Source organism: Pseudoalteromonas ostreae, from assembly GCF_018069805.1.
GTDB classification, from domain to species: domain Bacteria; phylum Pseudomonadota; class Gammaproteobacteria; order Enterobacterales; family Alteromonadaceae; genus Pseudoalteromonas; species Pseudoalteromonas ostreae.
The window spans coordinates 115,344-173,014 of the sequence record NZ_JAGPYN010000001.1 but is presented as its reverse complement, the minus strand read 5'-3'; the positions used below and the strand labels follow the sequence as shown (position 1 = coordinate 173,014).

Sequence of the window (57,671 nt, the reverse complement as noted above, 5' to 3'; positions counted from 1 at the left end):
TAAGTGAAGGGCTGGAATAGCTGTACGTTATATAATCAGGTTTGTTCTTGTCTAGCCATTTTTTTACTTTAATTTCAAAATCAATCATCGCCACTGAGCTACTGTTATGTAGCCTTGCGGTTAACTTCATGGCTGATTTATCGAAACTGACCATATCATTGATATCCCTACCAAACGGCAATGACATTTCATAAAGTAAAAAATGCTGGGTCGCCATTGTTGCGTTATCAGCTAGACGATAATAAGATGCATCATCCCCGTTCATTAAGCGGTTTAGTTGCTTCATTCTATGTAACGGGCTGGTAGTGACTATCACTTCTGGTTGATCAATAAGCCAGCTATCAAACTGCTCAATAAACTTTAAATATTTAATTGAGAAAATACCGTCTTTACTTGTTGTCTCTAATGAATAACCAATGTTATATAAACCCGAGAACTGTTTATCAACCGTTTCCGACTGTTTTCTAAACTCAACAGACTCATTAAAATATTTAATTAAGTCATCATTCCTTTCATTTAAAAAACCAAGGAATGAGATTAAAAAGCAAAACGGAACTAAAATATACAGGATTGGTTTTTTCATTTTTAAAAGAACATGCGTAAAGCGATCCATATTGCTAAATAAATTGAGCATATTGCTCTTAGAAGTTGATAACTTAACTTTAAATAGCATCGCTGGTAATAAAGTAAATGACAATAACAATGAGAAAATCACCCCAAACGCAACTATATTACCTAAGTCTCTAAATGGTGGGGAGTCAGAACTGTTCATTGCTAAAAAGCCCACTATGGTTGTTAAATGGCTAACAATGATGGGTTTGGCGTTATGTTGATATGATAGCAAGATAGCATTGTATTGTGAGCTGCCTTCGAGTAGCTGCCTTTTAACATAGCTAATAATATGAATACTGGATGCCACTATCACCGTAAACATGATTATAGGTGCGGAAATAGAAGGCGCTGATAAGTTAATATTGAGCCAACCAGCAAGTCCAAGTGCAGCCAATAACGACGAAAGCAACACAACTAAAATGCACAGAGAAGCCCCTATTGAGCCTAAAATAACCCCTGCTGCAACCAACACAAATACAATCATGATAGGGATCAGCACGGTAAAGTCACTTTTTGCCGCTTTGAAAAACGCACTATTCATAGTGACTAATCCTGTGGTCGCAAATTCATGCTCAGGATAGTCACGCTGCATATTTGCCAAAAGTGCTTCAACACCGGAGGTGAGTGCCAACGTTTCGGTTTTGTGATCTAATCCAGGTAATGTTGCTGTTACATTAATTGCTGTAAACATGCCATTAGCCGTAACTAAGTTACCAACTAAATCTTTTTCTTGTGAAGCTGCAAGCTTAATAGATTGAGCATATTCAGTGGTTATTTGGCTCGCATCATAGATAAACTCTTCAATTAAAATGTCATCACCATCAGCTTGGCTAAACATAAAGTTAGCCAGCGAATCAACCCGACTAACATGGTCAACAGTCCAAAGTTGTTCAGTAAGCGCAAACACTAAATTAAGGGTCTTAACATTATAAACGTCTGAATTTTTTGACCTAACCATTATAAAAATATTATCAGTCGTACTATAAGTTGTTTCCATTTGTTCTAGCGTCTGAAGATCACGATCAGTATCGTCAAAGAATATTTTGTAATTACTCGACAATCCCATATTTTTTAAACCAATAATCGATACAAGGGTTATTGCTAACGTAATAAACAGCAGCCAACGACTGACTGTTGAATCAAGTAGCCTGATCACGCGACTTTCTTTCATGCTAATTCCTTTGCCTTGTTGAGGTAATTTTCGAGCTTAGGGATAACGATGGCAACGTCTTTTGGCACCCCTAAAATTAGCTCAGATGCACGACAACTGAACCATTTGCGACCAATAATAAACAGCCCAGCCACTGGTGTTTCACCTTGATTATGAATAAAGCCATGTTCATCCACTGCGGATGTGATATTCAGCCATTGAGTGTTATCTTTATACCCAGTCGCCCAAATAATTACATCGACCTTGTCTAATTCACCATCGTGGAATTGCAATTTACCATTTGCATAGCCAACTAAACGTGAGCGAATTGTCACTCCTTTCGTTTGCAATTGCCTATTATTAGCGTCAGCACAGGGAACTGGATCGCGCTTTTTCAGTAATTTGGCAATAAAGCTGTTCTCGCTAGCCCACACCACCCTAAGCTTAGTTAACCACCAGAATATATTTCTCCCCAAAATATGAGTTGGGGGTAATCCTCTTTGCTTGCCAACGGCTAAAGTAACGCTGCAGCGTTTTGCTAAACCACTAGCAATTTGTCGCCCTGATGCACCACCGCCTACCACTAAAACGTTACTTTTATCAGGTACTAATGCTAAAGAAGATAATTGAGAACTTAGTTGAGTTATCGTCTCTGGTAAGTGCTTGCTGATGGCTGGAATATGGCTTATTTGATTAGCACCTGTGGTATTGATCACTGAACGGGCTTGGATCTGTTCACCATTTCGTAATGTCAGCAAAAACAGCTGAGCTTGTTTAACTAAGCTAACAACTTCAGCATTTTCACGAACATTTAATGCAAACGTTTCGGCATAAAGTTGTAAATACTGCGCCATCTCTTGTGTATCTGGAAGTCCCTCAGACTCCCCCTCGAAGGCAAGCCCTGGGAGCTGACTAAACTGTCGGGAAGTGAATAAACACATGCCGTCTAATCTCTTTGCCCATGTATAACCGACGCTTTGCTGTTCCAGTAAAAGATAAGAAATATGTTTATCTTGCAGCTGTTTAGCAGTGTATAAGCCAAACTGTCCTGCGCCAATGATCACCGTATCAAAGGTTAACATTTACAGCTCAGCCTCTTCGATGTGTGCTATCGTCAACTCATCTATATACTTGATTAATGAATTAATTGTTGGATGATCAAACGCTACTGTCGGGGAAACATCAATTTGCATATGATCTTCTATAATAGCGCTGATCTGCACATGTCCTGCGGAGTCGAGCCCCAATCGCGAAAAAGATATATCCCGCTGAATCTCACCGTTATTGCCCTCTATCCGCATTACTATGTAATCCGATATATCGTTGATTAGGGTGTTCTTACAAAATGATTTATTCATGATTAATCCTTTATTTTCATATCATTAAATTAATGTAGCGCATGCTGCCCGTTTAACTTTACCACTGGTTGTTTTTGGAATAGTCCCCGGACGAGTAACTAATAATTTATCGAATGAAATTTCATGCTGGGCAAATACTAATGCATTAATATCTTGCGTCATTACTTGCTCATCAATTGTTGCTAAAAAACGCTTATTGATTTCTACGATAGCTCCAAGCTTTGTTTCAGTGCCACACTGATAGGTAAACACAGAGGTCCCATTACCACCATTCGCATAAGGATAGCTGTTACATGTTCTCTCTATATCGTATGGGTATAAGTTACGGCCGCGAATAATCAATACTTCTTTGATCCTACCGGTAACATACAACTGATTATTCACTACAAACCCTAAATCTCCAGTTCTAAGATATTGTTTGGCATTATCTGATGCGAGCATAGCTTGAAAGTCAGTCTTGGTACGCACAGGGTTATTTAAATAGCCCTGTGCAACCGAGTCACCATTTAACCAAATTTCACCCACCTGATTTTTTGAACATTCTTGCAAAGTGTCTGGATCAACGATTTTCAAGGTGAAATGTGGTGAAATCTCACCACAACACACAATATCCACACCTACCTGTGCCTGAGTTACTAGGCCTTTTGATAAACTATCTTTATCAAGGTTTAACACCGATATGCCACTTTGTAGTGGGCCACCAGAAACTAATAGCGTTGTCTCCGCCATGCCATAACTTGGAAAAAAAGACTGAACATTAAACCCGTAAGGCGAAAATTTCTGTGCGAACGCAGCCATCGTTTTTGCACTAACAGGCTCAGAGCCATTTAACGCGACTTTCCAACAGCTCAAATCAAGATCGGTTAAGTCTTCTCTGTCACTTATTAATTTTACACAGTGCTCATAGCCAAAATTAGGTGCCGCAGAGCAAAAAATTCGATAATGAGAAATTAACTGCAACCAACGACTGGGCCGTTGAATAAAATTCATAGGTGGCATAAAGATATACGTTCCACCAAGGTATAGCGGGCTAAGCATATGACCAATTAACCCCATGTCGTGAAATTGTGGTAACCAACCACCTAATACGACGCCCTTTTGTAAGCCACATGAAAGTTCTATCGCTTTCATGTTATCAACGATATTACTATGGCTGACCATCACCCCTTTGGGGCTACTTGTTGACCCCGAGGTGTATTGAATAAAAGCAATATCGCTGGCTTTAACTACTGATAAACTCTGACTAAGTGTTGTTTCATTTTGCTCTGTGAGCCAAGCAAAATTATGCTTACGCCCATCAACAATCTCCTGAAGTTGGTCGCACAGCTGTATCTTAGTGTCTTCGGTAGTGAGAATAGCGCAGACGTTAGCATTCTCAATTATATCGATGGTCCTTTCTAACTGTTTGGCATTGCGAGTTACGTTTAATGGTACGGCAATCACGCCACTATTTAGACACGCTAAGAAGTTTATGACAAAATCAAGGCCTGAGGGATACAGTAAGGCTACCACTTTATTGTGATAACCTAACGAGACCATCAGTTGTGATCTAGCCTCAATCTGTTGATATAACTGCTGATAACTCAGCTGTTGTGCGGTGTCAATTGCACGAGGCTGAAACACACAGGCTAAATGATCTGGCTGAACCTCAGCATACTTACGAATTGCGTCCATAAATAAAGTCGTATTAGTTAATTGCTTTTGCATATACCACTCTCACTTATTGACAGTAAAACCTGCGTCTCAGCAACCAGCGCTTGTACGAACATTTCTATGGCAGACAATGAGGTAAAACGTCCAAAACTGACTCTGATTGAAGCTTGGATATCTACTTCATTTAATCCCATTGCAGTTAAAACATGCGAAGCTTTTTTAGTTTTATTGTTACTACATGCAGATCCTATGGAGATAATAGTGTGATGGAGCATCTCCATCCGCGCCGCAAGTGCTTCAGCGCGGATCCCTTCGATAGTAATATTTAATGTATTTGGCAATGCATCAATGTAGTTGGTCGCACCATTAAATTTCACTTTAATAGGTGCTGCGTTTAGCAAAGCAATCATGTGCTGTTTATATGACCAATATTCTTTATTCCATTGCTCAATTGCCTGCTGTGCTTCTTCTGCCGCTTTCGATAAACCCGCAATTGCCATTACATTCTCTGTACCTGAACGCATTGCTGACTCTTGGCCGCCACCATGTATCAATGGATCTATGCTTGATATGTCCTTAATATATAAGCAGCCAATTCCTTTTGGACCATAAAATTTATGGGCAGACAAGGATAAATAATCAACATTTAAAGCGGTAACATCTAAATGCTGCTTTCCTACAAGCTGCACAGCATCAACATGCATTGGTATACTGTGTTCATGTGCAATTTTAGCTATCGCTGAAATAGGTTGGATCACCCCAGTTTCATTGTTTGCATACATAACCGATATTAATTGCGTATTAGCGCGAATTGCACCTTTAAGATCTGCGACGTTAATTGCACCACTGCTATCTGGCTTAAGATAAGTCACTTCATAACCTAGCTGTTGAATGCAATACTTTATCGGATCATGTACAGAAGCATGTTCAATAGCACTGGTAATAATATGTCCGGGTTGATCACTATGTTTTGACAGTACACCTTTAATTGCCCAATTATTTGCTTCCGTACCACCAGAAGTAAAAAATATATTGGGTGCTTTTACATTGAGTAACTTAGCAACATTTTCGCGAGCATGACTCACCACCGTTTTTGCCAGCTGTGAATAGTTATTACTACTTGATGGATTAGCAAACTGACCGATCGCAGAAATCATCGACTTTGCAACCTCATCTGAGATCGGCGTAGTCGCATTATAATCAAAATAACCTGAAATATGCTCAGTCTTCATACTAAACAACCCCAGCCTTTAACAAAGCAGCCAACTTCTCATGTAATTGCGTTAAAATGTGTAAACAATGATGTTGAGAAGGTTCAAGCTCTCCCAGCATCTGCGCAAGGTGTTCTGCGCTGCGCTGGGTAATCGAATTGATTGGCTGACCACATACTGAATCACAAAAAATATTGGCCGTTGCTATCGATGTTGCACAGCCCCACGCCTTAAATACCGCTTTATCGATAAAGTTATCGTGGGTTAACAATTGTATTTTGATCCGATCACCACAAACAGGGTTACCGATCTCAATTTCATAATCTGCAAGTTCTAAATTTCCGGTATGCTGCGGGTTAGAGAAATTATCAATAATGATTTGGTTATACATGATGTTACCTATTTAAAATGCATTTAAACAATCACAGGACACGCATTAGCATGACTGTCTTCATTATTATCAAGTTGTTTATCTAAATTCACTGCACAGCAGCCAAACTCAGTTGATTCAGGCAACCGCATTACATATTCAACCCGCTGACCACTTCGTTCATCCCCCTCCTGTTTGGGCAATAATCGCACTAAATCTTCGGTTAAAATAAAACCAGGTGTTGAACACGCTAACGGATCGAGTATCGCTAATTGGCCAACTTCACCAACTGCTACCTCTTGATCTAGATTTTTTGGATCTCGCACAGAAAAGTGGATATAAGGTGATACATGTTTGACGCCACGTTCATCGTCAATCGCAACAACGTTTGATTCTACTAAAGCATAAATATCGCGGATCTGACGCGGATCCACACCTAAGTATTCAACACACTCTTGGTTAAATTCTTTACGTGACAGTATCTCACCGCTAAATCGCTTCCAACCGCCTAAGGTAATAATTAACGTGTTTTTATCTAATTTCAGTCGAGTATCTGTTGCTTTTAAAAAACGAATAAAACGATTAATAAGAAACGGAGGTCCAATAATATGACGATCGAAATTATTCTCCCACCTTGCTAGCTGCTCTAACGCATCTTCTGGGATAAACGTTTCATTTTTAACCATAAATTTATGCGTATCTAACATTCCCGCCATTAAATTTAGGGCTTTGATCATGCCCATTTCAGGGATCTCTTCATTAGACGGACATAAATATAGACCCGCACCTTTAGATATCTCGAAAAACTCTCTATACATAGCATAGATACCCAAAATCACATTATCTACGGTTTCGCTGCAACGGCGAGACACACTTGGGATCCCTGACGTACCTGTACTACGCATCTCAAGCTCAATACTATTCAGGTTTTTTGAAAGCAACTTGTAATTATCATTTGCTTTAAATAAATGAATTGGGAGCAATGGAATTTTTATTAAGTCGGCAGGGGTACTAATTGTTGCGGAAGATATATTTTTATCCTCGCATGCTTTACGGTAAAAGGGATTATTGCTGTAATGAAAATTAAATGATTGCGCAATCAGCGCAAACTTAAAATCCAATAATTGCGGTTCTGTCATCGCGTAAAGCTGTTTTACTGATGACAGAGCGACTTTTACAGGATCAAGGCCGGATTGAATTAAGGTATTATGTAAGTTCATATTTTTCATTATAATTTAACTAAAAGATAATATGATTATAATGAACTGTTAAATTACGGCTTGTACAAACTAGCTAACTTTTAAAAAATACCTCCTTTGCTTGAACAATCGATAAACCAAACATCGATTGAAAGGTTCGACTCAGATGAGCAAGATCTGAAAAGCCAGCAGTGTATGCAGCATCTGTTGCTGACATGCCTTGTAGTAATGCATGGCTAGCACATGTCAAACGCCGCCAACGTAAATATGGTCGCCATGCAACGCCAACTTGTGAACGAAATAGGTGTAAAAATCGACTTTCTGATAAATATAGGTCTGATGCAACATCTGCTGCACGCCAACTTGCTGGCTTTTGGCAAGTACCAAGTAAACATAAATTCATTTTTGCAATTAGACTTAATATCCGTTTGTCAGTAATTTTATCCACATTAATTGAACAATCAAAATCAACCCCCAAACTTGAAAACAAAAGATTAACAATTGGTAGGGGCTCTAAAATCGGTTTGCTAGGTTTCTCACAGCCAATGAGTATATCATTTAGCATTAAAACTTCTGCATTACTTAACAATCGATCTAAATGCATGCCTAAGATACTCGTTGGCTCAACGAGTAATATCCACCCTTCTTCTAACTGAAGCTGGTGTTCAACCTGCGAACCAATAATAAAACTTCCAGTCAAAGTGCCACCAGAGTAGAGGCAGTTGACTTTTTTTGCTTTTGTAGTCCAAACGAGCTGAATAGAATGATGCCGATGTTTCTTTACGTCAATTGATGCACCATAAAAAATGACTAGATTATCTTTTATCCACACACTTGGCTTTAACTGACTATTTTCTTTATGCTCCCTCATACGCACTCAACTAATTAGAATCCGTCTCAACAATAGCACAAACACGCCATACTTAAAACGTTACATAATTGCAACAACAATCGTTTATCTATACATATTTAAACGACTATCAAGCTCGCCCAATCCGATTTTGTAAGCTAGCTTATAACTATAAAATAAGGCATACGCTTGTTTTGCCCAATATACTGAATATTTTATAAGTAAGGTCTTACTATGATACGAAAATTGTGGCAGGTGGCCGTTTATCTGATGATATTTTGTGTTGGCTTTGTTGCGGGGTTATACACACTGCCAATTTTAACGGCTCCTCCCTCTCCCAGCAAGCTTGAGTTGGCTACACATGCACAACAAGCACTTTATAGTGGTGAATTCAAAGCAGATCTGCCAGGCTCCGATGCTTTGCATTATGGTATCGGCCAAGTAAGACTAACCAATGCAATGATCTCTTTTGATGGCACCTTGAGCCCTGGCCCAGATTACCAGCTTTATTTAGCTAATCGCTTTATTGATAATGAAGCCGATTTTTTAGCCTATAAAGGCACAATGACACGGGTTGCAAGCGTAAATACATTCGATGGTTTTATAATTAAGGTGCCTGCCGATATTAATATTGCACGCTTTAACACTGTGGTTGTGTGGTGTGAAAGTTTTGAACAATTTATAACTGCGGCTCAGTACCAATAAACAAGTACTGGGAAACAACTGCTTTAAAAGCAACAGAGAGTTGCGGCACAGACTATTTGCCAGTTTACTTATAATAAATAACACTACCAGCCAACGACCTTAGCGTGTCGGTTCAAAACCATCATAGTGAGGGATATCAGCATTTATTTGCTCCCAATTCGCTTTTGAGCTGACAAAATTATGACTAATTGGCCGCTCTGTAATATCACTATCGAGTATACCCAGACGCAACCTTAGTCTGCTTATATCATCAAGGTTTTCACTGTAAATTGGGCTACCGCATGCACTACAAAAATAGCGGATACGCCCTGGTTTAAATTCAAAGCTGCTTAACCACTCATTGCCTTTGATTACTTTAAAATCAGCACGATTAATAAACCCGTTAGTAGCAAATGCAGTGCCACTGGCTTTACGACACAACGAGCAGTGGCAATGAATAATGCTCTGGATCGGGCCATCAATTTGCACTGTGACCTTGTTACACAAACAACTTCCTTGATACATGCTAAAACTCTTTAAAAAAATAAGCCTAAATACTAGCACAATTTTTTATCCAAAAAAGCCGCCTTTGGAGAGGGCGGCTTAGGTGAACAAACAGCAATGGGTGAGAGCTGTTATATCAAGAGACTTTAATTTATGCTACGCGTTGCTCTTCACTAGGTGTTTGACGAATTAAGTAATCAAATGCCCCTAGGCTTGCTGTTGCACCACAGCCCATCGCAATGATGATTTGCTTAAATGGTGTGGTCGTTGCATCTCCCGCAGCATATACTCCCGCTAAAGATGTCGCTCCTTTTGCATCTATTATTATTTCGCCAAACTGACTGAGTTCAACATTACTGTCTTTTAACCATTCAGTGTTAGGTATTAAGCCTATTTGCACAAATATACCGGCTAAGTTTAACTGTTTGTTCTCACCTGAGGTGCGGTCAGTATAGCTTAAGCCCGTCACTTTTTTACCATCACCGAGTACTTCTGTAGTCTGGGCATTCTTAATAATGGTGATATTCTCTAAGCTATTGGCTTTACGAATAAGCACTTCATCGGCGCGTAATGTATCTGCAAATTCAAGTACCGTAACGTGTTCAACAATATTAGCTAAATCAATTGCCGCCTCAATACCCGAATTACCACCACCAATAACGGCAACAGGTTTGCCTTTAAATAACGGTCCATCACAATGTGGACAATACGCTACACCATGACCACGATACTGTTGTTCACCCGGTACGTTCATTTCGCGCCAGCGTGCGCCTGTGGCAAGCACTAACGATTTCGCTTTAAGCGTTGCGCCGTTTTCGAGAGTGATCTCATAACCATTATTAGCACGCTGAAGAGCGGCTGCACGTTGGTTATGCATGACATCTACGTCGTAATATTTAACATGTTCTTCAAGCTGGGTAACCAATTTTGGTCCTTCAGTGGCTTTAATTGAGATAAAGTTTTCAATTGCTAAGGTATCTGCAACTTGACCACCAAACCTATCGGCAACAATGCCCGTATTAAGCCCTTTGCGCGCCGAATAGATAGCCGCCGATGCACCAGCAGGCCCACCACCAACAACCAGTACGTCAAATTGCTGCTTTTCACTTAGTACCGCCGCTTGACGTGCAGCTCCTTTAGAATCAACTTTATTAAGAATGTCAGTTAGGCTTAATGCACCTTGACTAAAAGGTTCACCATTTAAATAGACGGCCGGAACAGCAAGGATATTACGTTGTTCAACTTCGTCTTGGAATAACGCACCATCAATCATAGTGGCTTTAATTTGACGATTGGTGGCTGCCATTGTATTCAGTGCTTGCACAACTTGCGGGCAGGTTTGACAGCTCAAGCTAATATAAATTTCAAAATTAAGGGGTTGGTCCAGTGATTGTATTTGTTCAATGTCTTCTGCCTTCGCTTTGCTTGCGTGGCCGCCTGTATGTAATAAGGCTAGCACTAAACTTGTAAATTCATGTCCCATTGGTACACCAGCAAAAGTGATATGGGTATTTTTTATTGCTGAATAAACAACCATAGAAGGACGGCGAGCGTCAATATCAGGGTTGTTCGATACTGTAAATTTATCGCTTAACGATGCAAGATCGTGAGCCAAGTTTTCAAGTTCTGTTGATTTTTTGCTGTCATCCAAGGCGATAAGCAGCTCAACCGGTTGAGTAAGCGATTCAAAATGGCTTTTTAATTGATTTTTAATATTGTTGTCTAACATGGCTCCGCCCTTGTTTTCAGCAAAAGGAAACCCATCACACTCTTGTTTTGTATAAAACTAATGTGCTTAAAAATTGTGTAATGGGTAACGTGATTTTAAGCGCGACTTAAGCCGCGCTTAATGTAGCTAAGCTACGCTTGGCGAATTAGATTTTGCCAACTAAATCTAAAGAAGGAGCAAGTGTTTCTTCACCTGGCTGCCAAGAAGCCGGACATACTTCACCATCATGAGTCGCAATGTATTGTGCCGCTTGTACTTTACGTACGAGTTCTTTAGCACTACGGCCAATACCTAAATCATGTGTTTCAATGATTTTGATTTCGCCCTCAGGGTTCATTACAAACGTACCGCGCAGTGCTAGGCCTTCGTCTTCGATCATTACGCCAAAGTTACGTGTAATACGCCCTGTTGGGTCACCGATCATAGGGTAAGTAATTTTACCAATAGTGTCTGATGTATCGTGCCATGCTTTGTGAGTAAAGTGAGTGTCAGTTGATACTGAGTAAACCTCTACACCCATTTCTTGTAATTGCGCGTAGTGATCCGCAACATCACCCAGTTCCGTAGGACATACAAAGGTAAAATCAGCTGGGTAGAAAAAGAAAATTGACCACTTACCTAAAACATCTTGTTCTGATAGTTCAACAAAATCACCATTGTGGTAAGCCGTTGCATTGAAAGGTTGTAATTTAGTGTTAATTAATGAAGTGCTCATAGTATTCCTCATTTGTTTATTTAAAGTGTAAACAACGCAAGCTGCTGCGTTGGCTTGAGTTATACAATAAGGTGTAAATAAAAATTAATAAAATTGATTGTTTAGATTAATTCAATCGATTTTATTGACTAAAGTGGTCGTTGTCATCTGGACAGATAGGGCTAAAGCTTTTTTTGCGTCTAATGTTACAATGCTCACTGAAAAATATCGCGAATACGTATTTTTAGTTAATTTTGGGGTAAGCCATGAATAAATTCATCAATCATATCCAGTTAGGCTATTTAGGCTTATTGCCCTTTTTAGCGTGTGTCGGTTGGCCGTTATTAGTCGGTAGTAATAACTTTAATATGCAGTTTTTTACTTTTTATAGTATTGCGATTTTGGCTTTTATGAGTGGTAACTTATGGCACGCTGGACAACAGAGTTATCGAGATGCGGTTAAGGCTATACTACCGATTTTACCGCTTGGCTTTTTAGCTTTTTTACCACAACACATAACCTTGGCTTGGTTAGCGGTTAGTTTTTGGCTGGTATTACAATTTGAAAAAACCAGCCCGCAATGGCAAAGCTACCATGCTGATTATCAAAAAATGCGCTTTGTATTAACCTCAGTGGTGTTTGTTTGCCATATTTTTGTGATTGGTATTAGTTTATACCCTAACTAACTCGCCCTTTAAAACGGATTAATGTACCATCCGTGCACTGCTTTTTGAGGAACTAAAATGATAGACCAATTGCGCCAACAGCTTGATCAACTCGGTGAAAACTACGTTGAGAAAAGCGCTCATTTCAAAATTAAAGTGATCCCTTTTTTTTGTGCTATTCAAATCAAGAAAGATCATAAGAGTGAAGGCCGATTATCGTTTTATTCTAATCAATGGCTTGAAATTGCACTTGTGGTACTCTTTTTACTGTTTGGCTTAATGCTCTTCGATCCTGACGCAGGCTTTACTCATGGCCCTATTCATATAGCGTTTGCAGTATTAATCACGTTTAATTTAATTATCAAACAAATCGCGATTGAAGGACTAAAAACTCGCTTAGCGTTTTTACGTTTAATTGATCATGACGCTAAAAACACACCACTAGAATAATTGAATTAATGTATTTAAATCCTAATTGGCGGATCCTTACCGTTGGCGATGGCGACTTATCGTTTTCTCATGCTTTATCTACTGATCTAAAGCCGGCCAAGTTAGTTGCTTCTACCTATGATAGTGCAGCCACGATTACCTTAAAATATGCTGATAACGCACTAAATGCACTGCGAGATCATCACATTACGGTACTGGATAGTTTTGATGTGACTAACCCGCAAGCTTGGCAGCGCTTAAATGGCGAGCTATTTGATGTGGTGATTTTTCAATTTCCGCTTATTCCTGCTTTTGTCGGGGAAAGCGCGTATCGTGAAAACACCCAAACAACCAGTATGAATACCCTCAACCGCGCTTTGCTACACCAATATATTAAATACGCGACCGAGTTTGCTCTTGATAACAATGGACCCATGTTTTGCTACATCACCTCAAAAGATGTTAAACCATATCGTGAGTGGAATATTGAAGGCAGCTTAAATTATGGCTTAGAATCACGCTATATCGGCCAAATGCCATTTGATATCAGCCCTTTCCCTGGCTATAAAATCCGTAATGTTGATCGTGACAAACACGTAAAAGACACCAGTGGCACCACTTATGTATTCAGCCCAAAAGAAACAACTGAACTCCATAATCGATTAACTATACCAAGCTACTTAGCAGTTGATAGCTGTTCGCTGTGCCGAGTAGGTCCATTTCAAGCCTGTGAAGATAAACAAAAACACCTATTAGCTAAAAAGCACCAACAAATGTTAGGCTTTGAGGCAGACTGGCAAGCTTGGCTTGCACAATTCAACAATCAGGAGTGACCATGAATTTTGTGATAGTCGGCACCAATTTTATTAGCGATACTTTACTTGCTGCGGCTAAAACAGTCAGTGGTTTTTCATTATATGGCGTATGTTCACGTGCCGAGCAAAGCGGTCATGCATTTTTAGCTAAGCACGCTATAAAAAATGCAAAAGTATTTACGACTATTGAGCAAGTATGCAGCGACGACAGTGTAGACACTGTATATATCGCAGCCCCCAATAGTTTGCATAAAAGCTATGCTGTCGCCTGTTTAAATGCAGGAAAACACGTATTAGGTGAAAAACCTGCAGCAGCAAATAGCCAAGAATTAGCCGCGATAGTGGACGCGGCAAAACAAAATAATCGCCTTTATATGGAAGCGATGATGACCACTCACCTGCCTAACTTTGCCGTTTTACAACAAGCCATTGCCAAAATTGGCACGCCACGTAAATACATAGGTCAGTATAGTCAATATTCATCTCGTTACGATAAATACAAAAATGGCGAGCGCCCGAATACGTTTTTACCTGAATTTGCCAATGGCGCCCTCGTCGATTTAGGGGTTTATCCGCTATATATCTTGATCGCACTTTGGGGTGCACCAAACACGGTAAAAGCCAGTGGAGTATTACTTGAAACAGGGGTAGATGGTGCTGGTGATGTATTACTAAATTATAGTGATAAGCAAGCAGTGATCAGTTATTCAAAAATATCTCAAGGTGATAATTTTACCGAGATCCAAGGTGAACAAGGCCGTATTAGAATCGAGGCTGTTTCGTTGTTAAAACGTATGCAGTTTATCGCCAACGATGGCACTGTTGAAGAGTTATCACAGCCATTTGACGAACACTTTATGCGTCACGAAGTTGCCCATTTCATTACAATCGCCAACGCAGGACAACTCGAATCACCTATCAATACCCATCAACTAAGTATCAATGTGATGGCTGTACTTGATAAAGCAAGACAGCAACTTGGCGTTATTTATCCTGCCGACCGACAATAAGCCAAAAAACTTTATTCACGTAAAAACAACGCCTCAACGCTTGCCAATTATGTTGCCACTTCTATCATACTATTGCAACCTGCTCACTGATTTAGTACGTACCCAATAGTAAATAAAAGCCATAAATTCTTTAGTTAATTGAAATTATATTCTATAGTTATTTAGCATTATTATTAAATCGCATCAGAGGCAATTTTGACAATTAGATTAATGCTTAGAACTGTTTTTGCTCTAGCAATTACAATTGCAGCAGGGCTACTCATTATCATATTACTGTTAAAAACAGGATTATCTGATAGCCAACAATCGGCTCAGCAACGTTATCAACTAAGTCATTTCGCTAAACTCTCTGCCTCCAACTCTATCAGACTAACAGAACTTGCCCGTCAATACGTTGTGACGCTGCAACCTAGTTATAAAAATGAATATTATCATCTTGTTGAGCAGATACAAGGTACACAGCCATGGCTAGATGATCGTAAAAAATCATATATTGATCGCCTTAAAGAATTTAACGTTAATGAGCAGCAATTAGCTTTACTTGATAAATCAAACTCACTTTCATTACAATTAGTCAAAACAGAAGAGCGTGCATTTCAGCTGGTAAGCCCCCTTACAGGCCAATCACCTTCGTCATTAAGCTCCGCTGACTCAAAACAGTGGGTAAAAGCAATAGAGCTACTTACTGATCAAAGCTATATGAATGAAGTGGCTAAAATTCAAACACCAGTGCAAGCATTTCTATCCGCTGTTCAAAGTAGCAGCTTACAATATGTAGAAAATAACAATAACCGTGTTGCCAATTTGAGCCTTACTAGCATCGTGCTGGTGTTAGTAATAATTACCATTTTAATTTTATGTTATTTACAACTCGAAAAGCGGGTAATTAAAACCACAACACAACTCGTTTACGAAGCACAGCGGATAGCCAATGGCGACTTAACACGTAAAATTGTTCATACTGGCAAAGATGAAATCGCAGAGTTATCCGCCAGCTTTAACATTATGGTTGATAAACTATCCACACTACTTTCAGAAATCAATTCGCAATCCCAACAAGCGCAAGTAGCCTCTAACGAGCTAGATACTATTGCACAACAGGCAAAGCTGCTTAATGATGAACAAAGTCAAGCAATCGAAGTGATCTCAAGCTCAGTATATGAAAACTCTACTGCGGTTAAAGAAGTATCAAAAAACTGCTCTGAAGCCGCGCAAAATGCAGGAGATGCGGATGCTAAAACACAAGCAGGGATCGATGTCGTTAATCAGAGTATTCATTCTGTTGAATCGGTTGCCGAAATATTAACTGAGTCAATTAATGATTTAAATGAGCTAGAGTCTTCTGTTAACGAAGTCGCGGTGATCTTAAATGTGATCAGTAACATTGCTGAGCAGACTAATTTATTAGCACTTAACGCTGCGATAGAGGCGGCTCGGGCTGGTGAACAAGGCCGTGGTTTTGCAGTCGTTGCCGATGAAGTACGCACATTAGCAAGTCGAACACAAAGTTCAACTGTCGAAATACAAGATAAAATTAATAGTTTACAATCTGCCAGTAATGCAGTGACTGAACGTATTCGTAGCAGTGATGTGCGCGTTAAGGATGCCGTAGCAAACTCAGAAAAAGTTGGCTTGATGCTTAAAGAAATAAGCACCCAAGTACGCTTAATTTCAGATGCAAACCGCACCATTGCGGCAGCGTCTGAACAGCAAGCACAAGTTACCGAAGATATTGCAGAGCGCTTAACCGGAATTCAAGACGCGAGTGTGCAATCGCGTTCACAAACCGAGCAAATCTCATCATCATCAAGCGAGCTTGCACAAGTCGCGCTTAATTTAAATACACAAATAAGTAAATTTAAATTAAGCTAGTCCATTCACCCGCAATCTGTTTTTGATTGTTAGCGAAGTTGCCTGCAACACGTTCTTGTGTATTGGTTAAATCACCATAGTATTCATCAACATAATTTTATGATGGATTAGCGCAATTTGATGGTAATAAACCGTTATTTGAACGTTCTGCCTCTAGTGACTATGTATTTCATATTAATGAGTTACCACAAATAGAACTCCGCAAAAAATTATGCTCCTGGGTATGTACCGATTTACATTAATTATAACCGTTTAAATACTGCCAGCCCATCAGCGGTATTTTAAATGAGCAATGACACGACTGTTGTACGTGGCCCTGTCCCAGTACATCCAGATTAATTTAATATACTAAAAAGAGCATTTCACTGACTTGATTTAAAAGCGATTTATCGTGTGTTATTTTTTAGTAATAGATGAACCTTGCCAAAATCACTTTCAATTCCAACAGGGTGCCTCTAAAGTTAATGTAATTAAACCGATTTTACTATTCAAGCAGATAGTTTATCAGTAGAATCGCGGAAAATTGACCATGTAGGGACAACAATGCAACGCACTATTCCTCCTTTTTTCATTGCTGTTATTTGCGTATTACTTGCCATGATGACTATTCAGTCAGGCGCTTCAATTGCTAAACAACTCTTTCCAATAATTGGCCCAGAAGGGACAACAGCACTTCGTTTAGGTTTTTCAGCGGCTATATTGTGTTTAGTGTTTAAACCTTGGCGCGCCTTTCCGCCACTTGGTCAACGCATGCCAATTATTGTTTATGGTTTATGCTTGGGCGGTATGAACATTTTATTTTACTACGCCATTGAGCGTATTCCATTAGGGATTGCAGTCGCACTTGAATTTACCGGCCCGTTAGCGGTAGCGCTGCTATCATCTCGACGAAAGCGGGATTTATTCTGGGTCGCCTGTGCTATATCGGGGATCGTAATGTTGCTCCCGGATATGAAAGGTGAAGAAAGTCTCGACCTACTGGGCGTGATTCTGGCACTAGGTGCTGGTGCATGTTGGGCTGGGTATATCTTATTTGGCAAAAAAACCGGTAATCAAAGCTCTGGCGGGATGACCGTAGCGCTTGGTATGAGTGTGGCGGCGCTTATATTAGTTCCTTATGGTGCTATTTCTCAAGGTGGTGCACTACTAAGCTGGGAAGTGATCCCGTTAGGGTTATTGATTGCGATTATGTCAAGTGCATTACCTTACACCCTGGAAATGATTGCACTGCGTAATATGCCTGCACAAGGATTTAGTATTATGATGAGTTTGGAGCCCGCGATTGCGGCACTTGCTGGCTTTATAATTTTAGCCGAGTTATTAACTATTTGGCAATGGTTAGCTATTATTTTAGTGATAACAGCATCAGTTGGCAGTTCAATGTCGACAAGGAAAGACAGCAACTAACAACCCCAAAAAGACGTAAAAAATATTAGTTATAAAACTAAATGTTGATTTTAATCAAAGGGGAGTAACGCGTTTAGACAATACGATTGCCCCCAGCATTTTTCGCAACATACATTGCTTGATCTGCATGCTGGATAAGTTGTTGTTCATTCTCGCCCATTTCAGGATAACTGGCGATACCGATACTAACTGAAAGCTGTAATGTATGCTCATCTATCACAAATACTTGTTCGCACTCTCTGCGGATTTTTTCAGCTGTTTTATGTACGTCTGAACGCAGGCTAATTCCGTGAAGTAAAACTAAAAATTCGTCTCCGCCTAAACGCCCAACAGTATCAGACCCTCGAACACACCCTTGTAGCCGAGCTGCAATAGCTTGCAATAGTCGATCACCACATTGATGCCCATATGAATCATTAACTTCTTTAAAACCATCAAAATCTATAAACAGTAGCGATAATTCAACCTGCTGTCGGTCAGCTTTCGTTAATATTGATTGAATACGGTCAAGTAACAACATACGATTGGGTAGCCCCGTTAGTTGATCATGCCCCACCATATGTTGTAATTGCTTTTCAAATTCTTTACGTTCGGTGATATCATGAGCAACGGCTATTCTGAACTGATGTGAATCAGACCAGCGAACAGACCATAATATATGCACCACTTGCCCGTCTTTTCTCACCCAACGATTTTCAAAGCGCGGTTTAGAGCCTCCAGATAATAACGTATTTACTGCGTCAAGCGTGATCTCAAGATCTTCTTTGTAAACAAAGTCGAGCATCGGTTTACCAATTACTTCAGCAGGCTCGTAACCAAAAATGTCTTTAAAAGCCGCGCTCACAAAAACAAATACCCCTTGCTTGTCAACCACGCACACAGCATCAAGCATCAGTTCAAGTACATCAGTGAGACAAACCACCCCAGCATTTTTCATTTAACTCCATGCCTCAAACAGTAAAGTTGCAAACTTCATTATTTATTTACAGTACACATCAGTTAAGCAATCAATTATTGCGTAATAGTGTATAAGGTATCTTAGGATACGATTCATTGCTGTTGAGATCTATAAAGAAATAATAATATATTACGATAATAAAACTAATCATAGTGCGTTTTATCAAATACCACATTAAAATACATACAAATATTAGGCCACGTTATGTTTATCTGTCAGTAAACTCTCTTGTCTTTACGCTAGTGCTTGCCCACAGCATTAGCAACCGCTTCTTCAATCGAATGTAGTTTAAAAGGCTTTGAAATGAACATGTCCATGCCTGCTTCTTTACACGCAACTTTATCGGTAGATGATGTGTTGGCAGTCAATGCCACTATTAAAGTATCTGCATAAGGACAAATATGTTGCGCTCGTAAAATTTTAGTGGCCTCAAGTCCATCCAGCTGCGGCATCACGCAATCCATGAAAATAAGATCGTATTTTTTTTGCTTACACTTTAAAATTGCGTCTTCGCCATCAACTGCAAAATCGGCTTTAATATTTAGTTTTTCAAGCGAAGCGTCCAGTACCAATCGGTTTATTTGGTTATCATCAACAACTAAAACCGATAAATTAGTTGCCGCTGTGACAACGTTTACCCGAGGATTACTTTCAATTTGTACTGCGCCGACTGCAAGTGGGATATCCACGATAAATGTCGTACCTTGGAGAATCGTACTATCAACTGTTATTATCCCCCCCATAAAATCAATTAATTCTTTTACGATTGCCAAACCTAAGCCCGTGCCACCTTTACTCTTTTTTGCGTCTATTTCTTGTGTAAAAGGTGAGAATAATGAATCTAAAAATGAATTAGTCATCCCCCTTCCGCTGTCACACACTTCAAGATGTAAGGCTAATTTATCATCGACTACATTCACATCAGCATTAAATTTTACCAAGCCTTCGTCAGTGAATTTTAACGCGTTACTTAATAAGTTTGACGCAATTTGGCTCAGCCGAGCATTATCGCAATAGGCCCAACAGTCATCTGCTATCGTTATATTTGTTTGAAAATCAACCTTACTTTCTTTAAACAATGGAATGTACAACGAAGCAAGATCAACAAAAATTGTTTTTAATAAAAAATGGTTTGGTTCGAGTTTTAGCTCACCGTGATTTATTTTTGAAAAGTCGAGCACTTCGTTAATTATACTCAGTAAAATATCCGCACTACGCAGAGCAATCTTTAGTTTTTCAACTCTCTTATCTTCACGGCGCTCACCTAATAGCGTGGTTAACATTCCGGTTATGCCGTTCAATGGTGTCCTGAGTTCGTGACTTATTTTAGCTAGTAGCATGCTTCTATCTTCTAACATGCGCTCTGCTTCTGCTTTTTTATTTTTTAACTCTTCGCGAAGCATGACCGATTCAGTTACGTCTTGTAAGGTGCCAAATAACCTCACACATCGACCATTTAATAACTCAGCTTCACCAAATGTTGAGACCCATAAAGTCTGCCCATTAGCAGTAACAAGTTCGAGGTCGAGATGCCACTTCTCGCCACTTTGTATTGCAGAGTTCACTGCATTAACGATGCTTTCTCTGCTTTCTCCTGCTTTAAAAAATTCAGTCGCAGCATTAAGATCAGGAACATAGCTATCACTAACTTGGTAAATACGCCGTGTTTGTTCGCTCCAAGTGACTTTATCAGTGAGTAAATCAACTTCCCACGTGCCAATATTTGCTACAGTCTCTAATTTTAACAGCGTATTATTGTTTTTAATGAGCTGTTCATTGGTGATCTTGCGGGCAAACTCAGCACCCAGCCATTGTGCAAATAACTCAACATAGTCATGGGCTTGTTGTGAAAAGGGAGTTGATACAGCCGGTGATGAAAAGTTAACTGTACCGAATACATTTGAACCGACTTTGATTGGCGCACCAATATAAGATTCGAGCTGGAAATTTAGGTAACATGGGTGGTTTGCAATGCGACTACTCGACGCTTTATGAAAAGTAAGCGCGGCATTTGCTGCGAGTGTATGTACACAATAAGTGCCTTCTAAATCAAACGTTGTACCTGAAGCTAAAGAATTATCAGGTGTTATAACGTAGAGCACGGTATAAATATTTTGTTCAATTTGACTAACAATCGCGATATCTAAATTAAATACATCAAGGCCAAACTTGAGCAAACTATGCGTTTTCTCGTCAAAACTTTGACTTTGATCAGATACAATATCATGGAAGCTTCGAAGGAAATTCAAATAAATACCTCGTATTATTTTGCATAGTAACAGATGCTGTAGCTAAAAAATCTTATTTAACCTCTTCATATTGGTTAATTATTATAGCCTGTAATTAAATATTTATCTTACTCGGGCACGCTGACCTTTCAGAATTAAAATTTGTTCAATTTAGCCGTAACGCTTAGGCCATCGCATGCCTGCCAGTTATGCTGCGTTATCGTCTATTTATGAGGAATAACCACACCACATAAGCTCATCCTTGCCTAAAAGTCAAACACATTGCTGTAAAGCAATTTCGAAATAGAAACACGCCCTAATCTAACTTTAGAGTAGAAACTTTTCATCAGCAATAGTGTATTTATATTTTCAGTTAGTTATAAAGCTCCATTTATAAAATAAGGCCTCAATTGAGACCTTATTACTTAACCTAAGTAGGGGTTACTAAGTGGTATGCATTAAAACTGCCACCCGAGCGATGCCCAATAACGGCGTCCGTCTTCGACATAACCATATTCATTCTCAGTGATATCTTTATCAAATAGGTTATAAATACCAAAGCCTAACTTTACGCTTTTAGTCAAAACATAATTACCACCCACATCGGCTAACGTGTAGTTAGGTGCAATTAGGCTGCTTTGTGAAGGCCCTGTGGTTGGTTGACTTTCCTCACCACGATAATGCACACGTAACCACCCCCCTAACTTATCGCTTGGCTGCCAGTTTAACGATGTTTGCACTATATGTTTAGGTAACTGGTTGAGAGGACTGCCTTTATATTGCCCGGTTTTTTGCTCAGAATCGGTATAAGTGTAATTAGCGCTTAAACCTAAATCGCTGGTTAAGTCGTAAGAAACTGAAAATTCAAACCCTTGAGTCACGGCTTCATCAACATTTACATAGGTTGTCGGATCTGAACCAAACTGATTTTGGCCATCCGTGCATTGCGTAAGTGGGCATGCAATTCGCGTAATTTTGTCATCAAACTCATTGTAAAACACCGTACTTGAGATTGTGTAATCACCACGTGGATCGTAATAAATACCCATTTCATAATTCAATGACTTTTCAGGACTAAGATCTGGGTTGCCATAGATATTGCCGCCTCGACTTACTTGTCCCCAGTCTGCATTTGATTGACGAATATTAGGCGCTCTAAAACCTGTCGAAATACCACCTTTGATAGTGATAGCCTTAGACGCGGTATAAACTCCATATAAACGTGGACTCCAATGGCCTGAAAAATTATCGTCGTGGTCGTAACGCAAACCTGTGGTGAGCTTAAATTTGTCGCTGGTGCTCCACTCATCCTCAGCAAATACCGACCACTGTTTATTTTCTACATGGGTTAACTCGCTGATCCTATTACTCGTGTAATCATCAAGCACTTCTTTTAAGTAGGCTGCACCAAGCGTCGCGTTATGACCGGCAAAAATCGGTAAAGTCCAACTGGTTTGCGCATCCGTGTTTTCAACAAACATTTCACGAGAAGTATTATCGTACTTATCGTATTTTAAATAGCTGCGCGAGTTACCAAAGTCATAATAACCGTTATGGGTTAACGAGTAAGTTTGTTGCTCATACTCTGTTGTCGATGATTCTGGGCAACCTCTTCGGCCACAGCTTTCACCCGGCGCCAATGGTTCAACTGTTTTACCCAGTGTGTTTTCAAATTTTTGCTGCGCGCTGCCAACCTCTAGCATTATTTCGTGATTATCGTTTGGCGTTAAAATAAACTTCGCTTTAAGGTTACTTTGCTCTTTGCCCCTAAAGCCTGATGTAAAGTTATCTTCGTCACGTTTGGAAAACTGCCCATATAATTGCACACCTAATAATTCTGGGACAAGTCCACCAGCTGCGAAAAAACTACCTTGATTAGTATTACCTGAGTCGCTACTTTGTTGAACTGTACTGTCTAAACGCAGCTCACCATACCACTGCTGGGGTGTTTTTCGAGTAATAATGTTTATCACCCCACCGATAGCATCTGAGCCATACAAGGACGACATAGGCCCACGTATCACTTCAATGCGTTCAATTGCAGAGATTGGCGGTGTCCATGCACCTTCAACACCTGGCCCATCACTGTTTGGCCTTGTTTCACGTGATGATTGTCGCTGGCCATCAACTAAAATTAATGTGTATTGGCTAGCCATGCCTCGCAGGCTTATATCTTTGCGATCGCCACCGCCGGTAACCACAACTCCAGGGACATCGGTCATTGCATCGGTTAAGTCACGATAAAAGCGTTTTTCCAGATCTGCGCGATCAATCACACTGATGCTTGCTGGCGCGTCCTTTAACATTTGCTCATAACCTGACGCTGATACCACGATAACTTCCATATCTTGTTTCGTTTCATCAGCTAACACTATTGAGCTGGATAAACTAAGCGCGGTTAAAATGGCGCTAGTTAACGGTATTAACTTACAACTTACCGTGTTCATGATTTTTCTCCGTGACAAATGCAGTTTAAATGATAATAATTAGCGTTTGCATGGTAGTGAGATGTTCCTTTTTCTACAATGTGTATTTTCTTAAAACAGTATTAAGTAAGACTTAACCAAATGAATACAAAATTACTTCGCACATTAACTGTATTTGTGCGCATTGTTGAAACGGGTAGTATGAGTAAAGCCGCAGTTGATCTTGCCATGACCACATCAGCAATTAGCCAACAAATCAAACAAATAGAGCTTGATATTAAGTTGAGCTTATTTAATCGCAGTCCACGAGAACTGACACTCACCGAGGCTGGCGAGATTTATTATCAAAGCTGTGTAACCATCCTCACCGCTGCAAAACAAGCTGGTGAAAAGCTGCAATATTTACAAAACAGCCCTAGTGGTCAATTAAAGTTAGTAGCACCGGTTGGATTTGGTGGCGGAATATTAAGTGAACCGCTTAAAAAATTAACCAACCAGTACCCTGATTTTGATGTGCAACTGACTTTATCTGACGAACCCCTTGATATAATAAAGTCGGGCGCTGATTTGGCTATAGCGATTGGCCCGCTGGATGATTCAAGTTTAGTTGCTCGGCCTTTGGCGAAGTGGCCACTCGTATTATGTGTGCATAAAAGTCACCCATTGGCTGAGCATTGCACACTGTCGCCTTGGCAGTTAAACCATCATACTCGTATCTCGCATTGCACTGCAGATCACCCACTAACGCATAGTTTAAACAGCCAAAAAAAAGCGCTCCCAAAACCACGTATCGTGGTTAATAACATGCACAGTATTATTCAATTAGTGTGTGATGGCGTTGGTTATGCAATTTTACCAAAGCCAGAAGTACAATCATTATTGCTAGAAGGAGAACTCGTTGAGTTATGCACTGACTGGCAACTGCCCACCTACAGTGTGTATGCAATTACCCCAGCAAGAGATATTTTGGCAGGTAAAACCAAACTGGCTATCGAAATTTTAAAACAGCACTGTGATGAAATCTCAGATTCATTAAAGCAGTCTGCATAAAGCAAATTATCCTAAACTTACTTGTAACCACTGCAACGCAGCGGGTCTATATCTTAAAGTAACTTGTGTATATACTTTATGTATTGAATACCAATGATTGATGCATAATGACAGCGGCAAAAAAGAAGAGTAATTTTTTTAGTAATATAATTTTTAATATTATTTTACCTGCGGTGATTTTAAGCCGCTTTAGTACACCTGATACGTTAGGCCCGGTATGGGCAGTAGTGGTAGCACTTGCTTTTCCGCTGTTATTTGGTTTGTGGGAACTTAAACAATCAGGCAAAGTAAACTTTTTCTCAGTACTTGGCATTATCAGCGTACTACTTACTGGCGGTATCAGTTTATTTGAACTTGACCCAGCTTATATCGCGATTAAAGAAGCGATGGTACCAGCAATTATTGGTGTGATTGTATTGATCAGCCAGTACACCCCTTATCCGCTGATCCGTAAATTACTAATTAACCCTGAATTGCTTGATATTGATAAACTTATGCATTCGTTAGAGCAACAAAACAACACCGCGGTATTTGATGCAAAAATGCGTCTTGCCGGTTTTATTGTTGCCAGTGCGTTCTTTTTATCTGCAACACTCAACTACTTTTTAGCGAAAAGTATTGTTGTTAGTATGCCCGGCACCACAGCTTATGCCGAAGAGTTAGGACGTATGACGTGGTTAAGCTACCCAGTCATTGTGGCGCCGACTATGGTACTATTAGGCGGAGCAATTATTTTCATTTTTAAGCAAATAGGTAAATTAACTAAACAACCTATCGATGAATTTATATTGCAGTAAGTGGTTACTCAAAAGCCTTAGCGATACATTTTAATAAACCGCCTTACGCAATCTTCAATATATGCTGCTGGCGGTACATCATTAATTTTTGCGTGCCCAAGTGCATGGCGTAATTTCCAATCACCTGTGGCCATGCCCAGTAACTGTAACGTCGCAAACTTAGGGTTGTCGATATCAAGCAAGCCCGCCTGTGCAATACTACATAAGCAGACCTCTACCTGCTGCATCACTACTTTAGGGGCGGCGTCATAAAACAATAAGGCCAACTCAGGGTATTCATCTTTGTGCGCTACGCACGTGTCGTATACTTTCAATGCCTCGGGTGAAAATACCAGTGTAATAAAATTAGTCACAACACGTAGTAAGTTTTCCTCTAGGCTTTGCGCTGGCTCAAAACGCTCTTTACGTAAGTTTGAGGAGGAACAATGCGCTGTTACAGTTTCAACAAATAGATTATTTTTGTCTTTGAAATGACTATAAACCGTTTGTTTAGATACTTGGGCTAATTTAGCAATTTGATCCATGCTGGTATTAGGAAAGCCTTTATCCATGAACAAGGTCGTTGCAGCTGTAATAATTTGTTGTCGTTTTTGTTCTGACCGACTTAGGGTAGTTATTTCCATTTTCACCTCAAATCAAACTAGACAGTCTAGTTTGATTGATTTATATTTATACAAAATTAGACTCTTGACTCCAATTCTAAATCATTCTGCGTCTAGCACAAAGCATAACTGTGTTTAATGCACCTGACTAACCACGCTGATTTAACATGGCGATAAATAAGGATATTATAATGAAAAAATATCTGCTTAGTGCATTCATTTTATTCACACCATTTATATGTTATAGCGAAAGTCTGGTTCATGTAGCTGCCTACACAGTACAACAAGAGGCGGGCTATTATCAAACACGTACGCTTAGTGGCAAAGTGGTCATACAAAACGATGCAAAGTTGAGTTTTGAATTTCCAGGAAAAATTGCACAAATTTATTTTGATCAAGGCGAGCAAGTAAAACAAGGCGATATTATTGCACGCCAAAATACGCAGCTTTTAGTTATCGAAGAACAAAAACTCCAGGCGCAAAAACAACGAATTCAAGCACAACTTACCTTCGCTAAACTTGAAAAAAGGCGTTTAGCAGAACTTGATAAAAAGAACTACTCGGCCACCTCGGCACTTGACCAAGTTAAAACCAATATCGCTGTACTTAACGCAGAACTAGCCGCAATAGCAGCAAACTTGAATGAAGTCAGTATCCGCACTGAAAAGGCACATTTAACCGCGTCATTCAACGGTATTTTAGGCCAGCGCTTTGCCTCACAAGGTGAAATTGTTGCAGCCAGTACACCGATTGTGCGTTTAATCGAAAACCAACATGCGCAAGTAAGCATGGGGATCCCACTGACACTGCAAAGCACCATCCAAAATAGCATGGACATTGAGATTGCCGGACAAAACTTTACTGCACAATCTATCAGTAAAGGAGCGAGTATCGACCCACATACACAAACCTTAACAATGCGCTTTGCTTTGCCAACTAGCGCAGTTGTTTATGCTGGCCAATTAGCAAAATTAACAGTGCAACAATATCAGCAACAAAGCGGTTTTTGGGTGCCTCTTGATGCCCTTGCCGATGGTGTGCGCGGTACTTGGCAGGTTTATCAAATAAAAAACAAGGTACTAAAACCTATCATTGTGCAGCTTTATTATGCCCATGATGGCTATGCGTTTATTGGCGCCCCATTACACAATGGTGCGCAAATTGTTGCCAATGGCATGCATAAGCTGTCGGCCAACATTTCGGTTAATGTTGTTGCCAATCAACCAACCAAGGTGCTGTGATGATCCGCTATTTATTTAATCACGGGCGTGTCCAAGCGCTTTTAGTGGCGTTACTTATCGTTAGTGGTTTAGCTGCGATCAGTGGCTTAGCGCGCAGTGAAGATCCTCGAATAACTAATCGTATCGCTATCGTAACCACTGCTTTACCTGGCGCCAGTGCTGAACGAGTTGAGGTGCAAATAAGTGAAAAAATCGAACAAAAACTAAAATCCCAAGCTGAAGTAAAGCATTTATCGTCGATTTCTCGTCCTGGGCTCTCAGTGATCACCATTGAGCTAAAAGACGAAGTCACGAACGTTAAACCCATTTGGTCGCGAATGCGTGATTTATTAGGTGATGTCAACAACCAGTTGCCAGTAAATGCTTCATCACCGCTACTGGATGACGAGCGTGGCTATGCTTATACTCGTATCTTATCGCTTAACGCCAATAACGATATAACCACATTAGCAACGGTTAATCGCTATGCAAAAGAGCTGCAAAATCAATTGCGTAATGTTTCGGGTGTGGAGTTGGTGCATTTTTTTGGCCAAGTTGATGAGGAAATTTTAGTTGCGGTTGATCAACAAAAAGCCAGTTTAGCCGGTATTCCTTTAGCGCATATTCATGCAGCTATTCAAGGTGCAGATGCAAAAGTAGCCGCTGGTACCCTTACAAATGACAAATCGCAAATGCAAATTGAAGTGACCGGTGCGTTTGACTCGATTGCTCGCATTGGCGCAATTCCACTAAGTAGTAATCAAAATGCAGGGCAATATCAACTCTCTGATGTAGCCCAAATTACTCGCTCAGTAAAAACACCCGTGAACGAAATTGCATTAATTGATGGAAAACCCGGTATTTATATTGCGATCCGCATGTTACCAAACTTGCGTATCGATACTTTTTCTAAGCGTGTTGATGTCGCCATCGATAACTTTAGCCAAGACTTACCAAGCCAAATTTTACTCCAAGATATTTTTGATCAACGCGGTTATACCCAAACTCGTTTAGCCGATTTACTCAGCAATATTACCGTGGGGTTTGTGCTTATACTAGTGGTACTATTTATCACTTTAGGTTTTAAAGCTGCTCTAGTTGTCGGCACCGCGTTACCTTTAACCGTATTGTTTACGTTAGTAAGTATGCAGCTCTATGGCTTACCTATTCATCAAATGTCGGTTACCGGTTTAGTCGTGGCCCTGGGCATTATGGTTGATAACGCCATTGTCATCACCGATGCTGTTCAGCGCTTTCGCCAACAAGGCCTAACAGCTTTAGCCGCAGTAGAAAAAGCCGTGGCACATTTTTGGCTTCCACTGCTTGGCTCAACTCTAACAACTATTTTAGCGTTTGCACCGATTGTGTTGATGCCAGGTGCTGCAGGAGAGTTTATTGGCGGTATTGCCTTAAGTGTTATTTTTGCCTTAATTGGTTCATACCTGATTTCACACTCTTTAGTGGTGGTATTTGCAGGGCAATTTATCAATAACGAACAGCGTACTGGTATCTTTTATCAAGGTATACGCACACCTAAACTCAGTAAACGCTTTGAAGCAACGTTAAAACGTAGCCTAGAAAAACCAATACTCACTTTACTACTGGTCTTTATACTCCCTGTTGCCGGTTTTTTTGGGGCAGGACAACTCACCGAGCAGTTTTTCCCGCCCTCAGATCGCGATATGTTTCAAATTGAAGTGCATTTTGCCCCTCATGTGAGTATTACATCAACTCGACAAGCCATAGAGAAAATGGATCAACTAATTCGGCAATCTGAAGGCATTGAAAAGCTCGATTGGATGATCGGAACTAATTTCCCAAGCTTTTACTATAATATGCTCCAGCGTAATCGCGGCGCCAATAACTATGCGCAAGCGATGGTAAAAGTAACCGACTTTGAACGTGCCAACGAGTTAATAAAAAGCTTGCAAATACAACTTGATAAAGCATTTCCAAACGCACAAACTTTAGTCAGAAAGCTTGAGCAAGGTCCACCATTCAATGCACCAATCGAAATGCGTATTTATGGCCCAAGCCTAGATACTCTCTCTGAACTGGGCCAACAATTACGCACGCAGCTCATTGCTCATAACGATATAACCCACACCCGTCCAACCTTATTGTCGGGCTCGCCTAAACTATGGTTAAACACCGATGAAGCAGCGCTGACTCATGCAGGATTAAGCCTAAGTAATATGGCAACACAACTACAAAACCAGTTCAATGGTGTCGTGGTCGGCAGTATTATTGATAATACCGAAACCGTTCCCGTACGCGTTAGAGTTGCAGATAAGCGCCGAGATGATATTAGCTCGCTATTTAGTACGCAGTTAAATACGCCAGCTAGTTCAAACCAAATAGATACTGCACAACCGCTAGTGGTTGAATCATTTGCCAGTGCAACACTGAGCCCTTCTCGTGGCTCTATCGCTCGCCGTGACGGTGAACGTGTTAATATTATCGAAGCTTATTTAGCAACTGGCGTATTACCGCAAACCGTACTGAATGAAGTGACCGCCACCATTGCACAATCAGGCTTTGTATTACCCCATGGCTACAGATTAGAGCTCGGTGGTGAGTCGCAAAAACGCAACGAAGCGGTTGGTAAATTGCTTGGCCAAGTGGGGATTATTGTCGTGTTATTGATCACCGTACTGGTGATGTCATTTAATTCATTTACCACCACAGGGCTAATCTTAATAAACGCCCTGCAAGCTGCAATGCTGGGCTTGCTCAGTGTATTTATTGCTGGCTACCCGTTTGGTTTTACTGTGATCATTGGTTTATTGGGCTTAATGGGACTGGCCATAAATGCCGCCATTGTCATTTTATCAGAGTTAAATTCACTGCAAGCCCTCACTGATAAAAACAAAATCGTTGCCGCTGTGATGACTTGCTCACGCCATATCAGCTCCACGACTATCACCACCGTTGGTGGCTTTTTACCACTCATACTCGCCGGCGGAGGTTTTTGGCCTCCGTTTGCCGTCGCTATCGCAGGTGGTACTGTATTAACCACTGTGTTGTCATTTTACTTTGTTCCTGTGGCATATTATTTAGTATCAAAACGCACGCTACGCACAAAAAAACATGGAATTAACGCACACTAGTAAATTTAAATTAATATCTTTATTTTTAAATTATAAAACACCATTGATATAATATTTTTATGAGGTATGATTACTTTAAATAAGAGGAACATCATGTTTATATTAATATCTCATCCACAAAAAACAAATCTCACCTTCGACATTTAAGCCGAGTGTAACTCTTACACTCGGCAGTCTCACTGTATTATTTTAAATTTAAGTTCGGTTCAGTTTTCGTGGAGATTTAGTCCGTGTTTGCTTTTCTGTTCGGGTACAAAACCCCTGCTTTTTATAAGTATAAAAACTATTTAAGCCAAAGTTCAGCATTTTTACATCCGCTGAAACTCGCGCATGTGTTGCAAAAAATAGAGTATTCACAACGACCTTGGTCAAAGTTTAGCCCACATGTACAAATTGGCTGTACCGTAGTCATCCAGCATACTGATACGGGCTATAAACGCCGTATAAGCTTAGTTCCTGCTGCAGAAAAGGGGCTATGTAATAATGTTGTGTCATTACACTCTCCTATAGGTACTGATCTTTTAGGACATAAAATAGGTCACATTTTTGAGTGTAAAGAATATGGATGTTTTCACTCTTGGCAAATATTAGCAATTAATAGTAAGGAGAATTATATAGAGTAAATTATTTCAATTTTTATTGATTAATTTTTATATATTTAATTGGAGTTATTTATAATGAGTAAAGAAAAAGCTAAAAAACCAGCAAAAATGACGTTAAAAGAAAAGCGAAAAATACGTAAGGAGAAAACAAAGACAACCGAAAAGTAAAGAGTTGTCACTTTACATATAACGTTTCATGGAAACCTTAATAAAGTCCAAAGCTCGGCATTATAATAATGTCGGGCTTTTATCGTTTAAATAAATTAATAAAGCTGTGATCAGGAGTTTCTGTACCTGCTGGAATAGTTAAACACGCTTAGTTATTTGCTTCACGGTCTTTTCAAACCACTTCATTGCTCACAATATTAGCGGCAGTTGCATCAGGTTGTAACTCTGCGCAATAGAAAAAATTTATAAAATGCTTAAAATTGTGAGGGACACTTTTTGGCATAAACCGCACTTTGAATTTATTCTGTTACAGAAGGTTCAGTATTTTCTTGAGCATCGCGTGCAGGAGCTTCGTCACTTAACAAGTACTTATCCAGCCATTGCTCTTGCTCCCAAAGCACATGCAGTAAACTCTTGCGAGCACGGTAGCCGTGAGCTTCGTAAGGTAACATCACTAAACGCGCTTCTTTCCCTAAGCCTTTGAGCGCAGCGTACATACGCTCGCTTTGCATCGGGAAGGTGCCGTGAGATTAAGGGTGGGTCTTCTTCCCCATATAATTAAATTAACAAGCGCGGCATAAACCGCGCTTTGAATTTATTCTGTTAAAGAAGGTTCAGTATTTGCTTGAGCATCGCTTACAGGAGCTTCGTCAGTTAACAAGTATTTATCCAGCCACTGCTCTTGCTCCCAAAGCACATGCAGTAAACTCTTGCGAGCACGGTAGCCGTGAGCTTCGTAAGGTAACATCACTAAACGCGCTTCTTTACCTAAACCTTTGAGCGCAGCGTACATACGCTCGCTTTGCATCGGGAAGGTGCCGTGAGATTAAGGGTGGGTCTTCATCCCCATATAATTAAATCAACAAGCGCGGCATAAACCGCGCTTTGAATTTATTCTGTTAAAGAAGGCTCAGTATTTACTTGAGCATCGCTTACAGGATCTTCGTAACTTAACAAGTATTTATCCAGCCATTGCTCTTGCTCCCAAAGCACATGCAGTAAACTCTTGTGAGCACGTAGCCGTGAGATTAAGGGTGGGTCTTCTTCCCCATGTAATTAAATTAACAAGCGCGGCATAAACCGCACTTTCAATTTATTCTGTTACAGAAGGTTCAGTATTTGCTTGAGCATCGCTTACAGGAGCTTCGTCAGTTAACAAGTACTTTTCGAGCCATTGCTCTTGCTCCCAAAGCACATGCAGTAAACTCTTGCGAGCACGGTAGCCGTGAGCTTCGTAAGGTAGCATCACTAAACGCGCTTCTTTACCTAAACCTTTGAGCGCAGCGTACATACGCTCGCTTTGCATCGGGAAGGTGCCTGAATTCGGGTCTTCTTGGCCGTGGATCATTAACATCGGCTCGTTAATTTTTTCAGCATGAAAAAACGGTGACATATTGGCGTATACATCCTGTGCTTGCCAAAAATCACGTTCTTCTCCTTGAAACCCAAACGGTGTCAAGGTCCTATTATAGGCACCACTGCGGGCAATACCAGTTTTGAATAAATCACTGTGGGCTAATAAGTTTGCTACCATAAAGGCGCCATATGAGTGGCCTGCAATGGCGATTTTATCTTTATCTGCAATGCCTTTTTCGACCAGCACATCTACCGCAGCTTTGGCACTTGCAACTAACTGCTTTCTAAATAAATCATTTGGCTCTTTACCATCAACACCGACGATTGGCATCTTCGGATCATCAAATACAGCAATGCCTTTTGCAAGGTAAGGCATTGGCCCCCAATAACCTATGTAGGTAAATTCATACGGCGATTCACGTACTTGCGATGCAACTGCTTTATCTTTATATTCTAGTGGGTATGCCCACATTAATACAGGTAATGGACCTTGCGTTTTATCGTAACCTGGAGGTAAATATAGCGTACCAGAGAGTTCAACACCGTCATCACGTTGGTAACGCACAAGTTCTTTAGTCACCCCTTTAAACGCAGGGTATGGATGCTCAAAGGTAGTGAGCTGAGTCAGAGTGTCGGCATCTAAATCGCGAATAAAGAAGTTAGGTTGTTCGGTCTTAGATTCACGAATAGTAATTAGTCGCTCACCTTCATCATCAAGCATGGCGCGAACTCGCTCGTAATATGGCGCTTTTGATTGCCATAAACGCTTGGTTGTATTGGTCTTAATGTCGTACTGATCTAAAAATGGCACATTCCCTTGCTCTGACGCACCATCACCGCGCAAAAATATATAACGTCCACCAACCACTTTAATAACGTTTACACCGAGATCATTTCGCTCATAAATAGCGTCGCCCGGATCTTTATAAGCATCGTTATAGCTGCGCTGTGAAAACAATACGCGGTTATTATCCGCATCGCGTGGTTGGATCACATAGGTACGTAACTGCCGATCACTAAAACGCCACTCGGTTAAAAACGCAACGTTTTCATTCGCCCACTCAATACGTGAAAAACGTCGTTCTAGTTTAGCAAATAGTTTTGGTTCACGTTTAAAAGGTGAGCGTAAACTATATAGATGATCATGATACGGCACATCGGTTTTCATATCGCCGCCATCTTGCGCCTGCGCCCAAATGATCTCAGCACCTTGATCATCACGCCACTGAAAATCACGACGACCCGTTCGCACACTGTCATAACCTTGTGGAATGTTGTCGGCCAGTGGCTGTTTAAACAATTGCGCTAACGTATAACCACGCATGCCAAGCACCTGCCACGTTGTCGCAAAGCGGCTATAGGGTACTTGATACGAAAATGGTTCGTCGATAGTGGCTACTAAAATATTGGTTGAATCAGGCGAGATCGAAAATGATTTAAATAATGCTGGTTTGCCAATCGATAACGCAACACCGCTCAGGGGAATATAAGTTAATTGACCTTGGCCGTAAAACTTAAACTGCAACTCATCAAACGGGCTGGTTAATAAATTTTGGTAAGTCCGTGCTGGCGCTTTTTGACCGCTACTTTGTTGAATAACCGGCACAACGCTATTTGCATCACTAACTAATTTCGGCTTGCCGAGGTTAACCGCTTGGTTAGCAACAATTGCCGTGCTATCTGGTAACCATTGATAAGGGGTAGCTGTTAGTACTGAATTAAGAGCCAAAGTTGACAACTGACGTGCTTGTTTAGTTTCGGCGTTATACACCCACAATTGCGTCTGAGTTGGTTGCTCAACAATAAACGCTAAATATTCGCTATTACTTGACCATTTAGGTGAGCGGATCACCCCTTGAGGTAAATTATTAACGGTGATCACAGCGCCAGTCGCAATATGTTTAACTTGTAACGCACTAAATTTAGTACGAGGACGTGAGCGTGAAAAGTTTGCTGGGTTTAACTTTATACCCGCTAATTTCAATTCTTCTTTTGCTAAATCATCTAATGTTTCAATACGTTTACGCTCAAACAGCGCTAACCATTGACCATCAGCCGATAGGTAGCTACTCGGTGCTAATTTAGCATCAACCAGCGCGGCTAAATCACTTGATGGGGTTTGATATCCCTGCGCGCCATAGCTAAAATGACTAAAGCCAACACTCAATAAGAGGGCGAATAAAAGCAGCATGCTTTTCATAGTGTATCCTTGGTATTTTTATTAATTCCTGTATATAAACATGTTTTGCAACATTCATAAAGTTTTTGCGATTCTACCTTCAATAACGCCGATAGATGACTTATTAGCTCAAACTGCGTTAAACTGGCGGCTTAGTTCAAGCAATTGCTGACGCATAGATTAAAATGAAAACAAAAACCGATAAAATCACTATTTTTGACGTTGCCAGAGAAGCCGAGGTTTCAAAGTCAACAGTGTCTTTAGTGCTTACCCAAAGTGACAAAGTCAGTGATAAAAGCAAAGCAAAAGTATTGCATGCCATTGATAAGCTTGGCTATGTATATAATAGAGATGCGGCAGCACTGAGAAGTCGCCGCTCTAACTTAGTGGCGTTAGTTATTAATGATTTAACTAACCCTTACTCTGCGCAAATAGCGTTAGGACTTGAAAACCATATTCATACCCTTGGCATGCTGCCGATGTTAGTGAACACCGCCGAAAGTGTAGAGCGCCAAACACAAGTTGTTAAAACACTCAAAGAATATAATGTTGCCGCATTTATCATGTGCCCAGCTCCTGGCACAACCCAGCAGTGGGTTGATGAACTTATCAATAGTGGTTTCCCGGTCATTCACATTATGCGCGAAGTGGCTTTTTGTGCCGCCCCGACAATATTGCCGGATAATAAAAAAGGCACTCATCTAGCCACTAGCCATATTTTACAACAAGGAATTGCAGAAATTGCATTTATCGGCGGTACTGAGGATATTTCCGATCACCATGAACGTTTAAGTGGTTTTCACAGCGCTCTACAACAATTTAATTTGCCTTTGGATAAACCAATCATTACCGCCGCCACTAATCGCCAAGGCGGCCGCGATGCATTTAATGCCCTATACGCACAGCACCTCAACACTAAAGCCATTATCTGTTTTAACGATGTCATCGCCTATGGTGTTATTGAAGCGATACGCGAACAAGGCTTAGTGCCGGGTAAAGATATAAAAGTGGTGGGCTTTGATGATTTAGCCGATTCATGTTTAATGTCGCCATCACTGAGTAGTGTCACTATAAATGCCGATGATATCGGCAAGCGCACATGCCAAGTATTACAAGAGTTACTCAATCAAACCGTGCCTGCGGTACGTACCTTAGTTGATGTTCATTTACAGATAAGAGATTCAAGTCAATGAAAAAAGTATTAGTAATTGGCTATGTATGGCCTGAGCCAAATTCATCTGCTGCGGGCACGCATATGATGTCACTGTTAAACGTATTTAAAGCACAAAATTGGCAGGTTGAATTTGCCAGCCCAGCGCAAAAAACCGAGCATATGGTTAACCTTGATGACTACGGTATCAGTAGCGCAACAATCGCCCTTAATTGTGCAAGTTTTGATGAATATGTTAGTAGCTATGCCCCCGATATCGTCATGTTTGACCGCTTTATGATGGAAGAACAATTTGGCTGGCGAGTAGATAAACACTGTCCTAGTGCATTAAAAATTCTCGACACTGAAGACTTACAGTGCCTGCGTAATGCTCGCCATGAAGCGCATAAAGGCAACCGAGCATTTAACCATAGTGATTTACACTCTGACATCGCCAAACGAGAAATCGCCGCCATTTTACGCTGCGATATAAGCTTAATTATTTCCAGCTTTGAAATGCAGTTATTAGCAGATGTATTTAAAGTAGATAACCGTTTATTACATCATTTACCCTTTATGGTCGACTTAAGCGCTTTGCCCACTCAAACAAAGTCATTTGATGAGCGTCAACACTTTATGACTATTGGCAATTTTCGTCACGCGCCGAACTGGGATGCTGTATTATATTTACAACAAATTTGGCCGCTCATTCGCAAGCAACTACCACTGGCTGAGCTACATATTTATGGCTCTTACCCACCACCAAAAGCAACGGCTTTAAATAATCCAAAAACTGGCTTTTTAATCAAAGGTTGGGCTGCTGATGCCTATCAAGTAATGGAAGATGCCCGTGTGTGTTTATCACCACTACGCTTTGGCGCCGGTATTAAAGGCAAGTTGTTAGAGGCGATGATCATGCAAACACCCAGTGTAACTACGCCTATTGGTAGTGAAGGTATGCATGGTGATTTAGCATGGCCTGGCGTGGTAGTCAGTGAGCCGCAACAATTTGCTGACGCAGCGCTAGCACTTTATCAAGATGAAGATGCATTTTATCAAGCTCAAAAAGCCGCAGCTGAGTTACTTACAACCTGTTATGACAAAGACGTATTATCCGTTGACTTAATCAATAAAATCACGGCAACGTCAGCGAATTTAACCCAACACCGTGAAGCCAACTTTACTGGTCAAATGCTTAAACATCATACCATGCGCAGCACCCAATATATGGCTCAGTGGATAGAAGCAAAAAATAAGTAAACTAGGTTAAAAAATACTAGACAGGCGGTGATTTGTGTTTACAATCGCCGCCACAAAGTTAGGCAAATTTAGATATATTGTCTATTTTTTTAACTGAACAATTTAACCTTTGGTTCAATGTCGATTTGAAAACCGCAACGTTTACAGAAAAACGAAAATTTATCGTTAAGCTTGGCAAAATGCTACATAAATATGGCACCCCTGCTTATCGACTTGAAGCCCACTTAATGGAAGTGGCCACTTACCTTGATCTCAAATCTTCGTTTGTGATGTCACCAACCTCGGTTACTTTTGTGATCTGGACTGACGGCCACGAAGACGAATATACCCATGTAGCTCGTGTTGACCCTGGTGATCATGATCTAGGCTCGTTGGCTGATACTGATGATTTAGTCAATAAAATGCTCAATGGCGAATTGACTTTGCAAGAAGTTGATGTGCAACTTGATGCCATTTATGTGATGCCCAATCCTTATAATCGCTCTGTTACTGGCATTGCATTTGCCACTTCTGGCGGTGCATTTGCGATGCTGATGGGCACCAGTTGGAATGACGTGTTCTGGTCTGCATTATTGACCTTGGTCGTGTACCTATTTGTATTGTGGTCAACCCGCTCTAAACGAGTTGCTCATATGCTTGAGCCTTTAGTTGCGATCATATCCGCAATTTTAGCCTGCGCTGTAAGCGTACATTTAGATGTCGGGATCAATATCCGTTTAGTTGTACTATCAGCCATTATTGTATTTATCCCCGGACTTGCCTTAGCACTGGGGCTTGCTGAACTTGCAGCCCGGCACTTAGTATCTGGTACAGCGCGCGTGATGGATGCTTTTATGCTGTTGTTTAAGCTGTATTTTGGTGCTTTTATTGGTATTGCTATCGGTTTTGCGCTGTTTGGTCAAGTTGACTTCGTGCAACCTGAACCATTACCAAAATGGACCGCATGGTTGGCAATATTTCTACTTTGTAGCAGCTTAATTGTTATTTTTAGAACCAAACTAAAACATGCTACTTGGTCAATTGCCTCAGGCTTTATTGCTTACGGCACCAGTATTGGCTCAGCAATGTATTTGGATTACACCTTAGGAACCTTTGTTGGTGCATTTTCAGTTGGCGTATTTAGCAATTTATTTAACCGTATTGCCAATGCTCCTGCCTCAATTGTTGCCATGCAAGGCTTGATTGTATTGGTCCCTGGTAGCAAAACCTATATTGGATTAAATTCATTAATAGAAGGCCAAGATTTTGTTTACGCTGATCACATTGGTCAGCAAACATTCCTGATATTTATGTCACTGGTGGCAGGATTAATTTTCGCCAACGTCGCCCTACCACCGAAAAAGAGTTTGTAACACAATAAAACACCTAATTTTCTAGGCTCTTAATTGAAAAGAGCCTAGCGAAGTTACTTTTCCCATCGGGAGGTCTGTATTCGCCATTGATTATTTCCCAGTCACCTTTTACCTTTTTACCTTTTTACCTTTCACTTTTTAATCCACTAGTTGTGAATTGCAACAATTAAAAACGTAAAACTCATTAAGTAAACTTAATTTATTAAACAAAAAACAAGAACTGACAAAAATAAAGCAGTTGATATTAAACAATTTTAAATAGAAAAATAATTATTTTCTTTCAAATTAATCACTTTCACAACTATTCACTCAGATTCAAGACTCTATTTTTTAAAAGGCGTTTAATAGAGCCACAAACAAAACAGCTACGGTTATTTTTGTATGCGTAGTGGCCGTAATAAGTTAATCACTTAGTCGCCAATGTTTGTTTTTAGACAACGGTCTTACCAAGTTCGACGATTAATAATGACTATATGTACGAATGGTAGGACTCATTTGACACAACAAAATAAAGTTTTGATTCAAGGGGAATCGAGGATGTTAAAAGTAAAAATGAATAAACTGCATCTAGCAGTGAGTGCATCTCTTATTACATCGGCATTGAGCTTACCTATGGTAGCGCACAGTGCTGAACTTAAAAGCACGGACGAAGTTGAAGTGATTCAAGTTCGCGGTATTCGTGGCAGCGTTGTTAAATCACTGAACACTAAGCGCTATTCAAATGCGATTGTGGATGCAGTAACTGCTGAGGATATCGGTAAATTCCCCGATCAAAACGTGGCAGAGTCTCTACAACGTATCACCGGTGTATCAATTAGCCGTAACTTTGGTGAAGGTGAACGCGTAAGTATCCGTGGGACCGCTGAGAGCCAAAACCGTACACTATTAAATGGTCAAGCTGTCGGCTCTGCCGACTGGTGGACGAACTCTGCGGCAAGCCGTGGTTTTAACTATACAATGTTGCCGTCTGAAATTGTATCCGGGTTAGAGGTATACAAGTCACCGGAAGCAGATATTGATGAAGGCTCTATTGGTGGTACGGTTATCGTAAGAACGCGTAAACCGCTTGATTTAGAAGCAAATAAATTTGCGGGCTCAGTGCTTGCCCAGCACAGTGAAATTTCGGGTGAAACCGACCCGCAACTCTCTGCTATGTATAACTTTAAAACTGAAGATGAAACCTTCGGTGCGCTTATTTCATTGGTTCGCCAACAGCGTAACCTACGCCGTGATGGTATTGAATCATGGAGCTGGGCAAAGCGTGATATCACCCTAGAAGACGGTACTGAATATAAAGATGTATACAGTCCAGGCGGTGGTGGCTCAGCGATGTTCTTACAAGAGCGTATTCGTACAGGTATCAATTTAGCCGTACAGTACCGCCCTACCGAGCAACTCGATTTAACCTTCAACGCCCTTGATTCTACTCTTGAAGCGAATAATGAAAATCAAAACTTCCTATGGCTGCCAGGTTATGGTGGCTCACAATATACTGACGTCACGTTAATAGAGAACGATCAAGTTGGTACTATGCTAGTGGGCGGGACTTTAGGGTTATCACCAACTGCGAATAACATTCTAGATGAAACCAAGGTACGTAATTCAGAAATTAGAACCAAATCGTACGATTTAAAAGCCGATTATCAAGGTGAGTTATGGCTGACCAGTGTGCATGTTGGTTATACCGAAGGCAGTGGTGGTTCGCAAGCTGATCGCAGCGTTGGCTGGGAAGGCAATTATGTACATAGCTTTGATACATCCGCTGTTGAAGATGTACGTACTACTTATGGCGCAGATCCAGCAGATGGTAAAAATTGGGATTTAGGCTTTTTACGTTACGACAGTAATGATGCCAAAGATGACGAAACTTACCTACAAGTTGATTTTACGCGCCCAGTTGACATCGCTGTCTTTAGTAAAGTGAAATTTGGCTTAAAATACCGCGATCACTCTCGTTTTAATACTAAACACACCACAGACAACCGCACAGATTTAGGCTGGAATTTAGCTGACTATTCACTATCAATGCCATCTGATTACTTATCAGGGCTAGACTCAGACGGTACGTTACGTGATTATGCAATCACAGACTCTGACAAAGTACGCCGCGAAGGTGATGCCCTTGATTGGAACTACCGTGTACTCAAGGCCAGTACTTTTGAAGTTGAAGAAAAAATTACTGCAGGTTATATCAAAGCAGATATCGATGTTGAAGGTATGCGCGGTAACTTAGGGGTGCGTTTAGTGCAAACTCAGCAATCAACGGCAGCTTACGTAGGAGAAAGTGGCTCTGAAGTTTGGACCAATGATGACCGCGACTATTTTGATATTCTACCTAGTATCAATCTAGCAATTGATTTAGATGACGATGTACTACTGCGTTTCAGTGCAGCCCGTGTAATGTCACGTCCAGATTATGCATCGATGACTCCTTCAACCTCTTATAACCTTGAAACACAAACAGGCAGTGGCGGAAACCCGGATATTGACCCATACCGTGCAACGCAGTTTGATACTGGGGTTGAATGGTATTTCAGTGATGCAGGCTTATTCTCAGCGGTTGTATTTTATAAAGATATTCAATCTTTCTTAGATGTAACACCTAACCTTGAAATTCACGAAGGTGTAGAAATCTTAGTAAACCGCCCTACAAACGGCCGTTCAGGTCGTATCCAAGGTTTAGAGCTAGGTTATCAGCAAGAGATACTTGAAGGTTTTGGTTTTAATGCTAACTACACCTTTGTAGATGGTGAAGCAAAGGATGCCGATGGTAATGATACGATTATTCCTGGTAACTCGGAACACACTGTCAATTTAAGCACTTACTATGAAACAGATGCCTTTAGCACACGTATCTCCTACAACTTCCGTACAGGTTACAACTCAGGCCAAGGTCATGGTTATGTTGATGATTATGGTCAAGTAGATGCAAACTTTACCTACAACGTAAACGATAATTTAGCACTTGTTTTAGAGGCAATAAACCTTACAGACGAACACACTTTTAGTTACCAAGAAGAAGGTGTGCAACAAGCCTTAACGGGTGTATATGCCGATGGTCGTCGCTTTGTTGCCGGAGTGCGCTTTAACTTTTAATTACCCATTTGTCGAACTCCAAGCTAACACAGGTATTCGACTCTCGCCAAGGATGGCAGCCCCTATGCCCAGGGGTTTAAAGCAGGCAGTCATTTGACTGCCTGCTTTTTTTCATTTGTGATATTAGTACTATAAATAAGTCGCGTTAAGGCGCTAGTAATAATAAACAAAACAAGTACAATCAATAGGTAAAAACGTTACTCGAATAATATAGTCGAACAACATTGGCGAAGCATAATACGTGTCAGCACACACAGTTATTGATCACAGTAAGCATACAACAAGATTTTGTCGCTACAAATTCTTATTAGTATTGCTATGCCTGCTGTTTGCGCCTTTAACTAAAGCAGATTTACTCAGTGCAACCCTTGACTACCACCAAGGCAACTTCAACAAAGCACAACAGGAATTTCAACAACTCGCGTATTTAGGTAATGCAGATGCAATTTATAACATTGCTGTTATGTATTTACATGGCCAAGGCGTTGAGAAAAACAAAGCACAAGCCTATGCTTGGTTCAGTTTAGCCGCTGATTTTGGATTGCTCGATGCCCGTGATACGGCAATGCTCATCGCCAGCCAAAGTGATAATAAGCAGCCCCTTGATGATGCCTATAATGCACTATTAAAGCAGCTGAGTTTTCAATGGTATGATCAACAATTACGCCCAGAGTTAACCGCCAGCCCTGCCCCACATTCAAGTCCACAGCGAAGCTATACTGTTGAGCCTAAATACCCTGAACATGCCTATCAAAATGGCATTGAAGGATGGGTTTGGCTTGAGTTTGATATTGATAAAAGCGGCGCTGTAACCGATATTTCCCTCATAGATTCATACCCAGAAAAAACCTTTGATCAAGCTATAATCAATGCAGTGAAACGCTGGCAATATCAAGGGGATAGCCAAACCTTGCCTTACTATAATCGTTCTTTGCTGTATCACTTCACCACCTATAAAGGGAAACAATATGAGCAAAGCTTTAAAAGTCAGCAACGTGAGTACAATGAGAAAATTTCTGACTTAATTGATGCAGCAGAGCAAGGTAACGCCTTAGTACAGTATTATATTGCTAATTGGCTGAGTTCAGATGAATACAATGCAACCCGCTTATTAAAATACCATTGGCAACAAACCAACGCCAATAGTGAGTTATTACTTCGCTCAGCCGTCAACGGCTACGCCAATTCGCAATATCGTATTGGTGCTAATATGTTACGCGGTGAATATGGTAAGGTTGATCGAGAAAAAGGCTTGAATTGGATTTTACTTGCAGCTCAAAGTGGTTTTGCCAATGCGCAGTATCGATTGGGACGAGAGCTATTAAACAGTCAATATGTCGATTATGCTCCCAATAAAGCCCTAACTTGGCTAAAAGCGGCCGCTGCGCAAGGGTTATTTAGTGCTAAACGGGAACTGGCCTTATTACTTTTTGAGCTAAAAAAACCACCACAACAAATCACACAAGCTTTAGACTCTGCATTAGCAGATGATAGTGAACACCCACAATTATTATTACTTAAAGCGAAAATTCAAGCGGCGAATAACAAACCCCAAGCTGCAAAAAAATTAGCCAACAACGCTCTAAAAGAAGCCCGCACTCGAAATTGGGATCAAAGCAACATTAAACAATTTATGGCGACCCTGCCTTAATCGCTTTGTGTAATAAAATATCAGTTTCGATACCATCTACCTGACTAAATACCACTTGACTCCCATCCACTGAACTACTGATATTTAGATTGATATCAATATCATAACCATAAACACCGAGCTCCTTTATGAACACATTACGCTTTTGATCCGTTAAATAACAATACAACAATAACTGATGACCTTGGCGCAGTACGTAATAAATACCCTGTTTAAATACCGCGGGTTTAAACAGCTCAAGAGAGGGTAATAACTGCGCCAGTGGAAATTGTTGCTCCAGCGCTGCCGATAAATAGGTTCGTACTTGTAAATCATGCTCTAAATACGAGCTATTAAGCTGCCAAAGTGGGTGCTCTTCATCTAGAGTCTCAAATGATACATTCTCTTTCACTAAAGTATTGCTCATCAGTTGAATATCGTAGCGCCAATCTTGCCATTGTAACTGCTCATCGTCACTTTGCTGATTGCTAGCTTGATAGAAAATACTGTGACTATCTGCTGACCAATGCACACCGTTGAGCTGCTCGAAACCAGATATGATTGGTACTAGACGACGTGAAAAGGTATTGATCAAATACACATTTTGTTGCTCATCCGCCAATAATACATTGTCACCATTAGGTGAAAAAAGCAGGTACTTTGGGGTAATATCGCTGGGTAACGTGGCAATTAGGTTGGCGGTTTTACGCTGCTTATGTTTAAGCCATACTTCGATATGCGTAAAGCCTGTGATCCCTCTTCGCTGCAATGAAATAAACGCGCTTTGTTGTCCGTCTGGCGATACTGCGGGTAAAATGTCCATGCGCGCAGACGACGATAGTTGCATCGTATTACGAATTTTAGGGGCATCGGCACTTAAATCGAGTTCAATTTGGTACAAATTAACCCGTGCTTGCCCCTCAGCATGAGCAATATCACCCGTTTGCGGGTTAATTGCTAAATCGGCGACAAACCCCAATGGCTGATGTACCAATTGCTCATTACCTTGGTAGTCATAACGGCGCAGTGCATCATCCCCGAGCCAATAGTAATCCTGTTCACTGTCAAATAATAACGGCGCATGGCTGTGCCGACTGCGCTTTATTTCAGTACGTTTTAGTGATTGCGTTAAATCCACTTCGCTGACGCTAAACCAGCCTTGATCTTTTTCGAGGATGAGCATTTTTTGCTGCTCATTAATATCAAACGTGATCGGTTTAAAATCCCCTACAATTTGCTGCTCTAATAAAGTCGGTGTAGGTGAAAATGCCAAGGTGTATTTGACTAATCGGGGTTGTTCATCTTGCCAATGTGTGGTGTAAATAGTGTTGTCGTCAGCCCAGTGTAATTTGGTTGGACCATGACGCTGCTGACAGCGAGTGAGTTTAAATTCAGGGCTCAAGCGCCATGTCTCAATGGCATTAGAGACTGGAATAACACGAATGTCGCAACTGAGCGGATCATACCTAAAATAAGCTAGCCATTTACCGTCTGGCGACCACACCGGCGCCTCTTCTGAATAACCTGAGTTTTTAATACTGTGCACGGTCTTACTTTGCTGATCATACACCGCTAAATCAAATTGGCTTTGTTGATCATTGGATTGGCTAAATGCTAAATACCGGCCATTGGGAGAATAACGTAAAAAGACTTCAGCCCCTGGTGCTGAGGTGATCCGTGATTGATATTCATAATTCAAACTAGATATTGTAGGTGCAAGTAAATACTGGCTAACAAGTGTCGTTATGGCCCCGAGCATTAAACCCAGTGCAATATATAAAGCTGATGTACGTGGCGTAGCCGGAGTCACTTTGTCTAATAAGGTCGGTGCATCACTTACCTTTGCGATTAACTGATAGCCTACTCGCGGTACGGTACGAATAAACGTTGCAGTGTTTTTATCATCATGGAGGCTTTTACGCAGTTGCGTCACTAGTTGACTGACTGAATTGTCGCTCACGACTACATCGGCCCACAGTGTATCCATAATTATATCGCGTGATACTGCGTTGCCTTGGTGTTCGAGTAACAACTTTAATAACACCAATTGCTTGGCTTCAACAGCAAACCAACGCCCTGCTACCTTTACTTTTAAGGCAGCAAAGTCAACGAGTACATCGTTGAGGAGTAACTGTTTTAATTCGGTTGTTGGCATCGTTTGTTTTTACACACGTTAATCTATGGTTAAATTAGTCAAGAAAGCGTACTATAAGCAAATACGGTACATAGTAGCACACTCCATTTGTGTGTTCTTATTTTATAGGTAGTTATCACTGCTAGTTTTTCTCATGTTGTTCTAGTTGGGTTGAGTATGACAATAAAAATAAAAAAACTTGTTAACATAATGCTCATTGCCAGCGCATTCAATTCGCTTTACTCAAGTGCTAAAACACCCGCGGATACAGACCAAAACCAATTAGAAACAATTCAAATTAGGGGCTTTCATGACAGCGCTATCAAATCACTACGTGATAAGCGCGACAGCCAGTCAATCATAGAAGCCATCACCGCGCAAGATATCGGTAAATTCCCTGATAAAAATGTCGCAGAAGCACTGCAACGCATCACCGGCATTTCACTCTCGCGTGCCCAAGGGGAAGGGGAACGTGTGGGTGTGCGCGGCACCACGCCAGAACAAAATCGCACTTTTTTAAATGGGCAAGCAATTGCCTCTGCGGATTGGTGGATCTCAACCCAACCTAATCGTGGTTTTAATTACACATTGCTACCCGCTGATCTAGTATCTTCTTTAGAAGTATATAAAACCCCGCAAGCAGATCACAACGAAGGCTCATTAGGCGGCTCTGTTAATATTAAAACGCAACGACCTTTGCATACGCAAAGTAATCAGTTTGTTACTAATGCACAAGTGCAATACAATGATTTATCAGGTGAATTTGACCCACAGTTGGCCGTATTTTATAACTGGACTAACCTAGACAAAGACGTTGGCGCATTAGTTACCTTTACCCGTAATCAACGCTCATTACGTCGTGATGGGCTTGAGTCATGGGGTTGGCATGAACAAAACTTTCAACAAAACAACGATGGCAGTTTATCAGCGACAGACAGCGACACTGGCGATATTAAAAACGTTTGGACACCAGGTGGTGGTGGCTCAGCAATATTCCAGCAACAGCGAGTGTTAACCAGTGCCACCGCAAATTTTGAATACCAACCTAATTTAGATTGGAATATTCAACTGAATACTTTGTATTCAGTACTTAACGCTGATAACAGTAACCAAAACTTTTTATGGCAGCCCAGTAGTGTGTTTGCCCGTGGCGGTCATATCAGCGATGCGAAGATTATTGATAACACCCTCGCCTTTGCCCGCTACTCAACAGTCCCAGAACAAAACGCACAAAATTTACCATTTAGTACTGCCATGGAAGCTATTTGGCGAGAATCCGAAATAAGTACCAGCAGTGTGCATTTAATTGTTAGTCAGCAAGCACATCTTTGGCAAAACCAATACCAAATTGGTTTGACCAAAGGCGGTGGCGGTTCCAAGCAAGATCACACCTCACAATTTTCAGCCAATACCGCCTATACGGTTGATACCACTGAGCGTAAAAATATAATCGCCAACTATGATGTATCCCCGCTTGATGGACAGGCTTGGCAACTTACAGAAGCACGTAACGACAGCCAAGATTCAAACGATCAAGAGTTCTATTTGCAAGGTGATTTTGAACGCGCAATTGATCATTCTATTATCAGCGCTATAAAAGTTGGCGCAAAGTACCGCGATCATCAACGTGATTTTATTCGTTATCGTTCATTTAACGGCGCATTTGATGGCATAGCCCAACAACTTGATTGGACCTTAGCCGACTACCCGGCAACTTTCCCCAGTGGATTTTTATCCGAAATTGGCGATCAACACACTCTCAAAAATTACAGTTATGTCGATATCAACGCATTATCTACAGATTTTAAAACGATCGACTTTGTACAACAGGAAGAAAAAGCCAGCCGTTTTGATATTCAAGAACGCACAACTGCAGGTTATGTTAAATTAATGCTTGATGGCAATGATTACCGAGCAAACTTGGGGGTACGCGTTGTTAATACCGAGCAAGACGCCGGTGCTTATAAACGTATTGGCTCACCGGTTGAGCAACAACAAAGCTTTGTCTGGCAGCAGCATAACAAAAACTATGTCGATATATTGCCAAGTGCCAATATCAGCATTGATTTAAGTGAGGACTTAATTGCCCGAGTCAGTGCCGCGCGGGTTATGTCTCGTCCGCAGTACAATCATTTAATGCCATCAACTAATTACAATGTCACCCAAGCGCAAGGCCAAGGTGGCAACCCAGACTTAGACCCTTATCGCGCTAATCAATTTGATCTAAGCGTTGAATGGTACTTTGATGATGCCGCGCTGCTCTCTGTGGCATTGTTTAACAAAGACGTTGAATCCTTTGTCGAATTTAAACGCACTATTGAGCGACACGAAGGCATTGATATGACCATTGACAGGCCAATCAATGGCAGCGGCGGTACTATCAGAGGGGTAGAAATTGGCTATCAACAAGAGCTTATATATGGTTTTGGTTTGATCACTAACTATACCTTTGTCGATGGCGATCGCACTGATAGCATTTCAGGGCGTGATAACTATGTACCTGGCACTTCAAAACACACAATAAATTTAACCAGTTACTATGAAAATGACTGGTTAAGTTCGCGTTTGGCCTACAACTATCGTACTCATTTTGCCACCGGTGTAGGAGAGACCATGATGGATGACTTTGGACAACTTGACGGCAGCATTACCTTCAAACTATCTGACAAGCTTGACTTTGTAATTGAAGCAATCAATCTCACCGATGAAATCACTTACCTGTATGAGCGCAATGAATATGCGCCAACAGGTATTTACCAAAATGGTCGACGCTTCTATTTTGGCGTACGTTACAGTCATTAATCGTTAACGCTTGCGTATTAGCCGCATATTTTAACATTTAAGGTACGTGCTGTTATAATCCTTCGATAATTAAAACAAGTGAATAAAACAAGCGAAGGAAAAATCATGCTAAAAACTAGCTTAGCACTGGCCATTGGGCTTTCAAGCTCATTGGCGGTTGCTGCCACATCGTTAACCGTTGAAGATATTCCAAAAATTCAATCTGTGCTACAAACCAGTATCAGCCCTGATGGCGAGACTGTGGCATTTACCCGCTCTGTACCACGTGAATTATACGTAGATGAAAATGGCACGAATTACAGCGAGCTTTATGTTGTTGATGATGAAGGTGTTGAGCGGCCTTTCATTACCGGCTCTGTAAGTATCAAGAGTATTCAATGGTCAAACGACAGTAAAACCATTTATTTTTTAGCTAAGTTAGAAGACGACAAGTTTACTGCTTTATACCAAATTCCGGTTGATGGTGGTCAAGCGCAAAAAGTGCTATCGCTAAAAGACACATCTATTTCAAGCTATCAATTAAGCCCTAATAACAAGCAACTTACTATTTTAGCTATGCCAGCGGCTGATAAGTCTGAAAAAGAACTGAAAAAACTCGGTTTTATGGCAGAAGTATACGAGCTAGGCTTAAAGAATAAACAACTGTTTATTGTTGATTTAGCCAAAGCTGACAAGCCATTAACTCCGCAAGCCCTGAATGTTGCCAATTACGTCAGCGACGTTAACTGGGCAGCACAAGGCGACAAATTATTAGTTAAAACTCAGCCTACGGCACTGATTGACGATAAATACACTAAATCACAATGGCATTTATTTGATATTGCCAGCAACCAAGTAACCATGTCATTTGCCACTGAAGGTAAACTTAATGGCGCTGAGTTATCTCATGATGGCCGTTATATCGCAATTTGGGGTGCAGAAGATAAACACGATCCAGCCGCTGGCCGCTTATTTTTAGCGGATACAAAAACCGGTGAAGTAACAGACTGGTTACCTGATTTTATGGGTCATATCGTTGATTTTGAATGGTCTAATAAACGTAATACACTAAACTTTATTGCCAATGTTGGTACGCAAAGCTTTGTAGCGAATATTAAAGCTGGTTCAAACAAATACAAGAAGCTAATTAAAGAAGGTGAATTTATAGCTTCAAACCTGAGCATTTCAGATTCAGATAAAACCATAGCACTGCGCGGCAACACAGCGAAGCACCCAAATGAAGTATTTATTATTCGTGGTTCTAAAGCACAACGTTTAACCGATTCAAACTCATGGTTGAATGACAAACGTTTTGCGAAGCAACAAACTATTTCACTTAAAGCCCGTGACGGTGTAGAGATTGATGGGGTACTGGTTTACCCGCTTGATTACAGCGAAGGCACACGTTATCCATTAATTATGTCTGTGCACGGCGGTCCTGAAAGCCATGATAAAGATGGCTGGGTAACTAACTATTCTCGTCCTGGGCAAATGGGTGCCGCACGCGGCTATGCAATGTTTTACCCTAACTATCGCGGCTCTACCGGTAAAGGTGTGGATTACTCTAAACTAGGCCAAAACGATTACGCTGGTAAAGAGTTTGATGATCTAGTTGATTTTAAAGATCATCTTGTTGAAATAGGCTTAGTTGATGCAAAACGTGTTGGCATCACCGGTGGTTCATACGGCGGCTATGCCTCAGCCTGGGGTGCAACAAAACTAACTGAACACTTTGCAGCGAGTGTTATGTTTGTAGGCATAACTAATCAACTTTCAAAGTTTGGTACGACTGATATTTCCAATGAAATGAACCTCGTACATGCCCGCTCTTACCCATGGGATAAATGGCAGTGGTATCTAGAGCGCAGCCCTATTTACTGGGCTGGTCAATCAAAAACACCATTGCTTATTATGCACGGTAAAGATGATCCTCGCGTACACCCAGCACAATCAATGGAACTTTACCGTTATATGAAAGTACAAGGCAAAGATGTACGCCTTGTATACTATCCTGGTGAAGGACACGGTAACCGTAAAGTAGCTGCACAATATGATTACAGCTTACGTCTAATGCGTTGGATGGATAATTACTTAATTGATGGCAACAAAGATATGCCAGCATTTGAGATTGACCACGCAGCTAAGCTAAAAGCGGTTAAAGACGCAAACAAGTAATACTTAATCTGACTTATCCAAGGCCAGCCACAGTGTTGGCCTTTTTCATTTTAACCTGTAACTTTTACATTGTTTTTATATCCTCTTGCGATTCGCTTTTTCAATTTCAATATAAAACAATGCCTTAAAACATGGCTCGCCACTTGCTTCTGTTAACTGTAAATAGGTTAAGCAAGGATAAATCATGAATATTTTTGAAGCACTACGTAACGATCACGATAAACAACGTTCACTGGTTGATGCACTTATTGAAACACATGGAGATTCACCGAATCGTCAATCGCTTATGGATAACTTAAAACATGAGCTAGAAGAGCATGCCAAGTTTGAAGAGCGTTATTTTTATAACCCTTTAATGTTTGATGATTTAACTCACGAAAAAGCCCGTCATGGGATAGCCGAACATCATGAGCTTGACGAGTTAATTGAACAACTTGAAGAAACCAATATGAGTTCACCTGCTTGGTTAGTTACCGCGAAGAAACTTCATCACTTGGTGCATCATCATCTTGCGGAAGAAGAACATGAAATATTTCAACTGGCTGGAAAAGCGCTAACCGAAGCGCAAAAACAAAGCTTAGCCGAAGAATATAACGACGCAATGAATGAAGCATCTTAGAAGCTTTGGTTATAGAGACACTTTGATCGTCCCCTCTTTAACACGCAGCTTAGGCAGCGTGTTTTTCTAATTAAACATTATTGCTACTAAGTGACAAGCCCAGCATCCCCTTGCTGGGCTTGTCATTTTCGTACTGTACAACAGTATTCGCCCCCCCATACAAACAGCTACTAGACATTACATTAATATGAATATTATTCACTAAATGTAAATACTCCCACCTACACAATTGAACATACAACTGATAATTGTTATCATGCCGACCTCGGTTGCTAATTAGATTTATAATCTTTATTCTTTTCATGAAGGAAGTACAATGAAATCCCGCCCACTTTATTTGGCCTCGCTGATCAGTGCATTATTAACATCTACACCACTTATTGCTGATGATAACAGCGCTGAAAATATGGAAGTTATGGTTGTTACCGCATCTGGTTACGAACAAAAATTAATTGATGCCCCTGCGAGTGTCTCGGTTGTTTCTCGCGAAGATCTTCAAAATAAGCCATTTAATAGTCTTGCAGATGCACTTCGTGATATCGAAGGTATCGATGTAGGAGAAGGACAAGATAAAAACGGCAATATCAGCATTACTATGCGTGGCCTACCTGCTAGCTACACCTTAGTGTTAATTGATGGCCGTCGTCAAAGTGATGTAGGTAACATCGGACCAAATAATTTTGGCAATAGCCAATTTATGTATATGCCACCACTTGAAGCAATTGAACGCATTGAGGTTGTACGTGGGCCCATGTCTACGTTATACGGTGCAGATGCCATTGGTGGTGTTATTAATATCATCACTCGTAAAAACCTTGATACCACACATGGTAGCGTGACTGTAAGCAGCAATATTCAAACTGACGACCAGTACGGTAACGATAACAAAATCGACCTATATTTAACCGGTCCAAGCGGCATTGAAGGGTTAACATATGGTATTCGTGGTAGCTTCTATGACCGCCAAGAAAGTAAGCCTACCTACAGTGAAAATTTACCACTACCAGATGGCAGCATCTGGGTTGATGACGGCAGCTTTGGCGATAAAAAAATTGTTGCAGCACGTAACTGGAATGCGGGCGCAACAATAAACTACCTAATAAATAAACAAAACGAAATTACCTTTGAGTACGATGTAGCCAAACAGCGCTACGATAACACCGAAGGTCAAACCGGTACGTTAGACAGCCCAGTCAGTTTATGGCGTGTTCGTGATGGTATTGTCCAACCTCGCGTAGGGTATACTCCTTATCAACGTGTTGAGCGTGAACAATTTGTACTCGCCCATGTTGGGCGCTATGACGCTGGCACGCTTACCAGCAGCATCACTCAAAGTAGCAGCGAAAACTTTGGCCGTTCATTACCGCTTAATGTACAAGAGCGTCTAGGTGTGCAAGCCATTTGGGATCAGGCTGTGCAAGATCAAGGCAGCAAAAAACCAAAATTAACAGATGCAATTTACGCGCAACTTGATACGGCTTTTTTACCTCGTCCAATGCGGACACTCAAACTTGATAACTTAATTATTGATACTAAGTTTGAATCAAATATTGATAACCACTACTTTGTAGTTGGCGCACAATATTTTGATGCCGAAATGGAAGATGGTGTATTTGGTATGTACGGAGATGGTTTCCGTGAAGGGACAACTCAAAGCCACCGCCAAACCGCTATTTTCGCAGAAGATAACTGGGAAATAACTCCTGATCTAACTGCGACTTTCGGCGCTCGTTATGATCACCATAATATTTTTGGCTCACAAGTTAGTCCTCGTGCATATTTAGCCTATTCTCCTGCCGATGAATGGACGTTTAAAGGTGGTGTTAGCACAGGTTATAAAACCCCAGAGCCAAACCAGTTATTCCCAGGGATCACCGGTTTTGGTGGCCAAGGTACGCGCCCTTTCGTGGGCACACCAGACTTACAGCCAGAGACCAGTGTAAACTACGAAATGGCCGCTTACTTTAATGGCAGTGATAGTTTCAGCGGTAATGTAACGGTGTTTTACAATGATTTTAAAGACAAAATCATTAACCAAGATAACTTACCAAACTGTGAAGTGGCCATTAGTGACGAACCTTGCGTTGAGATTGGCGCAGGTTGGGCTGGCATTGGCAGCACCTCGTTCAGACAAGCAGCTAACGTTGATAAATCAGCAACTCGTGGTGTTGAAGTAGCTGCTAACTGGCAAATTATCGACCGCTTAGCACTGCGCGGTAACTTTACTTACACCGACAGCGAAGTAAAAAGTGGCCGTGATGAAGGCTTACCGCTCGTTAATACACCTAAAAATATGTATAACTTAACGCTTGCATGGCAACCATTAGATGATTTAAGTGTTTCACTTATTTCTGAAATCCGCAGTGATCGTTATCGAGGGACTGCTAATGTGTCTGGCCCACAAGGCCCTGAAACACAAAAGCTCTACTACAAAGCCTATGATTTATATCATCTGGCTGCGAGTTATAAAATTAATGATAGCCTAGCATTAAATGCCCGTATTAATAATCTGCTGGATGACGACTTATCAAGCCGCACTTGTTTGTTAGTCACATCACAAGAAGAATATGAATGTACCTCAGATTATAACACCACACAAAAAGCACGTAGTTTTTGGGTATCTATGAGCTATAGCTTTTAACCGATAAATAATAAACAAAGCCCAGTAATCATACTGGGCTTTTTAGTATTACGATTTAACCCTGCCTTTATACTTCATCAGCCAACACATACTCAGGAATATGTCACGTTTCACATTGACGAATATAGCTTTAATCTCCTTTATGCAAATCGCCATCATATACCAAAACACAAAAGCATTTTTTGGGACTTATAAACACTGTATTAATAGCCTAAATGGGTTAAACAATTAACCAGTAAAGGGAGTCTAGTATTAATAAATTTAAGGACTTAGCACGCACCATAAGTTGCCTCTCAATAAATAGTAGCAACAATAAAAGTGCCCGCTAGCATGTTTAATAAAATTTAGTACAAGTTATAAAAAGCGACTACTATTTTATGAGTCTCAAATAATTGAACGCCTAAATGCTGATACAGTAAAACATGAAGGTAATAGCCAATGAGTAAAGAAATAGAACATGTTGAACGTCACCCTAAAGTTATTTTACTTTGTGATAAAGTAGAGGATTTAAGTGGTGTGGCTGAGTTAATTTCATCACAAGTCGATGCTTTTAGGACACTTAATCATTTTGAAGAGATACAAAAAATATTAGTTGACTCACTGCCTTTAGTAATTATTATTGCCATGTCAAACGTCAAACGTAGCATTGAATTATACAGTAAACTAGCAAAACAAAGTCTCCTTGATTACCCCCATGAAAATATTTTATTGTGTGAAAATAAAGAGTCTGGTATCGCTTTTCGCTGTTGTATGAAGGGTATTTTCAACGATTACTTTGTTTATAAGCCCATGTATGAAAACTATCGGCTGCGAATGATTTTAAATAATGCCTTAGTAAATAGTAAAAAAAACAATGATATCAAAAATCTAACGGATGAACATTTTGGCCATATTGATGCTGATGTTAAACAATTACTTGATGACGCAGCGCAATATCAAAACAGCACTAAACAAAAATTACACTCCGTTAGAAGTGATTTAGCCAAACAACAAGGAATCAATGAAGCCCAAACAGCGCTGATTGATGAACTTAGAGAAAAGTATATCGCGCCATTACTTAACGAATTAGAGTCCCAACTCAACTCCTCTGTTACTGAATTGATAGATAAGCTTAAAGATAAACAGCATTCACTTTCACATACATCTGAACTATTAAAACAAAGCACTGCACCTAACCACCGTAATTTAGCACCACCACTAAACGAAATAAATTTGGAACCTAGCCAAGAACAGCCACTACAAAAAATACAATCAAAAATTATGGTTGTCGAAGATAACGACATTTACCGCAATATCATTGGTCAAATTTTAATTGATGAGGGCTATCACGTTAACTGTGTCGCAACCGGACTTGAAGCTATAAAAATATTACGTAAAGAAAAATATGATTTAGTTTTTATGGACCTTTTCATGCCTGATTTGGATGGCTACAATACCACTCGGAATATCCGCAATATACCTAACTGTAAAGAAGTACCTATCATCGCGTTGACCAGTAATAAAAATAAAGATTTAATAAAAAAATGGGCAAGTTTAGGATTAGCCGCCTACATCACTAAACCCTCAACTAAACTTTCTATTTTAAAAGCAATCGAGAAATGTTCTTGAGTTAACTTTTCAGAGCATTTTTAACAACTAATAATACTCAAACGGTAGGTACAAACATGGAGCTAGAACTAACCAGCACGGCGGCTTTAATTGTCACTCATGAATTTATTATTTTAGCTCATAACAAAGCCGCCTCCATACTCTTAACCGGTAAATCAAGCTCACTTAAAAATCAGCATATAGAAAATTTTTTGACCTTTTCTTCACCTCAATGTGACGAACTATTTAATAGCGATATAAGTAACAGTTTTACCGCCACCACATTAAAGCAGCGATTAACTTTTTTAATGTTACCATACCAGCAAACCACACAGTTGCTACTTGTAACAGACTCTGCCCCCACACCAAATACTAACAATGATTACGATCATCAATTTGATAAAAGCCGTGAATTAGCTCTTAAAGCGGGCCGAATTGGTACTTGGCAAGCGATTTTAACTGCAACTGGCTGGTCATTCTCTTGGGATCAGCAAACAGCTGAAATGTTAGACAAAGTCATTCCTACAGATAATATGAACCTCAATGATTGGACTTGCACTATTCACCCACTTGATGTTGATGACGTTGTTTCAGCACTTCAACATTGTGCAGAAACTGGCAGCAATTTTGAACGTGAGTACCGTTATATTCTCAAAGATCAGAGCTTAGTTTATATTTATGCTAAAGGTGTAGTGCGCAATAGCACAGTTTCTCAAGCGGTGTGTATTGATGGTGTAATAATTGATCATTCCTCAGTATATGAAGCTAGAATGCGTTTGCAAGAATCAAATTTACAACTTGAGGCAGAAGTCAAATCTCGAACTAAAGAATTGCACCAAGCTGTAAAGCATGCCGAGATGGCCAGCCAATCAAAATCTGAATTCTTATCTATGATGAGCCATGAGTTACGCACGCCAATGAATGCGATTATTGGCGCACTCGACCTCCTAGCACTGCAGAATAATAGCTTTGAAGAACAAGATTTACTTGATACTGCCGCTATTGCTGCAAATAATCTGGTATCAATTTTAAATGATATTCTGGACATCAATAAAATTGAAGCCGGTAAGTTAGAGCTAGACTGCTACGATTTTGACATTTCTGAAACACTTCATAATATCGCTATTCTTTGTGCCCCCATTGCGCATCAAAAAGGACTTGTATTAACTATTGCTGAGACCTCCAGTCTACCAGCGCAGATTAATGGCGATGGTAACCGGATCCGACAAATACTTTTTAATTTGGTCAGTAATGCGATTAAGTTCACTGGAAATTGTAAAAATAAAATAGGGAAAGTGATAATTCATGTGGAATGCGTTCAAATTAATCAGCTAGTTAGCAAGCTTATCATGAAAGTTGTCGATAATGGTATTGGCATAGATAAAGACACCCAAAAGAAATTGTTTACACCATTCACTCAAGCCGACAAGAGCACTACACGACGCTTTGGAGGCACGGGGCTAGGATTGGCTATTTGCGGGCGACTCATAGACTTAATGGGAGGAGAAATTTTAGTTACCAGCGAGCTTGGCCTAGGCAGTGAGTTTAAGGTCGGTGTACCTACATGGAATTTCAAAACTCGTGAAGCCGAGTATTTATTCGAGGCCGCAACCTTATACCACAATAAAAACAATGAACTGCAAACGACTATCATTAGCGAAAAACTTGCATTCTATATAAAAACTATTACTTTTTGCCATATCGGTGATGCTGTTGATAGTAGCTCTGAGCATCTATCAATCTTCGTCATAACATCTTTGCATGACATCCAATTAATAAAACCTGCCGCCCTACCAAATAATGACCAACTAATTCTTTATGAACACACTATCCAGAAAAATTTAAAACAACTATTAACAAATACCCCCAGCTTAGAGATTGCAACAGTAACATTCTTTAATATAAAAAAGTGCCTATCTCTTTTAGCTAACCAACAGCCATATAATATTCAAGCAGCAGACTTTGACCTTAACCTAGACAACGACGATGCGGTAAATTATGACAATATTTCTGAAAATAGCCGCCCAATTTTGTTAGTTGAAGACAACCCATTTAACCAAAAGTTAATGCTTAAACAGCTTGCTAAGCTTGGATATCAATGTGAATTAGCAAACGATGGTGCACAAGGACTGAAAATGTGGCAAATAGGTCATTACGCTTTAATTTTAACCGACTGCCATATGCCTGTTATGGATGGCTTTGCCATGACCAAGCAAATTAGAGCAAGAGAAGGGCAACAAGATACCTCTCATATCCCTATTATTGCTGTCACAGGAGCAGCTATGAAAGGTGATCATGAACATTGTTTATCTATTGGTATGTCTGATTTTATTAGCAA

General features: G+C 40.5%; 40 protein-coding genes and 2 pseudogenes (2 of these 42 cut by a window edge). 23 read left to right on the top strand and 19 right to left on the bottom strand.

The genetic code is table 11. The annotated features are described in order from the left end of the window. From J7338_RS00695 to J7338_RS00660, 8 genes are all read right to left on the bottom strand, one after another. A protein-coding gene (locus J7338_RS00695; RefSeq protein WP_210794643.1) for an efflux RND transporter permease subunit crosses the window boundary here: on the bottom strand, positions 1-1,783 show its 5' portion. It extends 560 nt beyond the left edge of the window; 1,783 of the gene's 2,343 nt are visible here — the first part of the coding sequence; it begins with the start codon at positions 1,781-1,783; its stop codon lies off the left edge, out of view. Further along, positions 1,780-2,844: a flavin-containing monooxygenase gene (locus J7338_RS00690; RefSeq protein WP_210794641.1), complete on the bottom strand. Its 1,065-nt coding sequence runs from the start codon at positions 2,842-2,844 to the stop codon at positions 1,780-1,782. Before J7338_RS00690 ends, J7338_RS00695 begins: the two co-directional genes overlap by 4 nt. Next, entirely contained in the window at positions 2,845-3,120 is a 276-nt protein-coding gene (locus tag J7338_RS00685) for an acyl carrier protein (RefSeq protein WP_210794639.1), read from the bottom strand. Positions 3,121-3,144: 24 nt separating this feature from the next. Then, positions 3,145-4,827 carry a fatty acyl-AMP ligase gene (locus J7338_RS00680; RefSeq protein WP_210794638.1) on the bottom strand — a complete coding sequence of 561 codons (1,683 nt, stop codon included), beginning with the start codon at positions 4,825-4,827 and terminating at the stop codon, positions 3,145-3,147. Continuing rightward, positions 4,812-6,005 (bottom strand): cysteine desulfurase family protein, encoded by a 1,194-nt coding sequence (locus J7338_RS00675; RefSeq protein WP_210794636.1) that lies wholly within the window; start codon positions 6,003-6,005, stop codon positions 4,812-4,814. Before J7338_RS00675 ends, J7338_RS00680 begins: the two co-directional genes overlap by 16 nt. Before the next feature lies 1 nt (position 6,006). Further along, positions 6,007-6,375: an iron-sulfur cluster assembly scaffold protein gene (locus tag J7338_RS00670; protein ID WP_210794634.1), complete on the bottom strand. Its 369-nt coding sequence runs from the start codon at positions 6,373-6,375 to the stop codon at positions 6,007-6,009. Between the two features lie 23 nt (positions 6,376-6,398). Continuing rightward, positions 6,399-7,574, bottom strand: a complete 1,176-nt coding sequence (locus J7338_RS00665) for a LuxE/PaaK family acyltransferase (RefSeq protein WP_210794632.1) — start codon at positions 7,572-7,574, stop codon at positions 6,399-6,401. Between the two features lie 73 nt (positions 7,575-7,647). Beyond that, positions 7,648-8,424, bottom strand: a complete 777-nt coding sequence (locus J7338_RS00660) for a helix-turn-helix domain-containing protein (protein ID WP_210794630.1) — start codon at positions 8,422-8,424, stop codon at positions 7,648-7,650. 213 nt (positions 8,425-8,637) lie between these two features. On the opposite strand from J7338_RS00660, the gene J7338_RS00655 reads away from it, so the two are divergent. Beyond that, a complete protein-coding gene (locus J7338_RS00655) occupies positions 8,638-9,108 on the top strand; it encodes a DM13 domain-containing protein (RefSeq protein WP_210794629.1) in 471 nt (156 codons plus the stop codon). A 99-nt stretch (positions 9,109-9,207) separates the two neighbouring features. On the opposite strand, the gene J7338_RS00650 is transcribed toward J7338_RS00655, so the two are convergent. From J7338_RS00650 to ahpC, 3 genes are all read right to left on the bottom strand, one after another. Next, positions 9,208-9,612: a GFA family protein gene (locus J7338_RS00650; RefSeq protein WP_182761423.1), complete on the bottom strand. Its 405-nt coding sequence runs from the start codon at positions 9,610-9,612 to the stop codon at positions 9,208-9,210. 130 nt (positions 9,613-9,742) lie between these two features. Further along, positions 9,743-11,320, bottom strand: a complete 1,578-nt coding sequence (gene ahpF, locus J7338_RS00645) for an alkyl hydroperoxide reductase subunit F (protein ID WP_210794627.1) — start codon at positions 11,318-11,320, stop codon at positions 9,743-9,745. Positions 11,321-11,465: 145 nt separating this feature from the next. Further along, the gene (gene ahpC, locus J7338_RS00640; RefSeq protein WP_145234205.1) at positions 11,466-12,035 is read right to left on the bottom strand and encodes an alkyl hydroperoxide reductase subunit C; all 570 of its coding nucleotides are present in this window, start codon (positions 12,033-12,035) and stop codon (positions 11,466-11,468) included. A 245-nt stretch (positions 12,036-12,280) separates the two neighbouring features. Between ahpC and J7338_RS00635 the strand changes: the two genes are divergently transcribed. The 6 genes from J7338_RS00635 (at position 12,281) to J7338_RS00610 (ending at position 18,212) form a co-directional block, all read left to right on the top strand. Continuing rightward, entirely contained in the window at positions 12,281-12,700 is a 420-nt protein-coding gene (locus J7338_RS00635; RefSeq protein ID WP_210794625.1) for a DUF3429 domain-containing protein, read from the top strand. 57 nt (positions 12,701-12,757) lie between these two features. Next, on the top strand, positions 12,758-13,129 hold the full coding sequence (locus J7338_RS00630) for a hypothetical protein (protein WP_145234209.1): 372 nt from the start codon (positions 12,758-12,760) through the stop codon (positions 13,127-13,129). A gap of 8 nt (positions 13,130-13,137) precedes the next feature. Continuing rightward, complete coding sequence (locus tag J7338_RS00625; RefSeq protein ID WP_210794624.1) at positions 13,138-13,941, top strand: class I SAM-dependent methyltransferase; 804 nt, start codon at positions 13,138-13,140, stop codon at positions 13,939-13,941. 2 nt (positions 13,942-13,943) lie between these two features. Then, complete coding sequence (locus J7338_RS00620; RefSeq protein WP_210794617.1) at positions 13,944-14,933, top strand: Gfo/Idh/MocA family protein; 990 nt, start codon at positions 13,944-13,946, stop codon at positions 14,931-14,933. Between the two features lie 195 nt (positions 14,934-15,128). Next, a complete protein-coding gene (locus J7338_RS00615; RefSeq protein WP_210794615.1) occupies positions 15,129-16,805 on the top strand; it encodes a methyl-accepting chemotaxis protein in 1,677 nt (558 codons plus the stop codon). Between the two features lie 543 nt (positions 16,806-17,348). Further along, entirely contained in the window at positions 17,349-18,212 is an 864-nt protein-coding gene (locus J7338_RS00610; protein WP_210794613.1) for an EamA family transporter, read from the top strand. Between the two features lie 73 nt (positions 18,213-18,285). Here J7338_RS00610 and J7338_RS00605 read toward each other — a convergent pair whose 3' ends face one another. The 3 genes from J7338_RS00605 to J7338_RS00595 all read right to left on the bottom strand — a co-directional run bounded on the left by J7338_RS00605 (position 18,286) and on the right by J7338_RS00595 (position 23,845). Beyond that, positions 18,286-19,149, bottom strand: a complete 864-nt coding sequence (locus J7338_RS00605) for a diguanylate cyclase domain-containing protein (RefSeq protein ID WP_210794611.1) — start codon at positions 19,147-19,149, stop codon at positions 18,286-18,288. Positions 19,150-19,409: 260 nt separating this feature from the next. Further along, positions 19,410-21,419 (bottom strand): hybrid sensor histidine kinase/response regulator, encoded by a 2,010-nt coding sequence (locus tag J7338_RS00600; RefSeq protein WP_210794609.1) that lies wholly within the window; start codon positions 21,417-21,419, stop codon positions 19,410-19,412. A gap of 437 nt (positions 21,420-21,856) precedes the next feature. Continuing rightward, positions 21,857-23,845, bottom strand: coding sequence for a ligand-gated channel protein (locus J7338_RS00595; protein WP_182797686.1), 1,989 nt, complete (start codon positions 23,843-23,845; stop codon positions 21,857-21,859). Between the two features lie 120 nt (positions 23,846-23,965). On the opposite strand from J7338_RS00595, the gene J7338_RS00590 reads away from it, so the two are divergent. Continuing rightward, positions 23,966-24,874 (top strand): LysR family transcriptional regulator, encoded by a 909-nt coding sequence (locus tag J7338_RS00590; protein ID WP_149980026.1) that lies wholly within the window; start codon positions 23,966-23,968, stop codon positions 24,872-24,874. Between the two features lie 107 nt (positions 24,875-24,981). Then, positions 24,982-25,671 (top strand): VC0807 family protein, encoded by a 690-nt coding sequence (locus J7338_RS00585; RefSeq protein WP_149980025.1) that lies wholly within the window; start codon positions 24,982-24,984, stop codon positions 25,669-25,671. Between the two features lie 17 nt (positions 25,672-25,688). Here J7338_RS00585 and J7338_RS00580 read toward each other — a convergent pair whose 3' ends face one another. Further along, positions 25,689-26,294, bottom strand: a complete 606-nt coding sequence (locus tag J7338_RS00580; protein ID WP_145234238.1) for a TetR/AcrR family transcriptional regulator — start codon at positions 26,292-26,294, stop codon at positions 25,689-25,691. Between the two features lie 170 nt (positions 26,295-26,464). Here J7338_RS00580 and J7338_RS00575 point away from each other — a divergent pair, with 170 nt between their 5' ends. From J7338_RS00575 to J7338_RS00565, 3 genes are all read left to right on the top strand, one after another. Further along, the gene (locus J7338_RS00575) at positions 26,465-27,514 is read left to right on the top strand and encodes an efflux RND transporter periplasmic adaptor subunit (RefSeq protein ID WP_210794607.1); all 1,050 of its coding nucleotides are present in this window, start codon (positions 26,465-26,467) and stop codon (positions 27,512-27,514) included. Further along, positions 27,514-30,603 carry an efflux RND transporter permease subunit gene (locus J7338_RS00570; RefSeq protein WP_210794605.1) on the top strand — a complete coding sequence of 1,030 codons (3,090 nt, stop codon included), beginning with the start codon at positions 27,514-27,516 and terminating at the stop codon, positions 30,601-30,603. The genes J7338_RS00575 and J7338_RS00570 overlap by 1 nt, the downstream gene beginning before the upstream one ends. A gap of 230 nt (positions 30,604-30,833) precedes the next feature. Then, positions 30,834-31,226, top strand: coding sequence for a GreA/GreB family elongation factor (locus J7338_RS00565; RefSeq protein ID WP_210794603.1), 393 nt, complete (start codon positions 30,834-30,836; stop codon positions 31,224-31,226). A 446-nt stretch (positions 31,227-31,672) separates the two neighbouring features. On the opposite strand, the pseudogene J7338_RS00560 reads toward J7338_RS00565, so the two are convergent. The 3 genes and pseudogenes from J7338_RS00560 to J7338_RS00550 all read right to left on the bottom strand — a co-directional run. Then, a pseudogene (locus J7338_RS00560) lies at positions 31,673-31,897 on the bottom strand (alpha/beta hydrolase family protein); the annotation flags it as partial. 71 nt (positions 31,898-31,968) lie between these two features. Continuing rightward, positions 31,969-32,193: pseudogene (locus J7338_RS00555) on the bottom strand (alpha/beta hydrolase family protein); the annotation flags it as partial. A gap of 273 nt (positions 32,194-32,466) precedes the next feature. Continuing rightward, the gene (locus tag J7338_RS00550; RefSeq protein ID WP_210794597.1) at positions 32,467-34,929 is read right to left on the bottom strand and encodes a S9 family peptidase; all 2,463 of its coding nucleotides are present in this window, start codon (positions 34,927-34,929) and stop codon (positions 32,467-32,469) included. A 164-nt stretch (positions 34,930-35,093) separates the two neighbouring features. Here J7338_RS00550 and J7338_RS00545 point away from each other — a divergent pair, with 164 nt between their 5' ends. From J7338_RS00545 to J7338_RS00525, 5 genes are all read left to right on the top strand, one after another. Next, positions 35,094-36,101, top strand: a complete 1,008-nt coding sequence (locus tag J7338_RS00545) for a LacI family DNA-binding transcriptional regulator (RefSeq protein ID WP_210794594.1) — start codon at positions 35,094-35,096, stop codon at positions 36,099-36,101. Beyond that, positions 36,098-37,318: a glycosyltransferase gene (locus J7338_RS00540; protein WP_210794592.1), complete on the top strand. Its 1,221-nt coding sequence runs from the start codon at positions 36,098-36,100 to the stop codon at positions 37,316-37,318. Before J7338_RS00545 ends, J7338_RS00540 begins: the two co-directional genes overlap by 4 nt. A 125-nt stretch (positions 37,319-37,443) precedes the next feature. Next, a complete protein-coding gene (locus J7338_RS00535) occupies positions 37,444-38,670 on the top strand; it encodes a threonine/serine exporter family protein (protein ID WP_210794870.1) in 1,227 nt (408 codons plus the stop codon). Positions 38,671-39,207: 537 nt separating this feature from the next. Continuing rightward, a complete protein-coding gene (locus tag J7338_RS00530; protein ID WP_210794590.1) occupies positions 39,208-41,766 on the top strand; it encodes a TonB-dependent receptor in 2,559 nt (852 codons plus the stop codon). A gap of 241 nt (positions 41,767-42,007) precedes the next feature. Then, on the top strand, positions 42,008-43,417 hold the full coding sequence (locus tag J7338_RS00525) for a TonB family protein (protein ID WP_275074598.1): 1,410 nt from the start codon (positions 42,008-42,010) through the stop codon (positions 43,415-43,417). Here J7338_RS00525 and J7338_RS00520 read toward each other — a convergent pair. Next, on the bottom strand, positions 43,398-45,551 hold the full coding sequence (locus J7338_RS00520) for a winged helix-turn-helix domain-containing protein (RefSeq protein ID WP_210794588.1): 2,154 nt from the start codon (positions 45,549-45,551) through the stop codon (positions 43,398-43,400). The two genes, J7338_RS00525 and J7338_RS00520, sit on opposite strands and share 20 nt — an antisense overlap. Before the next feature lie 156 nt (positions 45,552-45,707). Between J7338_RS00520 and J7338_RS00515 the strand changes: the two genes are divergently transcribed. The 6 genes from J7338_RS00515 to J7338_RS00490 form a co-directional block, all read left to right on the top strand. Next, positions 45,708-48,332, top strand: coding sequence for a TonB-dependent receptor (locus tag J7338_RS00515; protein WP_210794586.1), 2,625 nt, complete (start codon positions 45,708-45,710; stop codon positions 48,330-48,332). Between the two features lie 105 nt (positions 48,333-48,437). Next, positions 48,438-50,486, top strand: a complete 2,049-nt coding sequence (locus J7338_RS00510; protein ID WP_210794584.1) for a S9 family peptidase — start codon at positions 48,438-48,440, stop codon at positions 50,484-50,486. A 184-nt stretch (positions 50,487-50,670) separates the two neighbouring features. Further along, entirely contained in the window at positions 50,671-51,105 is a 435-nt protein-coding gene (locus J7338_RS00505) for a hemerythrin domain-containing protein (RefSeq protein ID WP_210794582.1), read from the top strand. A 316-nt stretch (positions 51,106-51,421) separates the two neighbouring features. After that, the gene (locus J7338_RS00500) at positions 51,422-53,746 is read left to right on the top strand and encodes a TonB-dependent receptor domain-containing protein (protein ID WP_210794580.1); all 2,325 of its coding nucleotides are present in this window, start codon (positions 51,422-51,424) and stop codon (positions 53,744-53,746) included. A 438-nt stretch (positions 53,747-54,184) separates the two neighbouring features. Further along, on the top strand, positions 54,185-55,354 hold the full coding sequence (locus tag J7338_RS00495; RefSeq protein ID WP_210794578.1) for a response regulator: 1,170 nt from the start codon (positions 54,185-54,187) through the stop codon (positions 55,352-55,354). 56 nt (positions 55,355-55,410) lie between these two features. Then, positions 55,411-57,671, top strand: the 5' portion of a protein-coding gene (locus J7338_RS00490) for a PAS domain-containing hybrid sensor histidine kinase/response regulator (protein WP_210794576.1). 55 nt of this gene lie beyond the right edge of the window; only the first 2,261 of its 2,316 coding nucleotides appear in the window; it begins with the start codon at positions 55,411-55,413; its stop codon lies off the right edge, out of view.

Coding starts and splice junctions, on each gene's coding strand:
- J7338_RS00690 (WP_210794641.1), bottom strand. CDS start 2,844: ATGTTAACCTTTGATACGGTGATCATTGGCGCAGGACAGTTTGGCTTA.
- J7338_RS00685 (WP_210794639.1), bottom strand. CDS start 3,120: ATGAATAAATCATTTTGTAAGAACACCCTAATCAACGATATATCGGAT.
- J7338_RS00680 (WP_210794638.1), bottom strand. CDS start 4,827: ATGCAAAAGCAATTAACTAATACGACTTTATTTATGGACGCAATTCGT.
- J7338_RS00675 (WP_210794636.1), bottom strand. CDS start 6,005: ATGAAGACTGAGCATATTTCAGGTTATTTTGATTATAATGCGACTACG.
- J7338_RS00670 (WP_210794634.1), bottom strand. CDS start 6,375: ATGTATAACCAAATCATTATTGATAATTTCTCTAACCCGCAGCATACC.
- J7338_RS00665 (WP_210794632.1), bottom strand. CDS start 7,574: ATGAACTTACATAATACCTTAATTCAATCCGGCCTTGATCCTGTAAAA.
- J7338_RS00660 (WP_210794630.1), bottom strand. CDS start 8,424: ATGAGGGAGCATAAAGAAAATAGTCAGTTAAAGCCAAGTGTGTGGATA.
- J7338_RS00655 (WP_210794629.1), top strand. CDS start 8,638: ATGATACGAAAATTGTGGCAGGTGGCCGTTTATCTGATGATATTTTGT.
- J7338_RS00650 (WP_182761423.1), bottom strand. CDS start 9,612: ATGTATCAAGGAAGTTGTTTGTGTAACAAGGTCACAGTGCAAATTGAT.
- ahpF (WP_210794627.1), bottom strand. CDS start 11,320: ATGTTAGACAACAATATTAAAAATCAATTAAAAAGCCATTTTGAATCG.
- ahpC (WP_145234205.1), bottom strand. CDS start 12,035: ATGAGCACTTCATTAATTAACACTAAATTACAACCTTTCAATGCAACG.
- J7338_RS00635 (WP_210794625.1), top strand. CDS start 12,281: ATGAATAAATTCATCAATCATATCCAGTTAGGCTATTTAGGCTTATTG.
- J7338_RS00630 (WP_145234209.1), top strand. CDS start 12,758: ATGATAGACCAATTGCGCCAACAGCTTGATCAACTCGGTGAAAACTAC.
- J7338_RS00625 (WP_210794624.1), top strand. CDS start 13,138: ATGTATTTAAATCCTAATTGGCGGATCCTTACCGTTGGCGATGGCGAC.
- J7338_RS00620 (WP_210794617.1), top strand. CDS start 13,944: ATGAATTTTGTGATAGTCGGCACCAATTTTATTAGCGATACTTTACTT.
- J7338_RS00610 (WP_210794613.1), top strand. CDS start 17,349: ATGCAACGCACTATTCCTCCTTTTTTCATTGCTGTTATTTGCGTATTA.
- J7338_RS00605 (WP_210794611.1), bottom strand. CDS start 19,149: ATGAAAAATGCTGGGGTGGTTTGTCTCACTGATGTACTTGAACTGATG.
- J7338_RS00595 (WP_182797686.1), bottom strand. CDS start 23,845: ATGAACACGGTAAGTTGTAAGTTAATACCGTTAACTAGCGCCATTTTA.
- J7338_RS00590 (WP_149980026.1), top strand. CDS start 23,966: ATGAATACAAAATTACTTCGCACATTAACTGTATTTGTGCGCATTGTT.
- J7338_RS00585 (WP_149980025.1), top strand. CDS start 24,982: ATGACAGCGGCAAAAAAGAAGAGTAATTTTTTTAGTAATATAATTTTT.
- J7338_RS00580 (WP_145234238.1), bottom strand. CDS start 26,294: ATGGAAATAACTACCCTAAGTCGGTCAGAACAAAAACGACAACAAATT.
- J7338_RS00575 (WP_210794607.1), top strand. CDS start 26,465: ATGAAAAAATATCTGCTTAGTGCATTCATTTTATTCACACCATTTATA.
- J7338_RS00570 (WP_210794605.1), top strand. CDS start 27,514: ATGATCCGCTATTTATTTAATCACGGGCGTGTCCAAGCGCTTTTAGTG.
- J7338_RS00550 (WP_210794597.1), bottom strand. CDS start 34,929: ATGAAAAGCATGCTGCTTTTATTCGCCCTCTTATTGAGTGTTGGCTTT.
- J7338_RS00545 (WP_210794594.1), top strand. CDS start 35,094: ATGAAAACAAAAACCGATAAAATCACTATTTTTGACGTTGCCAGAGAA.
- J7338_RS00540 (WP_210794592.1), top strand. CDS start 36,098: ATGAAAAAAGTATTAGTAATTGGCTATGTATGGCCTGAGCCAAATTCA.
- J7338_RS00530 (WP_210794590.1), top strand. CDS start 39,208: ATGTTAAAAGTAAAAATGAATAAACTGCATCTAGCAGTGAGTGCATCT.
- J7338_RS00520 (WP_210794588.1), bottom strand. CDS start 45,551: ATGCCAACAACCGAATTAAAACAGTTACTCCTCAACGATGTACTCGTT.
- J7338_RS00515 (WP_210794586.1), top strand. CDS start 45,708: ATGACAATAAAAATAAAAAAACTTGTTAACATAATGCTCATTGCCAGC.
- J7338_RS00510 (WP_210794584.1), top strand. CDS start 48,438: ATGCTAAAAACTAGCTTAGCACTGGCCATTGGGCTTTCAAGCTCATTG.
- J7338_RS00505 (WP_210794582.1), top strand. CDS start 50,671: ATGAATATTTTTGAAGCACTACGTAACGATCACGATAAACAACGTTCA.
- J7338_RS00500 (WP_210794580.1), top strand. CDS start 51,422: ATGAAATCCCGCCCACTTTATTTGGCCTCGCTGATCAGTGCATTATTA.
- J7338_RS00495 (WP_210794578.1), top strand. CDS start 54,185: ATGAGTAAAGAAATAGAACATGTTGAACGTCACCCTAAAGTTATTTTA.